Here is a 55,154-nt window from a genome sequence, read left to right on the forward strand (position 1 = left end):
CACCGGCGCTGGCTGGACCTGGAGGAACTGTTCGCCACCCGCTTCTACGAACGGGTCGGCGCGCTCACCGTGCTGCCGCCCGCCGCCGCCGCCGAGGGCGCCCGGCTGCTCACCGACGCGGGCGGCCACGCCCGCACGCTCACCACGACCGCGCTCGCCGACCGCTACCCGCACCTGTCCCTGGACGGCGCCCTCGCGGGCGTGCTGGAGGACGAGGCGGGCGTGCTGCTCGCCGAGCGGGTGCTCGCCGCCTGCGTGGCGTGGCTCAAGTACCAGCCCGGCATCGACCTCGTACCCCACCGGCCGGTGGCCGAGGTCGACGGGGCGCGCGGGCGGGTCAGGTTCGCCGACGGACAGGTCCTCGACGCGGACGGCGTCCTGGTCGCCGTGGGCCCCTGGGCGCGGGACCTGCTGCCGGAGCGGGTGGCCAAGACCCTCACCCTGTACCGGCAGTCCCTGCTCTACTGCCGGGTCCCCGCCGGGCAGGCGGCGGCCTGGGCGGCCACCCCGGCCGTGCCCGCGCTCGGCACCCGGCGCGGCGCCTGGCTGATCCCGCCGGTGGCCGGAACCGCGCTCAAGGTGACCTCCGCCGCGCTGTGCCGCGAGGCCGACGCCATCACCGACCACCGCACGCCCGAGGAGTACCAGCGGGAACTGGCCGCCGAGTTCGGCGACCTGCTGCCGGGCTTCTCCCCGGCCTGGGTGCTCGGGGCCAAGGACTGCTACTACCTGTCGTCCACCGACACCGGCGGCCCGCTCGTGGTCGAACTCGGCGCCGCCGCGCTCGCCTACGCGGCCTGCGGCGGCTCCTCGTTCAAGTTCGCGCCGCTGATCGCCCGCACCCTCGCCGACCGTGTCCTCGGCCGCACCCCCGCCCCGACCGGCCTCACGGCCCTGGACACCGCCCCCCTCGACGTCTCCCCGTGAACCCCGCAGAACCGAAAGGAACGCCATGAAGCTCCTGGCGATCGAAGCCCGGCAGAACGCCACCTACTACGTCTCCCGCTACGAGCAGATCGTCGGCCTGGGCGCCGACCTCTACGTCCTCAACGGCGAGGGCACCGACGACTTCTGGCGCGCCGACCGCTACCGCGTCGCCGGTTCGCGGGAGGTGGCCGAGCTGATCGCCGCCGCCAAGGAGTGGCACGCCGAGGAGCGGTTCGAGGGCGTCCTCACCTTCTCCGAGTCCGGCGTCCTCGCGGTCGCCGCCGTCGCCGAGGCCCTCGGCCTGCCCGGCATCGGGCTGGAGGCCGCCCGCGCCAGCCGCAACAAGCTCCTGATGCGCCAGGCCCACGAGCGCGGCGGGGCCGCCCACCCGTCCTTCCGCTACGTCACCGACGAGGCCCAGGCCCTGGCCGCCGCCGAGGAGTTCGGCTACCCGGTGATCGTCAAGCCCACTCTGGGCGCCGCCTCCAACTACGTCTTCCGCGCCGACGACGCCGCCGAGCTGCGCGCCCGGCACACCCAGGCCGCCGAGGGGCTGACCGAGCTGTCCTGGTACGCCATGGAGGCGGGCGGCCTCGACCTCGGCCCGCACGGCCTGCTGATCGAGTCCTTCCTCGACGGCGACGAATACCTCATCGAGGCCGTGGTCTGGGACGACGAGGTCTACCTCGGCTCGATCGTGGACCGGGTCACCGCCGAGGGCGACACCTTCGACGACGACGTCCACCACGCGCCCACCGCGCTCACCCCCGAACAGGTCACCGCCGTCCACGAGGTCGTCGCGGCCGGTGCCCGCGCCCAGGGACTGGTGCGCAGCGTGATGCACGCCGAGGTCCGCTTCCACGACGGCCGCCCGCACCTGGTGGAGATCGCCGCCCGCCCCGGCGGCGGCGGGCTGGACCACATGGCCCGCATCTCCGCGGGCCACGACCCGATCGCCGCCCTCGCCGACGTGGCCCGCGGGGTCCGCCCGGACGTACGGCACTACACGCCGACCGGCACGCACACCGCCGCGATGTGCCTGCTGCCGCCCGGCTCCGGCCGCGTCGAGGAGATCCACGTCTCCGACCGGCTGGTCGAGCACGACGGCGTCTTCTTCTTCAAGCTCACCGCCCGGCCCGGCGACCTGGTCCGCCGTCCGCCGGAGGGCAACAGCATCCTCGGCTTCCTCGGGGTCACCGGCACCTCCTTCGAGGACGCGATGTCCACCGCCGAGGACCTGGCCGGCCAGGTCCGCGCCGACCTGCGCTGAACCGCCGCCCGCACCGAACCACAGGAGACCCCGAAATGACCGAACGCCCCGTGATCATGGTCGGCTTCGTGCCGGTGGCGGTGACCTCGCTCGCCGAGTTCCAGCCCGAGGGCTCGGTGATCGTCGTCGACGAACCCGACGTCATCCGCAAGCGCGAACTGCGGCCCAAGGCCGACGAGGCCCCCGTGGTCCGCGAGCTGATCGCCTGGGAATACCAACTCGAAGGCGCCGCCGACGAGTTCTACAACACCCACCCCGACCTGGACCCGGCCGCGATCGCCCCGCTCCAGGAGTACGCCACCCCCTTCGCGGCCCGCCTCGCCGAGCGCTACGGCCTGCCCACCGGCGGCTACGGCGCCCTGCGGACCCTGCGCGACAAGGCCCTGCTGCGCCGGGTCAGCGCCGCCGCGGGCATCCGCAACCCGGAGTCGGCCGAGGTCACCTCGCCCGACGAGGTCCGCGCCTTCATGGCCGCCCACCCCGGCCCCGCCGTCCTCAAGCCCGCCAACCGGCAGGCCGCCCTCGGCACCCGCCTGCTCGACTCCGCCGACGAGATCGACGAGGCGTGGGCGGAGGCCACCGCCATGGACGAGGGCGTCATGGTCCCCGACCGCGGCATCGAACTGCGCATGCTGGTCGAACGCCGGGTGCGCGGGCGCGAGTACAGCGTGGAGATGCTGGTCGAGGCCGGGCGGCCCCGGTTCGCCAACGTCACCGGCAAGGACCTCTTCCCCGGCATCCGCCCGGTCGAGCTGGGCCACCTGGTCCCCGCCGACATCCCGGCCGGGCTGGACGCGGAGCTGCGCGCCGAGACCGAGCGCCTGCTGCGCTCCGTCGGCTTCGGCACCGGCATCGCCCACTGCGAGTGGATCGTCGAGGACGGCCGCCCCTACCTGGTCGAGTGCGCGGGCCGCTTCCCCGGCGACGGCATCGTGGACCTCATCGACCGCGCCTACCGGATCGACCTGGTCCGCGCCTTCTGGACCCTGATGAAGGGCGAGCCGCTCACCGCCGAACTGCCCGCCCGGGCGCCCGGCGCCGCCGCCATCCGCTTCCTGCACACCGGGGAGAGCGGTGTCGTCGAGTCCGTCGCCGGTGTCGAGGCGGCGCGCGAGCCGGCCGGTGTGCAGGTGTGCTCGGTGTCCGTGGAGCCCGGCGCCGAGGTGCGCGAGCTGCGCAGCTCCTGGGACCGCTTCGGCTCGGTCGTCACCGAGGCCGCCACCGGCACCGAGGCGCACGCCATCGCCGTACGCGCACTGGAGACCATCGAGATCAAGGTCCGGCCCGGACAGGTCTGACCGTCCGAATCTCGCCCCTCGTTTCCGGGGACGTGTGACGATCATCCGCACTTGCCCCGCATCGCCGAAAGGAACAAGAAAACAATGACAGTCGACCAGAGCACGAAGGACAAGGCCGCCCGGCTGCGTGCCCTCGGCACCGACACCGTCCTCGTGCTGCCCAACGCCTGGGACGCGGCCAGCGCCGCCGTCATCGCCGCCGCGGGCGCCCCGGCCATCGCCACCACCAGCGGTGGCGTCGCCTGGTCCCTCGGCAAGGGCGACGGCCAGCAGGCCACCCGCGACGAGATGCTCGCCGCCGCCGCGCGCATCGCCGCCGCCGTGGACGTCCCGGTCACGGTCGACGTGGAGGGCGGCTACGGCGCCGACCCGGCCGAGGTCGCCCGGACCGTCGCCGCGGTGGTCGCCGCCGGTGCCGTCGGCATCAACCTGGAGGACTCCGGCGCGGCCGACGGCGCGCTGTTCACGCCCGCGGAGCAGGCCGCGCGCATCGCCGCCGCCCGCACCGCCGCCGCCGAGGCCGGTCTGCCCGAGCTGGTCATCAACGCCCGCACGGACGTGTACCTCTTCGGCATCGGCGAGGAGTCCGGCCGCCAGGCCGACGTGCTCACCCGCGCCGCCGCCTACGCCGAGGCGGGCGCCGACGGCCTCTTCGTCCCCGGCCTGCTCGACCTGCCCGCGCTCACCGACCTGGCGGAGCGCTCCCCGCTCCCGGTCAACGCCATGGCGGGCCCCGGCGGCCCCTCCGTCGCCGAACTGGCCAAGGCGGGCGTGCGCAGGGTCAGCGTCGGCACCGGCGTCGCCCAGGCCGCGTACACCGCGGCCCGCCGCGCCACGCTGGAGCTGCTGGGCGCGGGCACCTACGACGAACTGGCCGACTCGCTGGACTACTTCCAGCTGAACGGCCTGTTCAGCGGCTGACGACCGCGCCGCACACGCACGAAGGGGGCCGGTCACCCGGCCCCCTTCCCGCGTACCGGCCCCGCTCAGCGCCCGGCGGTCCAGCGGGCGACCACCTGGTCCAGCACGTCCAGCGGCAGCGCGCCGTCGCCGAGCACCAGGTCGTGGAAGGCACGCACGTCGAACGCCGGACCCAGCTCCCGCGCGGCCCGCTGCCGCAGCCGCTGGATCTCCAGCCGCCCCGTCATGTACGACAGTGCCTGGCCCGGCCACTCGACGTACCGGTCGGTCTCGTTGGCCACCTCGACCCCGGCCAGCACCGTGCGCGCGCGCAGGAAGGCGACCGCCCGGTCCCGGCTCCAGCCGAAGTGGTGCAGCCCGGTGTCCACGACCAGCCGGGCCGCCCGCAGCGAGTCCATCGCCAGCATGCCGAGCCGCGCCGACGGCCCCGAGTACAGGCCCATCTCGTCGGCCAGCCGCTCCGCGTAGAGGCCCCAGCCCTCGATGTAGGCGTTGATCCACGCGATGCGGCGCAGCCGGGGGAGACCGGTCAGCCGCTGGGCGAGGGAGAGCTGCACATGGTGGCCCGGCACCGCCTCGTGGAACGCGGTCGCCTCCGCCAGTACCCGTGAACGCTCCGCCGCGCGTTCGGTGTTGGCGTGGTAGGTGCCCGGCCGCGACCCGTCCGCCGCGGCGGGCATGTACCAGGCCAGCGGCGCGCCCGGCACCTCCCGCCCGTCCAGCACGCAGGGCGCCGACGGCAGCCGCCCGAACCGGCGCGGCGCGGCCGACTCGGCCCGCGCGATGGCCGTACGGGCCGCCGACAGCATCTCCTCGGGCCCGCTCCACCGCAGCCCGGCGTCGGAGCGCAGCCGCTCGCGCACCTCGTCGGCGGTCGGCGCGCCCCCGAACGCCCGCGCCCCCACCCGCGCGTACTCGTCGTCCAGCGCGGTGAGCAGTTCGAGGCCGGTCCGGTGCAGTTCCTCGGGGGTGCGGTCGGTGGTGGTGTGCACGCGGACCAGTGCGGCGTAGTGCTCCTGGCCGTCGGGCAGATGGCACAGGCCGGGCGCGTCGGGGGTGCGTCCGCGCGGGGCGAGTTCGCCGTCCAGCACCTCCCGGTAGGCGGCGAACGCCGGGCGCACCGACCGGTCGATCAGCCGGTCCCGCTCGGCGTGGTGCCGCGGTGACAGCGGTACGGCCCGCAGCGCGTCCCCGGCCGGATCGGCGAGGTGGGCGTCGAGCCGGGCGACGGCCGTACGCACCCGCTCGGCCACCGGCAGCCGCCCGGCCGCCAGGCCCGCCCGGTGCCGCCGTGTCGCCCGGGCCAGGAACTCGGGTATGCCCGCGAGCCGTTCGAGATGCCCGCGCTCCTGGTCCTCGCCCAGCGGACGCACCTCGGGCAGCGGGCCGAGGAGCTGGCCGAGCGGCGAGGTCTGGTAGTCGGCCACGGTGTGCTCCACCAGCCGGGTACCGAGCCGGTCGGCGATCGCCCGCGCCTGCTGCACGACCACGGCCCGGGTCACCTCCTCCGCGGCGTCCGCGGCCGGTGCCCGCCCGGCGCGCTCGGCGAGACCGGCCGCCCGCTCGATCAGCGCCGCCTGCCCCTCCTCCGAGAGGTCCGGAAGCCGTCCGACGGTCTCCGGGCACCCTTCCAGCGCGTCGTCCAGCGGGGTCTCCGCGACGATGAGTTCGACGGCCTCCTCGGCCAGCAGGGCCACCGGGGTGACGGGGCTCGGCGGGGCGGCGGGGTCGATGGTGGGACTGGTCATTCTCGGGGTTCTCCTGTCATGGCGTGACGACGGTGTCGCGCGGTACCCGGTCCGGACCGGGCGCCGCCTGCTCGGCCCGCGCCCGGGCGAACTGCCGCACCAGGGGCGGGAGTCCGTACTGTCCGACGACGTCCGTGCGCTCCAGCAGCCCGGCGTCGTGCAACTCCTCCATGGACTCCGTCGCCCGGTCCTGGGCGAGCGCGCCCGCGAACACCCGGACCACCGTGTCCACGGACGGCGCGGCGGGGGCGGCGGCGGACCGGCGCAGTGCGCGGCGGGCGTGCGGGGTGAGCCCCAGGCAGGCGCTCTCGAAGCGCTCGGCCAGGCTCTCGTCCCCGACCCGCAGCCGGGCGAACAGCCCCTCCCCGGCGAGCAGGTCGGCGACCGCCTCGGCGAGCAGTGCCTCGGGGCGGGCCGCCAGTCCGCGCGCCGCCAGTGTCAGGGCGAGCGGCAGGTCGCCGCAGGCGTCGGCGAGCAGCAGCCCCGCGCGAGGGGCGGAGGCCAGCCGGTCGGCGCCGAGCACCGAGGCGAGCAGATCCATCGACTCGTCCCGGTCCAGCACCGGCAGCGCCACGCGCCGCACCCCGTCCAGACCGAGCAGCCGGGAGCGCGCGGTCAGCACGATCCGGCAGTGCGGGGCGGCCACCAGGAGCTCACGGACCTGGCGCTCCTCGCGCACCCCGTCCAGCACCACCAGCAGCCGCCGCTCCCGCAGCACCGACCGGTACAGTCCCACGCGCCGCGCCGGATCGTCGGGCACCAGCTCCGGGGGGAGTCCGAGCGCCCGCACCACGTCGCCCGCGATACCGGCGGCGTCCACGCGGCCGCCGCCCGCCGGGTCGAGGTCCACGTAGAGCTGCCCGTCCGGCAGGCCCGCCCCCAGCTCGCGGGCCAGCCGCAGCGCGAACGCCGACTTGCCGACCCCGGCCAGGCCATGGACGAGCAGCGGCGCGGCGGCCCCCGCCGCCGGATCGGTCAGCCGACGCGCCCGGCCCAGCAGCGCACTCCGGCCGACCAACGGGCGGACGCACAGGGGGAGTTCGTTCGGGACCGGGGGCAGCGCCCGTAACGCCGCGTCCCGCAGCCGGGTCTCCCGCGCCTGGTGCGCCGCCCTGGGGTCCGCTCTGCCCTGGCCGCCGTCCTCATGCGCGGCTCTGCGCCAGCGCCGCTCCCACTCCGCCCGTTCCCCGCCGCACGCCTCGGCGAAGGCGAGTGCCACCTGAAGACTCGGCAGCTGGTATCCGGCCGCCGCGTCCGACAGCACCGAAGCGGAGAACAGGGCCCGCTTCGCCAGCTCCCGGTAACTGGGGGAGCCCGCTCCGGCCCGGAGCCGACGCAGCTCCTGGGCGAAGGCGGTGGCCGGTCCGGCATCCAGCGCCAACGGCTTCTCCGGTCTGCCCACGCTTCAGCTCCTCGGGGAAATCGGGGGCGGTCCGCCGCGGGGTCTCCGCCCGGTCTCCGCCGTCTGCTGACTGCCTCCCGAGACTCCGGCCCGCCGTTCCCGATCCCCTCCCGTCGCGATACCGCTGCCGGATTCGTCGCTTCCCTTACTTTTGAGTCGGCCGATTGCTTATGATCCGGCTGGCCCGGGTCCCTGGTGGGGGAGACGCGGGACCCAGGGGGTGGGGAGCCGTATGGCAGTCATGGGCGTGGAGAACGACGGCGACAGAACCGCGCGAGCCGGTCGATTCCCGTCACCGGACGACACCGTTCCCGCGCCGGCCCTGTCCTTCCTGCTCCTCGGCCCGTTGGAGGGCTGGTCCCAGGGGGCGAGGCTGCGCCTGGGCGGAGCCATCCAGGAACGAGTCCTGGCCATGCTGCTGCTGGAACCCGGCCGTCTGATCCAGGTGCCCCGGCTGGTCGAGGCGGCCTGGGAGGAGAACCCCCCGGCCACCGCCGGGCACCAGGTCCGCAAGGCCGTCGCCGACCTGCGCCGGCGCCTCCCCGGTGGCAGCGAGGTGATCGTCACCGACGGCCCCGGCTACCGCACCGCCCTCGCCGGTCACCGGCTCGACCTGCTGGAGTTCACCGGCCATCTGCGCGCGGCGGAGTCCGCCGAGGCGGCGGGCCGGCCGGGCGACGCCGTACGGGACCTCACCTCGGCGCTGGAGCTGTGGCGCGGGCCCGTGATGGCGGGCAACGGCGGAGCCGTGATCGAGGCGGCCGCCGCGGTGCTCGACGAACGCCGGATCACCGCGGCCGAGCGGCTCTTCGCGCTCAGGTTGACGCGCGGAGAGGGCAACGCGCTCGTCGCCGACCTGCGCGACCTCGCCGCGGCCCACCCGCTGCGCGAGACCCTGCGCGGACAGCTGATGCTCGCCCTGCACCGCTCCGGACGGCAGGCCGAGGCGCTGGAGGAGTACGGCCGGGTCCGCACCCTGCTGGCCGACGAACTCGGCGTCGATCCCGGCCGCCCGCTGGCCAAGCTGTACGAGGACATCCTGCGCGACAGCCCCGAGCTGAGACCCGGCTCCCCCGCAGAATCGTCCCTGCGGGGGAGTGGTGACACCGAGACGGCGGGCGCGGACCAGGACACCGCCGCCACCGAGCCCCCACCCGCGGAAGCCCCCTGCACGCTCCCCTACGACGTGTCCGACTTCACCGGACGGCGCTCCGAACTCGGCCGCATCATCGAGCTGGCCTCCGCCCCCGCCCGGCAGCACCGGGCCCGCGTCGTCGCCATCGACGGCATGGGCGGCACCGGCAAGACCACCCTCGCCGTCCGCGCCGCCCACCAGCTCGCCGCCGACCACCCCGACGGCCAGCTCCACCTCGACCTGCGCGGCTTCACTCCCGGCGAGGAACCGCTGCGCCCCGAGAGCGCTCTCGACGTCCTGCTCCGCATGCTGGGCACCCCCGGTGAGCGCATCCCGGCCGACCTGCAGAGCCGGGCCGCGCTGTGGCGCTCCACCCTCGCCGGGCGCCGCGTGCTGATCCTGCTCGACAACGCCGTCGACGCCGCCCAGCTGCGCCCGCTGCTGACCTCCGCCCCCGGCTGCCTGGTCCTGATCACCAGCCGGGCCCGGCTGGTCGACCTGGACGGCGCGGCCTGGCTCTCCCTCGGCCTGCTGCCCCCCGAGGACAGCGCCGCCCTCGTCGCCGAGACCCTGGGCGCCGACCGGGTCGCCGCCGAGCCCGAGGCCGCCGCCGAACTCACCGAGCGCTGCGGCCACCTCCCGCTCGCCCTGCGGATCGCCACCGCCCGGCTGCGCAACCGGCCCCGCTGGACCGTCGCCTACCTCGTCGACCGGCTGCGCGACGAGACCCGCCGCATGGTCGAGCTGACCTCCGGGGAACGCGGTGTCGCCGCCACCCTGCGGCTGTCCTACCTGGCCATGACCGAACGGCACCGCACCGCCTTCCGGCTGCTGGCGATGCACCCCGGCGCCCGGATCGACGCCCACGCGGCCGCCGCCCTGCTCGGTCTCGACCTGTTCGACGCGGAGGACGTCCTCGAACACCTGCTGGACGTCCACCTGCTCCAGCAGCCCGACATCGGCCAGTACACCTTCCACGACCTGGTGCGCAGCTTCGCCCGCGAACTGCCCGCCTCCGAGGAGGAGACGGCCGCCGTCACCGAACGGCTGCTCGGCTACTACGTCTCCGCGACCGAGGCCGCCTGCCAGGTCCTCTTCCCCGGCCGCAAACCACACCCGACGGAACTCGCGCCCTACACCGGCGAGTTGCCCGCGCTGGCCGACGCGGAGTCCGCCCGCCGCTGGTTCACGCTGGAGCACGAGGGGCTGATCACGGCGACCGCGCTCGCCTCCGGCCGCGGCCTCGACCGGCACACCGCCGTCCTCGCCCGCAACCTCGTCTTCCACCTCAACGCGCGCGGCCACTTCACCGCCTACGCGGAGGTCGCCCGCACCGCCGCGGCCGCCGCCCGCCGCACCGGCGACCTGTGGCTGCTCAGCAGCACCCTGTCCAACCTGGGCGTGGCCTGCTGGAAACTCGGCCTGCTGGAGGAGGGCATCGCCACCGTCACCGAGGCCCGCGAGGCGGCCGTACAGATCGGCAACCGGCTCACCGAGGCACACGCCGACAGCGTGCTCGGCATCCTGCACGCCACCGGCGCGGGTTACGAACCGGCCCTCTTCCATCTGCGCCGTTCGCTGTCCCTCGCCCGCGAACTGGGCGCCGAACGCAACCAGGCGGACGTGCTGTGCACCCTGAGCACGGTCTACGAGGAACTCGGCCAGTACCCGGAGGCGGCCGACGCCGCCCGCGAGGCCGGGGCGATCTCGCTCCGTCTCGGCTACCTCAACAACCAGGTGACCTCCCTGACCGACCTGGCCTTCGCCCAGCTGGGCCTCGGTGACGCGCCTGCCGCCGGGAACAGCCTCGCCCAGGCCCGCGGACTGTGCGACGAGCGGGTCCCGACCGGCGACAAGGCCCTGCTGCTCGCCCTGTCCGCCCGGGTCGCCCAGCTCCTCGGCGACCCCGGGTCCGGCCACGATCTCGCCGCGCAGGCGCTGGCCCTGGCCGGGGAGACCGACGCCCCGCTGCGCCGCGCCAAGACCCAGAACGTCGTCGCCCGCTTCCACTTCCACGCGGCCTCCTACGAGACCGCCCACGCCTTGCACGAACAGGCCCACGGCAGCGCGGTGAAGGCCCGGCTGCGCGCCGAGGAGTGGCATGCCGTGTCCGGCATGGCGCACGCCGCCCGTCTGCTGGGCGACCCCTCGGAGTTCACCCGCCGGGCGGCGGCCGACACCCTGCTCGCGAGCCTCGGCCTGGCCCTCGCCCCGGCCGAACGCTGACACGACGCTGACCTCCGGGCGCCGCACACGAAAGCGCCCCGCCCGGTGATCCGGACGGGGCGCCTGCCGTGGAGGACCTGGGTCACGGCCGCACGACGTGCGGGCCGACGTCGTTGGCCAGGACCTGGTGCGGGGCGTTCTGGGCCGGGAGACCGGTGGTGACCGAGGAGCCGAGGCCGAGCGCCAGGCCGAGCGCCGCGATGATCCCGATCAGTGCCGCAGTCTTCGTACGCACGATGCCAGTCCCCCTGGGGTAGTTGGCGAGCCGGCGGTGCCGCCCGCTCTCGACATCGGTGATGCTTCCGGCGGCCGTTCCCGATCCGGTCCCGGCTCGTTCCCACCCCGCGCGGAACGAGCGGGGAACGGCCGCTCAGACCCCGCCGTCGGTACAGCCCGCGACCCGCGGACCGTCCGGCGTCAGCACCGTGTCGGTACGCAGCGCACCCCCCGAGACCCCGGCCAGGTCGAGCAGTTCCCGGACGCAGGACCGGACCAACGACACCGCGTCGGGCGCCCCCGGCGGGCCGGTGCCGTCCCGCACCACGCTCACCACGTGGTGCATCCCGCCCAGCGACAGCGTCTCCACCCGATAGCGCGGCCCCCGGAACAACTCCTCGACCAGATGCGCCCCGTCACCGGCGCTCCGAGCCCACCGGACCATGTCCCGCTCGTCCCGCACCGCCACCGGCGCCCCCCAGCCTCCGTCGCCGACGGCGGACTTGATGGACACCGGCAGGCCGATCCGCTCCACGGAGGCCCGCGCGGCGCCCGCGCCCGCCGCCTCCTCGGCGCGCGGCGGGGGCCAGGAAGCCCCGAGCAGCAGTCGGCGCAGTGCCACCGGGTCCTTCAGCAGGCGGGCGGCCGGGTCCCGCCACAGTGTCCCGTCCCGCTCCCGCCGCACCCTGCGCACGACGGCCCGCGTCTCCGCCCCCGCCGCCGGGCCGCACACCAGCTGTCCGATGCCGTACCGCCTGATGAGCCGGGTCAGCAGCGCGTGCAGGGTGCCGTCGGAGGCACTGTCCGGACCGGTCACGAACAGCCCGTCCGGGGGGACCGCGTCCGGCAGCGCCTCCCGCTGCTCCACCACCCACAGGTCGAACCCGGCGGCCAGCGCCGACCGTACGAGCTCGTCCCCGGGCACCACCAACAGCAACCGTTCCGCAAAGCTCCCCACGGCCCCTCCCCCGCGATCCAGTCGAACGCTCGCACGCTTCCGCACCGCCTTCCCGTTCACCTCCCGCCCCGTTCCCCCGATCGGGCGTCCGGCGGCACGACGGTTCCGGCCTGCCGGTGCTCCGCGGGGCGTGGAGCTCAGGCGCGCAGGCGGACCGGTATCCGCTGCCAGCCGAAGGCGATGAAGGACGGCACCTGGCGCAGGTCGCCCGGTGCGAAGGCCGCGGTCAGGGTGGGGAAGCGGCCGAAGAGGGCGGGCAGCGCGGTGCGGGCCTCCAGCCGGGCCAGCGGGGCACCCACGCAGCGGTGCACGCCGACGCCGAACGCCAGGTGGTCGTCGGCGCCGCGCGCGGCGTCGAAGAGGTGCGCGGTGTCGCCGTAGTGCTCCGGGTCCAGCCCGGCGGCGGCGTACGTCGTCAGGATGGCGTCGCCCGCCGGGATGACGACGTCCCCGACCTCCAGGTCGCTGACCGCGTAGCGCAGCGGCAGCGCGGCGATCGAGGGGTGCGCGCGCAGCGTCTCGTCGATCACCGCGTCCCACGAGATCTCACCGGAGCGCACGGCCGCCAGCTGCCCGGGGTCGCTCAGCAGGGCGACGACCGCGTTGCCGATGAGGTTGACCGTGGTCTCGAACCCGGCGCCGATCACCAGCAGCAGTGTGTACAGCAGTTCCTCGTCGCCGAGCCGGTCGCCGTCCTCGTCGCGGACCCGGATCAGCTCCGTGGTCATGTCGTCGCCGGGGTGCGCGGTCTTGTGCGCGATCAGGCTGCCGAGCACCGTGCCGATCCGCTCCTGCACGAACGCGGTGTGCTCCGGGCCGGGGTCGGAGGTGTCCATGATCGCGGCGATCAGTTCGGCGGTGTCCGCCCGCAACTCCGCCGGGACACCGAACAGTTCGCAGATCATGCGCAACGGCAGCTCGTACGCGAACAGCGCCTTGACGTCCACCGCCCGGCCGTCGGCACCCGCCCGCTCCACGGTGTCGAGCAGCTCGGCGGTGATCGTCTCCACGCGCGTCCGCATCGCCTCGGTGCGCTTGTGCGTGAAGCTCGGCGCCACCAGTCTGCGCAGCCGCGCGTGCTCGGGGCCGTAGGTGGTGAACATGTTGACGACGCCGACCCAGCCCAGGACCCAGCCCCAGGAGGGGTGGTCGCCCAGTTCGGGCCAGAGCCGCCAGTGCAGCCGGGGGTTCTTGCTCACCCGGGGGTCGAGTATCAGGTCCCTGAGGACGTCGTGGCCGGTGGGCGCCCAGGCCGGGATGCCCCCGGGCAGTTCGACCGGGACGATCGGGCCGAGGGCGCGCAACGCGGCGGTCTCGGCGGCGATGTCGGCGCCGAACGGGTCGACGGCGAAGCGTGCTGCGGCATCGGACACGGTCATGACGACTCTCCAGAACTGCGGGGGCGCGGGGACCGGAGCAGGCCGATCGCCACCAAGTCCGGTGCGGGTTCGCCGCACAGTACACACCGTCACTGATCGATTCCGAGACGTTGTGCGGGGAGTGGTTGAAAAAGCGGTCGAATCTGTTCGCTTCTGCGCGGACTGTCAGGAAATCTCCGTCAGCGAAACCGAGTTGTCCGACCCGTTCACGCGGAAGGCCGCCCGCACCGGGAGGTGCGGGCGGCCTTCGGGGCCCCGGTCGGTCAGGGCCGGGACAGCAGGGCCGACAGGGCCTGACGGAGGACCGTGTCCGGGTCCGCCGCCGCGCTCGTCGCGCGCCAGGCGACGAACCCGTCCGGGCGGATCAGGACCGCCCCGTCGGCCGTGGTGCCGTGGGACTCGGCCCAGTCGGCGCCCTCCGTGTCGTAGCCGAGGTCGGCGTCCGGGCCGGGGCCCACGCGGTAGGCGTCCAGCGCGATGCCGTCCTCCGCCGCGACCCGGCGGGCCGCCGCGTACCAGCCCGCGTCGTCGGGGGCGTCGGTGAGCAGGACCATCGAACGCTCGTACAGGTCCAGGGTGGACAGGCGCAGGCCGCCGCGGCGCACCCACAGGTGCGGGGCGCGGCTGCCCGGGCGGCCGTCGAGGGCGAGGCCGTCCGGGACGACCTCGGCGTAGGGGTCGGCGCCGAGGACGGCGCCCGCGGGGTAGCGGTAGCCGAGGACGACGTTGAGGATGCCGCCGCGCTTGGCGCCGCCGACCCCCGGGGCCGGGGCGAAGCCGGGGTGGCTGTGCTCGACCGAGCGGGCGGAGGCGCGGGCGCTGGTGGCGGCCGCGACCGGGCGGCGCTCGGCGCCGTAGGACTCCAGCAGGCCGGGACCCGCCCAGCCGGAGAGGACCGCGGACAGCTTCCAGGCGAGGTTGTGGGCGTCCTGGATACCGGTGTTGGAGCCGAAGGCACCGGTCGGGGACATCTCGTGGGCGGAGTCACCGGCGAGGAAGACCCGGTCGGAGGAGTAGCGGTCGGCGACCCGTTCGGCGGCACGCCAGGAGGCCATACCGGTGATCCGTACGTCGAGTTCGGGCACGCCGACCGCCCGGCGGATGTGGTCGCGCAGCCGCTCCTCGGTGAAGTCGTTCAGGGTCTCGCCGCGCTCGGGGTGCCAGGGCGCGTGGAAGACCCAGTTCTCCTTGTTGTCCACGGGCAGCAGCGCGCCGTCCGCGTCCGGGTGGGTGAGGTAGCAGCAGATGAAGCGGCGGTCGCCGACCACGTCGGCCAGCGCGCTGGACCGGAAGGTGACGCTGACGTTGGCGAACAGCTCGCCGGGTCCGCTCTGGCCGATGCCGAGGGCGCGCCGTACGGGGCTGCGCGGGCCGTCGGCGGCGACGAGGTAGTCCGCGCGGACGGTGAACCGCTCCTCGGTGTTCCGGTCGAAGACGGTCGCCGTCACTCCGTCGGCGCCCTGCTCGAAGGACTCCATCTGGTGGAAGTACCGGAGGTCGCCGCCGAGTTCGCGGGCGCTGTCCAGGAGGACGGGTTCGAGGTCGTTCTGGCTGCACAGGCACCAGGCCGTGGGGCTGAACTTCGCCAGACCGCCGCCGGGGTCGATGTTCTTGAACAGCCACTCCCCGGCGTCCCCCACGAGGGTGGGCGTCTGGAGGATGCCGTGGTTGTCGGCGAGGAGCGAAGCGGCCGCCTTGATGTCCGGCTCGACTCCGGCGACCCGGAACAGCTCCATCGTGCGGACGTTGTTGCCGCGTCCGCGCGGGTGGATCGAGGTCCCTGAGTGCCGTTCGACGAGCATGTGCCGCACACCGAGACGGCCCAGGAACACGGACATGGACAGGCCCACCAGTGAGCCGCCCACGATGAGGACGGGGACCCGGTGGTCGGCTTTCTGATGCATCGAAGCCTCCAGTGGCAGGGGTGGGCGCGTGGGGCGCCGATGACTCTTCACTTCCCGGTGACGGCCGCTCCGCGTGGCCAATCACCCACGTGGTTCACAGGAGTCGCGGGCTTGTGGGGACCGGCACAGGATCAAGGAACGCTGCCGGGCCCGATCCAAGGCCGGCACCGGTTCTGCCCCGCGAAGGAGATGTGTGCAGGATGACCACCACGTCTGAACGTCCCTCAGAAACGCCGGCACGCGAGGTGTCCAAGCGTGTCTCCCAGTCCGTGTTCGACGGCTCCCCGCTGCGGGTCGTCCTTCTGGTCGACGTGTACGACGGCGCTCAGCAGCAGTTCCTGGAGGCGTACGAGCAGCTCTGCTCCCAGGTCACGCAGGTTCCCGGGCACGTCAGCGACCAGCTCTGCCAGTCCATCGAGAACCCCTCGCAGTGGCTGATCACCAGCGAGTGGGAGAGCGCCCCGCCGTTCCTCACCTGGGTGAACAGCGAGGAGCACGTCCACATGGTGGAACCGCTGCACTCCTGCGTGCGCGACACCCGTTCGCTGCGCTTCCACATCGTCCGCGAGACGGGCGGCTCCGCGGTCCCCGCCGAGCCCGCTCCCGGCCGCCGTCTCCAGGCGCACCCGCGCATCGGTGACGGGGTCATCCGGCACGCGCTCACCTTCACCGTGAAGCCCGGCACCGAGGAGAAGGTCGCGGCGATCCTCGCGGACTACGCCTCGCCGAAGGCCCGCGTCGACGACACCACGCAGCTCATGCGGACCTCGCTGTTCATGCAGGGCAACCGGGTGGTGCGGGCCATCGAGGTGCGCGGCGACCTGCTCGCGGCGCTGCGGCACGTGGCCCGGCAGCCCGAGGTGCGGGCGGTCGAGGAGGCCATCAACCCCTACCTGGAGCAGGACCGGGACCTGGACGACCAGGAGTCGGCCCGGATGTTCTTCACCCGTGCGGCGCTCCCCGCGGTGCACCACGTGGTCGCCGACGAGCAGGCGGAGGGCAACCGCCTCGCGCTGTTCTACCCGGCCCGCCCCGGCCAGGGCATGCGGCTGGCCGAGCTGCTCTCCCAGCACGACCAGGTCGCCGCCGACTACCCGGCGAGCTCGGTGCTGCGCAGCACGGTCTTCCAGCGCGACGACGTGGTGGTGCGCCTGGTGGACGTGCGCGGCAAGGACGTCGAGGCGCTGCCCGAGGACGCGCGGGCGGCCGCCGAGGTGCGCGGGCTGCTGCACGGCGACGCCGCCCGGATGGACCTCGTCACCGACCGCCGCGCCTCGGACGCCTGATCCGGTGCCCCCCTCTCACCCCGCCACCGCCGACGCGGCACATTCCACGGAGGAAACTGTGATCAAAAACCGTCCCAAGATCATCGACCTGAAGGACACCGAGCACAACACCCGGCGCGGCGGCGACCTGCGCGCCATGCTGACCCCGGCGACGGTCGGCTCGACCAGCGGTTTCATGGGCGTGGCCCTGGTGCAGCCCGGCGACCGCATCGGCGAGCACTACCACCCGTACTCCGAGGAGTTCGTGTACGTGATCTGCGGCCGGCTGGAGGTGGACCTCGACGGCGAGGCCTACCCCCTGCAGCCGGAGCAGGGCCTGATGATCCCGGCCCACATGCGGCACCGCTTCCGCAACGTGGGTGACGAGGAGGCGCGCCTCGTGTTCCACCTGGGTCCGCTGGCCCCGCGCCCGCAGCTCGGGCACGTGGACACCGAGGAGACGGACGTCATCGGGGCCGCCGCGGTGGTGACGGAGGCCGGTGGTGCCGTCGCCGCCGGGGACCGGGTGCGCTCATGACCCGCCGGGTGGCGGTCACGGGCATAGGCATCGTGGCTCCGGGCGGGATCGGTACGCCCGCGTTCTGGGACCTGCTGTCCAACGGCCGGACCGCGACGCGCGGCATCACCTTCTTCGACCCCTCGGGGCTGCGGTCACGGATCGCCGCCGAGTGCGACTTCGACCCGGCGGCCTACGGGCTCGACGCCGGGGAGGTCGAGCGGGCGGACCGGTACATCCAGTTCGCGCTGGTGGCGGGCGACGAGGCGGTGCACGACTCCGGTCTCGACCTGGCGGCCGAGGACCCCTGGCGGATAGCCGTGTCCGTCGGCACGGCCGTCGGCGGCACCACCCGGCTGGAGAACGACTATGTGCTGGTCAGCCATGGCGGCCAGCGCTGGGATGTGGACCACACCCAGGCCCGGCCCGAACTCCACCGGGCGTTCTCGCCCAGCACGGTCGCCTCGTCGGTGGCCGAGCGGTTCGGCGCGCGGGGCCCGGTGCAGACGGTGTCCACGGGCTGCACCTCGGGCCTGGACGCCGTCGGGTACGCCTTCCACACCGTGCAGGAGGGCCGGGCGGACATATGCCTGGCCGGTGCCTCCGACTCGCCGATCTCGCCGATCACGATGGCGTGCTTCGACGCGATCAAGGCGACGTCCCCGAACAACGACGACCCGGCGCACGCCTCCCGCCCCTTCGACAACGACCGTGACGGGTTCGTCATGGGCGAGGGCGGCGCGGTGCTGGTGCTCGAGGAGCTGGAGCACGCCCGGGCCCGCGGTGCGCACGTGTACTGCGAGCTGAGCGGGTACGCCACGTTCGGCAACGCGTACCACATGACCGGTCTGACCCCCGAGGGCCTGGAGATGGCCCGCGCGATCGAGACCGCCATGGACCAGGCCCGGATCGACCCGACCGCGATCGACTACGTCAACGCGCACGGTTCCGGCACCCGGCAGAACGACCGCCACGAGACGGCCGCGGTGAAGCGGGCGCTCGGGCAGCACGCCTACGACACCCCGATGAGCTCCATCAAGTCGATGGTGGGGCACTCCCTCGGGGCGATCGGGGCCATCGAGGTGGTGGCCTGTGTGCTGGCGCTCGCCAGGCAGGCCGTCCCGCCGACCGCGAACTACACGACCCCCGACCCCGAGTGCGACCTGGACTACGTGCCGCGCGAGGCCCGGGAGCGGAAGCTGAACGGCGTGCTCTCCGTGGGCAGCGGGTTCGGCGGTTTCCAGTCCGCGGTGATCCTGACCCGGCCGAGGGAGTGAGGACACGATGAGAGCGACCGAGGAACGGCGCGCCGCCGTCACCGGAATCGGCGTGGTCGCGCCGAACGGCATCAGCACCGAGACCTTCTGGAAGTCCACCCAGGAGGGCACATGTGTCCTGGACCGGGTGACCCGCGAGGGCTGCCAGGACCTGCCGCTGAAGGTGGCGGGCGAGGTCCGCGCGTTCGACCCGGCGGTGGTCGAGGAACGCTTCCTGGTGCAGACCGACCGCTTCACCCACTTCGCCATGGCGGCGGCGGACCTCGCCCTGGAGGACGCCCGGCTCGGCCAGGCCGACACCGCGGCGAACCCGTACTCCATCGGCGTGGTCACCGCCTCCGGTTCCGGCGGCGGCGAGTTCGGCCAGCGCGAGCTCCAGCAGCTGTGGGGCAAGGGCAGCCGGTTCGTCGGCCCGTACCAGTCCATCGCCTGGTTCTACGCGGCCAGCACCGGCCAGATCTCCATCCGGCGGGGCCTCAAGGGGCCCTGCTCGGTGGTCGCCTCCGACGAGGCGGGCGGTCTGGACGCCCTCGCGCACGCCGCCCGCGCGGTGCGCCGGGGCACCGATGTGATGGTGGCCGGCTCCACCGAGGCGCCGCTCGCGCCGTACTCGGTGGTCTGCCAGCTCGGATACGGGGAGCTGAGCGGTGAGAGCGACCCGGCGCGCGCGTACCGCCCCTTCACCGAGGCGGCGTGCGGGTTCGTGCCCGCCGAGGGCGGCGCGATGCTCGTCATCGAGGCGGAGCGGTCCGCGCGGGAGCGCGGGGCCGAGGTCCGGGCGTACGTCGCGGGACACGCGGCGACGTTCACCGGGGCCTCCCGCTGGGCCGAGTCCCGCGAGGGGCTGGCGCAGGCCATCCGGGCGGCGCTGGCGGAAGCCCGGTGCGCGCCGGAGGAGGTCGACATGGTCTTCGCCGACGCCCTCGGGGTGCCGGAGGCGGACCGGGCCGAGGCACTGGCGCTGGTGGACGCGCTCGGCGAGCACGGGCGCCGGGTGCCGGTGACGGCGCCGAAGACCGGTATCGGGCGCGGCTACTGCGCGGCACCGGTGCTGGACGTGTCGGCGGCGGTGCTGGCGATGGAGCACGGCCTGATCCCGCCGACACCGAACGTGGTGGACGTCTGCCACGACCTGGACCTCGTGACCGGGAGCGCCCGCGTGGCCGAGCCGCGCACGGCGCTGGTCCTCAGCCGGGGCCTCATGGGGTCGAACTCGGCGCTGGTGCTCCGGCACGGCGCCCAGTAGGCGAACAGCAAAGGAGAGAACGGCATGAACGCGCAGATCACCGAAGAAGAACTGGCCGCCCTGATGAAGAAGGCGGCGGGCATCACCGTCGCCCCCGAGACGCTGCGGGAGCAGCCGCAGACCCCGTTCGAGACGCTCGGTCTCGACTCGCTGGGCCTGCTGGGCATCGTCGGCGAGCTGGAGAACCGGCACGGCACCCCGATGCCCCCGGACGCCGAGCGCTGCAAGACGCCGCAGGCGTTCCTCGAACTCGTCAACAGCGCACTGATGGCAGGAGCCTGACATGGCCGGACACACCCGGAACGAGATCACCATCGCCGCTCCGCTCGACCTGGTCTGGGACATGACCAACGACCTGGAGAACTGGACGCGGCTGTTCAGCGAGTACGCGTCCGTCGAGGTCATCGAGCGGGAGGGCCGCAAGACGACGTTCCGGCTCACCATGCACCCGGACGACAACGGCACCGTGTGGAGCTGGGTCTCCGAGCGCGAGCCGGACCCGGAGACCCGCACCGTCCGCGCCCGCCGCGTGGAGACGGGCCCCTTCGCCCACATGGACATCCACTGGGCCTACGAGGAGGTGCCCGCCGGTACCCGGATGGTGTGGACGCAGGACTTCGCGATGAAGCCCGAGGCGCCGGTCGACGACGAGTGGATGACCGACAACATCAACCGCAACTCCAAGGTCCAGATGGCGCTCATCCGGGACAAGATCCAGCAGGCCGCCGGGGACCGCCCCGCCCCGGCCCTGGCCGACTGACCGGCGAGCCGGAGAACCTGAGAACCGGAGAAGAGGACACCTGCCATGCACCAGGGACTGATCGTGGCCCGGATGGCACCGGGCTCGGCCCAGGACATCGCCAAGATCTTCGCGGAGTCGGACCGGGGCGAGCTGCCGCGCCTCGTCGGGGTGCGCCGCCGCAGCCTGTTCCAGTTCGGCGACGTGTACATGCACCTCGTCGAGTCGGACAGCGACCCGGCCCCGGCCATCGCCAAGGTGGCCGGCCACCCGGAGTTCCGCGGGATCAGCGAGCGCCTGTCGGCGTACGTCAGCGCGTACGACCCGGAGACCTGGCGCTCCCCGAAGGACGCGATGGCGGAGCGCTTCTACGTGTGGGAGCGCGACTAGCCGTCCGACTCCCCGACAGGTAAGACCACCGGCCGCCGGGCCCGCAGCGTCGCGGGCCCGGCGGCCGGTCTTTGCTGTCTTTCCGTTTCTGTCCCGACGGGTTCCGCGTCAGCCCGCGACGTGGCACTCGAAGGCGTGCAGGTACGGGTTGACCGGGCGGATGTCGTCCACGACGAGGCCCGCCGAGGTGAGGCGGCCGGTCATGGACTCGGTGGTGTGCTTGGCGCCGCCGACGTTGAGCAGGAGCAGCAGGTCCATGGCGGTGCTGAAGCGCATCGAGGGGGTGTCGTCGACGAGGTTCTCGATGACGATGACGCGGGTGCCGGGGCCGCCCGCGGCGACGACGTTGCCGAGCAGCCGGGCGGTGCTCTCGTCGTCCCACTCCAGGATGTTCTTGATGACGTAGACGTCGGCCTTCACCGGGACCGAGGCGCGCACGTCACCGGGCACGATCTCGGCGCGGTCGGCGAGGTCGCCGGTACGCAGGCGGGGCAGGGCGTTCTCGACCACGCGGGGCAGGTCCAGCAGGCTGCCGCGCATCGTCGGGTACTTGTCGAGCAGGCAGGCCACCACATGGCCCTGGCCGCCGCCGCAGTCCGCCACCGAGTCGGCGCCGGACAGGTCGAGCAGGGCGGCGACCTCGCGGGCCGACTGCTCGCTGGAGCGGGTCATGGCCTGGTTGAAGACGTCCGCGGACTCGGGGGCGTCCTCGTTGAGGTAGGTGAAGAACTCCTTGCCGTAGAGGGACTCCACGACGTTGTCCCCGGTGCGCACGGCCTCGTCCAGCTTGGGCCAGGCGTCCCAGGTCCACGGCTCGGTGCACCACAGGGCGATGGCGCGCAGGCTGTGGGGATCGTCCTCGCGCAGCAGGCGGGACATGTCGGTGTGCGCGAAGGTGCCGTCCGGGCGCTCGGCGAAGACGCCGTAGCAGGACAGGGCGCGCAGCAGTCGGCGCAGCGGCTTGGGCTCGGTCTTCACCGAGGCCGCCAGGTCCTCCACGGGCTTCGGGTCGTCACCGAGGGCGTCGGCGACGCCGAGCCGGGCGGCGGCCCGGACGGCGGCGGCGCAGGCCGCCCCGAACACCAGCTCGCGCAGGCGCATGGGGGGAGGTGGGGCTGTCTCAGCGGTCGTCATCTGCCGCCCTTTCTCGTTCTTCGGCCTTCTGCGGTCATCGATGGGCAGCGGGCGGGCGGTCAGCACAGGCCCGCGGGCTTCGAGGCCCGGCAGGAGTTGCGCTCGAAGCGGTTGCCCTTGCCCGTGTCCGTGTTCACCAGGTCCGCGGGTGCGTTGGCCGACAGCATGTTGCCGTCGACGCGGTTGTTCTCGCCGGTGGCGCCGACCATGCTCTTGAAGAGCACGATGCCGCCGGAGAGCGGGGACTTGCCGGCGTTGCCGCGCACGTAGTTGCCGGTCACGCGGGTCTGCTCGACACCGGTCAGCACGATGCCGGAGCCCTGGAGGGCGGGCAGGCGCGCGGTCTTCGGGCAGGACTTGTTGTTCTGCGTGACGCGGTTGCGGGCGACGGTCAGATGCCCGGCCTTCGGCTTGTTCTCGTCGCCGACGATGAACACACCGGCGCAGTTGCCGCTGATGCCGTTGTCCTGGACGTTGACGTCGCGCAGGCGGCGGACGGTGACGCCGATGCGGTTGTCGTCGAGGCGGTTGTGCTCGACGAGGGTCCGTCCCGCGTCGTACGCGCCCGCCTCCTCCTTGATGGTGTTGGCGAGGAAGAGTCCGGCGTCGCCGTTGCGCTCGGCGACGTTCTCGCGGAACACGCCGCCGACGGAGCGCTCCTGGGCGATGCCCCAGGTGTCGTTGTCGTAGGCCCGGACGTGGCGGACCGTCATACGGTCGGTCGCCATCCCGAACACCCCGGCACGGGCGAACCCGGTGACGGCGAGGTCGGAGACGGTGACGCCCTCGACGTTCCTGGTCTTGGTGCCGAGGACGCAGATGCCGTTGCCGTTCTTGGCGCAGGTGTTGGCGTCCTTGCCGGTCTTGGTGGCGGCGGGCTTGATGATCGTGCGGGCGCCCGCGCCGCGCAGCGTGAGGCGGGGCGTCCCGATCTGCACGCTCTCGTGGTAGGTGCCCGCGAGCACCAGCACGGTGTCGCCGGACCTGGCGGCGTCGACGGCCTTCTGGATCGACTCGCCCGGACGGACCACGAGGGTCTGATGGGCGGCGGCCGCGGGGACCGCCCCCATTCCCGCGCTCACGAGGGCCGCGGTGCAGGCGAGATATGCGAGGTGACATCTCTTCATACCGCGAACGGTATGACCGTTTAATCCGGTATCCCGCGCGATGGTCCATCCGGCGGCGTGTCTGTGCGTGCCGGTGCGTTGCCGGTGCGTGCCGGTGCGCGTTCGGTCAAGGGGCCCGCAACGCCTGCCCCACGGCGAGCCGTACGTCGTCCTCCGGCCGTCCTGCCCCGCCCTCCGCCAGCTGCCACAGCCGGTTCTGCAGCACCCGGGCCAGCGTCCAGGCCCGCGCCCGCTCCCGGTCCAGCCCGAGGGCGGCGGTCAGGGCGTCGAAGCGGTGGCGGGTCTCGGCCGGGTCGTACCGGTTGGCGAGCGCGGGCAGCAGCTCGAAGCCGGGGTCACCGGCCAGCGGCTTGGGGTCGATGGCCAGCCACGGCGCGCGGGAGGCGGCCAGCACGTTGCCGTAGTGCAGGTCCCAGTGCAGCAGCCGGTCACCGGGTTCGTCCGCGACCTCGCGCAGCGCGGCCGCGCCGTCCCGCAGCAGACGCCGGGTGGCGGGGTCGGGTTCCGTACGGAGGGCCCACGGGACGCGCTCCGTCATCGCGCGCGCGATGTCACCCAGTCGGCGCAGTCCGGGCGGGGCGGTGCGCGAGGTGAGCCGGGCGAGCAGTCCGCCGATGACGTCGACCGCCTCGCGGGCGTCGGGCAGCGCGGACAGGGGGCGGTGCTCGTCCAGCCGCTCCAGCAGCAGGGTGCCGGTCGGCGCGTCGCGGGCGAGCAGGCGTACGGCGCCGTCCCCGGCCCAGGTGCCGAGGGCCGCCGCCTCGCCCGCGCACTCCTCGTCCAAGTGCTGGACCTTGAGCGCGGCCAGGGTGCCGTCGGCCATGGTCACCGGGAGGACCAGGGCGCATTGGCCCGACAGTGCCGGGGCGGTGGCGCGCAGCTCCCAGCGGGCCAGGAAGTCGTCGGCCCGGTGGGTCAGAGGGGTGCGGTCGGAGGGCGCGGGGGTCACCTCGCCGACCATACTGACGGATGTGAGACGGGGTGCCGGGATGGGGCGAGCGGTGCGGGCGGTGGCGGCCTATGTGCGGTCCGCGCCCGGCACCTATGTGTGGCTCGCCGTGCTGTTCGTCACCACGGTGGCGCTGCACCATATGTCGCCGGAGTTCGAGAAGGAGTTCCTGCGGCAGCGGTCGACCAACATCCATGAGCTGTCGCAGAACCCGGTGCGGGTGCTGATCACGAGCGCGATGTGGATCGACGGGGGGCGCTGGCTGCCGTACGCCGCCGCGTACAGCGTGTTCCACGCGCAGGCGGAGCGGTGGCTCGGCACGGCCCGGTGGCTGGTGGTGTGCGCGGCCGCGCACGTACTGGCGACGCTGATCAGCGAGCTGGCGCTGCTGAGGGCGGTGAACGACGGTCACGCCCCGGCCTCCGCCGTCAACACGCTGGACATCGGGGTGAGTTACGCCCTCGCCGGGGTGATGGGCGTGCTGACGTACCGGATCGCGCCGCCCTGGCGGTACCCGTATCTCGCGGTGCTGCTCACCGTGTACACCGTCCCCCTGGTCGACGGCCGCACCTTCACCGACGTCGGCCACGCCCTGGCCGCGCTGATCGGGCTGGCCTGCTACCCGCTGGTGCGGGGCCGGGAAGGCACCTGGGCCCCGTTCCGGAGCCCGGCCGCGCCGTCCGGCTGACTACGCTGCCGCCCATGATCCGTACCGCGCACCCCGACGACGTCCCCGTCATCCACGCGATGATCCGCGAGCTGGCCGAGTACGAGAAGGAGCCCGACGAGGCGCGGGCCACCGAGGAGCAGCTGCGCGAGGCGCTGTTCGGCGCCCGCCCGGCGGCCTACGCGCACCTCACGGTCGACGACACCACCGGCGAGGTCGCCGGGTTCGCCCTGTGGTTCCTGAACTTCTCCACCTGGCGCGGGGTGCACGGCATCTACCTGGAGGACCTGTACGTCCGCCCCGCCGCGCGCGGCGGCGGCCACGGCCGGGCCTTGCTCACCGAGCTGGCCCGGATCTGCGCCGAGCGCGGCTACGAGCGCCTGGAGTGGTCGGTGCTGAACTGGAACCGGCCCGCCATCGGCTTCTACGAGAAGCTCGGCGCCCGCCCGCAGGACGAGTGGACCGTGTACCGGCTCACCGACGCGGCACTGGCCGGGCTGGGCCGCTCAGCCCACTGACTCCCGCACCTGGGCCTTCGCCGGGAGGCCGTGCCGTGGGGGTTTCGCCGTGACCATCAGGCCCGCGACCACGGACGCCAGCAGCATCACCGCGGCCGCCCACCAGATCGCCACCGTGTAGCCGTGCACCAGCCCCGCCGGGACCACCGTCGCCCGGTCGGCGGGACTCCGCAGCCGCGCGGCGACGTACGCGGCCGCGCTGGTGGTGGCGATGGTGTTGAGCAGCGCGGTACCGATGGAGCCGCCGACCTGCTGGGCGGTGTTGACGGTCGCCGAGGTGACCCCGGAGTCGCGCGGCGCGACCCCGGCCGTGGCGGTGGCGAACACCGGCATGAAGGTCAGGCCCATGCCGAGCCCGAGCAGCAGCAGCGCGGGCAGGATCTCCGAGGCGTACGAGGAGTGCACCGTCATCCGGGTGAGCAGCAGCAGCCCGCCGGTGGCCAGCAGCAGGCCGGGCACCATCAGCAGGCGCGGCGGCACCCGGTTCAGCAGGCGGGCCGATATCTGGGTCGAGCCGATGATGATCGCGGCGGTCAGCGGCAGGAAGCCCAGGCCCGCCCGGACGGGGGAGTAGCCCAGGATGACCTGGAGGTAGTAGGTCATGAACAGGAACAGCCCGAACATGCCGATCACCGCGAGCAGCATCGTCAGGAAGCAGCCCGCGCGGTTCCGGTCGCGGACGATGTGCAGCGGCAGCAGCGGGCTCGGGGCGCGGTTCTGCCACCACACGAACAGCACCAGCAGCGCGATCCCGGCCGCGAACAGCGCCAGCACCAGCGGATCGGTCCAGCCACGCGGCTGGGCCTCGCTGAAGCCGTAGACGACGGCCACCAGACCGCCGCAGCCGAGCACCGCGCCGGGCACGTCCAGCCGGGCGGTGCCGCCGTGGCCGGGCCGGTCGTGCAGCAGCGCGAAGGCGCCGAGCACGGCGACGACGGCGATGGGCACGTTGACGTACAGGCACCAGCGCCAGTTCAGGTACTCGGTGAGCAGCCCGCCCAGGATGAACCCGATCGCGGAGCCGCTGCCCGCGAGCGCGCCGTAGATGCCGAACGCCTTGCCGCGTTCGCGCGGGTCGGTGAACGTCGTGGTCAGCAGGGACAGCGCGGACGGCGCGAGCAGGGCCGCGAAGACGCCCTGGAGGGCGCGGGCGCCGAACAGCATCCCGGAACTGCCCGCCGCGCCGCCCAGCGCGGAGGCCCCCGCGAAGCCGATCAGGCCGATGACGAAGGTGCGTTTGCGCCCCACCAGGTCCGCGATCCGCCCGCCCAGCAGCAGCAGGCCGCCGAAGGCGAGGGTGTACGCCGTGATGACCCACTGCCGGTTGCCGTCGGACATGTGGAGGTCGGCTTGGGCGGAGGGGAGGGCGATGTTCACGATCGTCGCGTCCAGCACCACCATCAGCTGGGCCAGGGCGATCACGACCAGGCCCCACCAGCGGCGGGGATCGGCTGCCTCGGTTCCGGCGGAGACCGGAACGGGCTCACCCGTTCGGCCGATGCTCATCTCGTCAGAACACCATGGATCGGGGCGTATCGCATCCGCGTCCGAGCCCGCCCCGGCCGCTGCTGCCGAAACGGTTCCTCAGGGTTCGAGCACCACCTTCCCCACCGTGCCGCGCGTCTGGAGCGCCCGGTGCGCGGCGGCCGCCTCGGCGAGCGGGAACCGGGTGACGGCCGGGCGCAGCCGTCCGGCGGCGGCCTCGGCGAGGGCCCGCTCCTCCAGCGCGCGCAGCCCGCCGCCCCGCCGGAGCATCTCCGGCCCGAGCACGGACTCGGAGACCCCCGCCACGAAGTGGCCCCGGCTCTCCTCCCCGATGCCCTCGGCGGACCAGCCGAAGACCAGGTGCCGCCCGTCCGGCCCGAGCAGGGCGACGGCCTCGCGGGCCACCTCGCCGCCGACCCCGTCGTAGACCAGCGTGGCGGCCCGGCCGCCGAGCCCCGCCCGGACCTCGGCGGGCCAGTCGGGGCGGGTGTAGTCGACGGCGAGATCGGCGCCGTTCGCCCGGACCCGCGCGGTCTTCTCCGCGCCGCCCGCCAGGCCGACGACGGTTGCCCCGGCGTTCTTGGCGTGCCGCACGAGCAGGGTGCCGACGCCTCCGGCCGCCGCCGGTACCACCACCACGGACTCCGGGCCCGGTTCGGCGAACCCCGCGATGCCGAGCGCGGTGCGCCCGGTGCCGATCATGGCGACGGCCTCGGCGAGGTCCAGGCCCTCCGGCACCGGGTGCAGCCGTGCCACGTCGGTGACCGCGAGTTCCGCGTACCCGCCCGGTGCGAAGCCGAGGTGGGCGACGACCCGGCGGCCGAGCCACGCCCCAGCCACGCCGTCGCCGAGGGCGTCGACCACCCCGGCGATCTCCCGGCCCGGCACGGTCGGCAGCGCGGCGCGCTCGGGCAGTGGGCCGCGCTGCCCCTCCCGCAGGGCGGTGTCCAGCAGATGCACCCCGGCCGCCGCGACCGCCACCCGCACCTGGCCGGGGCCGGGAGAGGGGTCGTCGGTCTCCTCGTACGTCAGGTTCTCGGCCGGTCCGAAGGCGTGCAGACGGACGGCGTGCATGGGACCCCCAGAGTTCGTGTCATTCGCTTCCGGGGCCCACTCTTCGACCTCAAGTGTCCTTGAGGTCAAGGCGATGTCAGTGCCGGGGTGCAGCATGGGCGCATGGCGACGAGGCGGGCGACGGGCACGGGCGGCACCACGGCGGTACGGGGCGCGCGGCGCCCGGAGCTGCGGCTGCCGCCCCTGACCCCCTGGGCGGACGCGGAACTCGAGCGGGACGGGGACTACGACGGGCTGGAGTTCCGGGAGACCGACCTGTCCGGACAGCAGGGCGGAGGCGCCCGGTTCATGGACTGCGCGCTGACCGGCTGCGTCCTGGACGAGACCGGGCTCGGCCGGGCCCGGGTGCTGGACTCGGTGCTCGACGGGGTGCGGGGCGTCGGCACCCAGCTCGCCGAGGCCACCTTCCGGGACGTGGAGTTCCGCTCGCCCCGGCTCGGCGGCACCCAGCTGCACGGCGCGGTGCTGGAGCGGGTCGTGGTGCGCGGCGGCAAGCTCGACTTCCTCAACCTGCGCGAGGCCCGGCTGAAGGACGTGGTCTTCGAGTCGTGCGTCCTGGTGGAGCCCGACTTCGGCGGGGCCCGGCTGGAGCGGGTGGAGTTCGTCGACTGCGCCCTGAAGTCCGCCGACCTCTCCCGCGCCACCCTGAAGGACGTCGACCTGCGCGGGGCCGCTCCGCTGGAGATCTCCCGGGGACTCGACCGGCTCTCCGGCGCGGTCATCGGCACCGGCCAACTCCTGGACCTGGCCCCGCTGCTGGCGGCGGAGCTGGGGATCAGGGTGGAGGGGTAGCAGGCCCTAGGAGATACGGGGATAGCGGGCCTGGAGGGTCCAGATGGCGGGGTTGTCCGCGAGGCCCTCGTGCATGTCGGTCAGGTCCGCGATGACGTCGTGCAGGAAGTCGCGGGCCTCCCGGCGGAACTCGGCGTGCGAGAAGTTCAGCGGGGGTTCCTCGGCGGGCATCCAGTCCGACTCGATGTCCACCCAGCCGAACCGGCGCTCGAACAGCATGCGGTCCGTGGACTCGGTGAAGTCCAGCTCCGCGCGCTGCGGGCGGGCGGCACGGGAGCCCATCGGGTCCTTGTCGAGCTGCTCGGCGATGTCGCACAGCGCCCACGCGAAGTCCAGCACCGGCACCCATCCCCAGGCTGTGGACAGCTCCCGGTCCGACTTGGTGTCGGCCAGATAGACGTCACCGCAGAACAGGTCGTGCCGCAGCGCGCGGACGTCCGCCCGGCGGTAGTCCGTCTGCGGGGGGTCCGGGAAGCGGTTGGAGAGGGCGTAGCCGATGTCGAGCACGTCAGTGATGGTCCCACGCCGGGGGCTGTTCAGCCCGCGTGCGCCCTGACGGGGCCCCGGCCCCGGGAATCACCCCGGAGCCGGTGGCAGGCGTTCTCAGACGTTGACGCCGAAGTCCTGGGCGATGCCGACCAGGCCGGAGGCGTAACCCTGGCCGACGGCGCGGAACTTCCACTCCGCGCCGTTGCGGTACAGCTCGCCGAAGACCATGGCGGTCTCGGTGGCCGCGTCCTCGGAGAGGTCGTAGCGGGCGATCTCGGCGCCGCCCGCCTGGTTCACGATGCGGATGTACGCGTTGCGGACCTGGCCGAAGTTCTGGCCGCGGTTCTCGGCGTCGTAGATGGAGACCGGGAAGACGATCTTCTCGACGTCGGCCGGGAGGGCGGCCAGGTTGACGTTGATCGCCTCGTCGTCGCCCGCGCCCTCGCCCGTGCGGTTGTCGCCGGTGTGGACGATGGAGCTGTCCGGGGTCTGCTTGTTGTTGAAGAACACGAAGTGCTGGTCGGAGTAGACCCGGCCCTGGCCGTTGACCGCGATGGCGGACGCGTCCAGGTCGAAGTCCGTGCCGGTGGTGGTGCGGACGTCCCAGCCGAGGCCCACGGTGACGGCCGTCAGGCCCGGAGCCTCCTTGGTGAGCGAGACGTTGCCACCCTTGGACAGGCTTACAGCCATGATTGGGAGTCCCTTCCCTTTTGAGTATCTGTGCCGACGAAGCTACGTCACCGGTAAGAACGGCGGGAGGGGTCCCATAGGTTCCTGCCCGCTTTACCTTTTTTGCCGAGCTGTTCCGGAGCCGCGTGCGGGCGCGCCGGAAATCGGGGTGACGTGGGGCGCCCGGAGCCGGGACCATGGAGGGCATGTCCGGGCCCTATCTCATCCGTGGCTCGGTCTCGCTTCCCGAGGCCGAGCTGACCTGGCGTTTCTCGCGCTCCTCGGGGCCCGGTGGCCAGCACGTCAACACCAGCGACTCCCAGGTGGAGCTGCGCTTCGACCTCACCCGCACCGAGGCCCTGCCCCCGGTGTGGAAGGAACGTGCGCTCGAACGCCTGGCCGGGCGCCTGGTGGACGGCGTCGTGGTCGTACGCTCCTCCGAGCACCGCTCCCAGTGGCGCAACCGCGAGACCGCGGCCGTACGCCTGGCCGCGCTCCTCGCCGAGGCCACCGCACCCCCGCCCAAGCCCCGCCGCGCCACCCGCATCCCCCGCGGCATCAACGAGCGCCGCCTCAGGGAGAAGAAGCAGCGCGCCGACACCAAGCGCGGCCGCTCGGGGCGTGACTGGGGCTGAGCCCCGCCCCGGCGCCCGCCCGGTCGGGGTCCGTCAGCGCCGCTGCAGCATGGCGATTTCAGCCTCGACGGCCTCCAGCATCAGGGTGCGGGCGCGGTCCACGGGGATGCCGCCGCTCAGCCAGCGCATGCTCAGCCCTTCCACCAGGGCGGTGAGCCGCTCGGCCGCGGCCGCCGGGGCGGACGCGGGTGCCGCGGGGTTCACCCGCGTCAGCATCGCGGTCACCTCCCGCACCCACAGCGAGGTCGCACTGGCGAGTTCCTCGCGCAGCAGCGGGTCGAACACGGCGCTGGCCCGCAACTCCCCCCAGGCGGAACTGTTCTCCCGTACCTCGCCGGTGTCCTGGAGTTCGAGCAGGAGGCTCTGCTCCAGCTCCTCGCGCGGGGTGAGCGGTGCGGCGTCAGGATCGCGGACCGTGGTGTAGTGCCCGGCCCGGTCGCTGATGAACTGCAGCGTGCGGCGCAGCACTCCGGCGCGGTCCTTGAAGTGGTAGTAGATCAGCCCCGTGGACACGCCGGCCTCGGCGGCGAGCTCCTCCACGCGCAGCCCGCGAACTCCGTGCCGGGCGATCACCCGGACAGCCGCTTCGAGGATCTGTGTCGTGCGCGATGCCATGACCGCAGACCCTATCCGGCAGGAGCGCCGATATGTTTGACTGAAAATTCAGTCAGTGGCAAGGTGGAATCACGGTCCCGGTCCGGCCGCGCCCCCGCGCACGGCCCGCCATGGCCGGACAGCGTTCTCAGTCCCTTGATCGGAGCACCGTGTCCCACCAGCCCTCCCTTCCCCGTCGTGCCGTTCTGCGCGCGCTCGCCGGGATCGGCGTCGTCGCCTCCGGCGCCGCGGCTTGCGGACCGGGGGGTGTGAGTTCCACGGACCGGGGTGCCGCCGACGACGGCCGGGCCGTCCGGTTCGGCGCCGAGTGGGAGAGTCACGCGCGCACCTTCATGTCGTGGCCGGCGCTGGACCCGGTGTGGGGTGAGGACCTCCCGTACGTCCGGGAGGACATCGCGCGGGTGGCGCGGGCCGTCGCGGAGTACGAGTACGTCGTCATGATGGCCAGGTCCGACCAGATGAAGGCCGCCCAGCGGGCCTGCGGCTCCCAGGTCGAGGTCGTCCCCCTGGAGGTCGACGACCTGTGGGCGCGCGACATCGTCCCCGTCTTCGTGGCGGACGCCGGCCGGGTCACGGGCGTCGACTTCAACTTCAACGGGTGGGGGGACAAGCAGGAGCACGCGAACGACGCCCGCGTCGCGGCGACGTTGCTGGACAGGTACGGCATCGCGCGGGTGAAGGCCCCGCTCGTCGCCGAAGGCGGTTCCTTCGAGACCGACGGGGAGGGCACCCTGCTGCTCACCGAGAGCTCGGTCGTCAACGACAACCGCAACCCCGGCAAGAGCCGCGACCGGATCGAGGCGGAGCTCGAGCGGACGCTCGGGGTGAGCAAGGTCATCTGGTTGCGGGGGGTCCGGGGGCAGGACATCACCGACGCTCATGTGGACAGCCTCGCCCGGTTCACCGCTCCCGGTGTGGTCCTGGTCGACCAGGCGTATCCGGGCTCGCCCGCCGATTCCTGGTCGCGCGCGGCGGACCAGGTGCGCTCCGTGCTCCGCGACGCCACGGACGCGCGGGGGCGGCACCTCGAGATCGTCGACCTGCCCCAGCCGGACCTCGAAAGGATCACGGGGCAGGGTGACGACTTCGTGTCGACGTATGCCAACTTCTACGTCGCCAACGACTCCGTCTTCATGCCGAAGTTCGGCGACAGGAGGGCCGACGACCGGGCGCGCGGCATCCTCCAGGAGCACTTCCCGACGCGTGACATCGTGCCCGTCGTGATCGACACCATCGCCTCGGGCGGCGGCGGCATCCACTGCTCGACCCACGACCAGCCGGGCAAGCCCGTCGGCTGACCGGGAGCCGCGCGGCGGCGGGCCGGCCGGGGCGGGTCAGCGCGTGGCGCGCACCTCCCGGCCGGGGTTGTCCTCGCCCGTGAGCGGCACGGCGCGCACCCCGACCGTCTGACCCCCGCTCGTCTCGTCGGTCGTGCGGAACCCGAGCCGCCGGTAGAACGCGCCGGGACCGTCGTCACCGGGATGCCAGGTGACGTACAGCTCCCCGCAGCCGCGCCGTCGCAGCTCGGCCGCGACCGAGTCCACGGCGAACCGGCCGTATCCCTTGCCCTGTTCGGCCGCGTCGATGTTCAGCCGCCAGAGGCCGGAGCGGCGCAGGCTTCCGCCGTCCGCGCGCCAGTCGATGTCCAGAAAGGCCATCAGGAAGCCGACGGGCCGCTCCCCGTCCAGGATCAGCCGGGGCCAGGCGACCCCCGGCGGACGCACGTACGCCTCCGCGAGGGAGTGCGCGACCGGTTCGACCGCGTGCTCCTGGTCGGGGCGGACACGGATGGCCAGGGCGGCTTCGAGGTTTGCGGAGGTGACCTCGGCGAGCTGGAGTGACATGCGCGCACCCTAGGGCGGCGGGTTCACCGGGCGCCCCTCATTTACGCCCCTCAGCCCAGGTGCCGGTACCGCCCCCGGTAGTACATCAGGGGCCCGCCCTCCGCGCTCGGCACCCGTGCCGTCAGGACGCGGCCGATGACCAGGGTGTGGTCGCCCGCCTCGACGCGCTGCTCGGTGCGGCACTCCAGGGTGGCCAGCGCGCCGGGGATCAGGGGGGCGCCGGAAGCCTCGCCCCGGTCGCAGGCGAGGTCGGCGAAGAGGAGGCGGTCGCTGACCCGGCCCTTCATGGCGAACCGGCCCGCGATCTGCCGCTGGTGCTCGGCGAGGACGGACACCGCCCAGAGCGGCTGCTCGTCCAGCAGGTCGTCCATCCGGGAGCCGGTGCGCAGACTGACCAGCACCAGCGGCGGGTCCAGCGAGACCGACATGAAGGCCGTGGCCGTCATGCCCGCGTCCTCGCCGCCCGGCGCGTACGGGTCGTCGGGGTCCAGCGGCGGTTCCTGCGCGGTCACCAGCACCACGCCCGCGGCCAGCCGGGACATCGCGGCCCGGAACTCGTCGTCGCTCACCCCCTCAGCATGCACAGAAGCAGCCGTGGCGGTGGGGGAGGGAGGGTTCAGCACGCCGGAAACGCTAATCGGCCGCCCCCGGCCGCCGCATCGGGCCTCCGGCCGAACCCGGACCTAGGTCCAAAGGACCGGACCTGTGACCGAAGACCACATCTGGACCAGCACAACGGCATATGCGCAACTTCGCAGCCTTTGCGATCGGAGAACGCAACGGGAAAGTGCGGAAACTGCACTCAATTGTTCAAGTTCTTCTGTGACTTGAGTCACAAGGAGTACGGAATTGTTGACCCTGTGTACCGAGTGAGCAGCGCGCTGTGATTCAGTGGCGGAAAGCCTGTGGACAGCAGGGGGAGGGCGAGCATGGAGACCGATCAGGAGCCGTACGTCCCTCTGACGTCACTGCGTCAGCTGCACCAGGTCATGGCCGAGATGAACACCGCGCGCAGCCAGGCGGACACCCTGCAGATCGTCGCCGACGGCGCGGTCGGCGCCCTCGGGTACGAGATGGCCTGCGTGAACCTGGTGCGTCCCGACGGCGATCTGGTCGTCGCCGCCGTCTCCGGCAACTCCGCCGCCGAAGCCCTCATCACCGGCCGCACCGGCTCCCGCGAGTCCTGGGACCGCCGCCTCGGCATGGGTGAGCTCTGGGGCGACCTGGTGTTCATCCCCCACACCGAGGGCTGGGTCCTCGACGACGACGACGTCCCCCAGTGGTACAGCGACGGCCCCGCGCCCCGCTTCCCCGAGGAGTGGCACCCCGGCGACCGGCTCTTCGCCCCGATGTACGCCCCCGGCGCCCAGGGCGGCGCCCGCGGCGGACTGCTCGGCGTCATATCCGTCGACCGCCCCCTCACCGGCCGCCGCCCCGGCGCCTGGGGCCGCGAGGCCCTGCAGATGTACGCCTTCCAGGCCGCCATCGCCATCAGCAACGCCCACCTCCGCGCCAACATGCAGCGCGCCCTGGTCCGTCTGGAGCGGGACCAGCAGGCCCTGCGCGCCAGTGAGGAATCCTTCCGCCAGTCCTTCGAGTACGCCCCCTCCGGCATGGCCATCGCCGAGATGGGCGGCGATCAGCACGGCCGCATCCTGCGCACCAACGACGCCCTGTGCCGTCTGCTCGGCCGGCCCGCCTCCGCGATGCGCCGCTACTCCTTCTCCGACCTCGTGCACCCCGAGGACATCGGCACCCTGATGCGCACCTCCGCCGAGGGCGGCCGGGCCGAGCTGCGGCTCGCCCGGCGCGACGGCAGCTATGTATGGGTGTCGCTGCGCAACTCCGTGGTCGCGGACGCGGCCGACGGCCCGCGCTTCCTGCTGACCCACGTCGAGGACATAGAGGAGCGCAAGGGCCGCGAGCTCCAGCTCGCCCACCGCGCCTCCCACGACTCGCTGACCGGGCTGCCCAACTCCGCCGAGCTGCGCTCCCGGCTCGCCGCCCGGCTGTGCCGCCGCCCGGCCCACCTCGACCCCCTGGAGTCCCTGGACGCCGCCTACGGCCACCCGGCCGGGGCCGGTGACGCCCACGGTTTCGACTTCGGGCCCGGCGCGGAGCCGTACGACGCCTTCGACCACCATGTGCACACCGTCGCCCCCGAGCAGGGCCCCGACGACGGCACCAAGGGGCTCGCGGTCCTCTTCTGCGACCTGGACGGCTTCAAGTCGATCAACGACCGTTTCGGGCACAACGCGGGGGACGCGGTCCTCATCGAGGTGGCTCGCAGGCTCAGCGGCGGCGTGCGCGACGGCGACACGGTGGCCCGGCTCGGCGGCGACGAGTTCGTGATCCTCGCCGACGGCCTCGGCCAGGCGGACGCCGCCGACCTCGCGGTGCGGCTGCGCGGCGAGATTATCCAGCCGATCCGGGCCGAGGGCCGGGCGGTCCGGGTGGGCGCCAGCTTCGGCATCGGCTGGGCGCACTGCGGGATGACGGCGGACGAGGTGCTGAAGTCCGCCGACGAGCGGATGTACGTGGAGAAACGATCTCGTCCCAAACAGCATCGGCGTGCCGGGTGAAGCGCAGGTCAGTGCGCTGACAGTGCGGGGCTCCGCGGTTCGGGCGTCCGTTCGGGGGTCCCCCGTCCGAGCGAATCGGGGTGTGCGGGAGGGTAGGCTCGCCATTCAAACCCGTACCGCATCCGCCCGCACCTGTTGAGGAGTACCCAGGGATGACGCCCGGCGACAACGGCGCGAGCAAGCCCGAGGAAGACGACCCGTTCGGCTACCTGTACGCCGACGGCCAGGCCAGGGGCGCGCAGCCGCCGTCCAGCGGCTACGGCTATCCCAACGCGGTCAACAGGGTGCGCCCGGTCGGCGAACGCCGGTACGGCCAGCCGCAGCAGACGGCGCCGACCCAGACGGCGTCCTACGGCCAGACGGCCACCCACTACCAGGCACCGGAGACGCTGCCCGGCGGCGCTCCCACGTCCCGGCAGGCCACGCACTCCGGCGGGGGCGGCGGCCGGCGCGGGCCGAACACCAAGGGGCTGCTGATCGGCGCCATCGCGGTGGTCGCGGCGGTCGTCATCGGTATCAGCATCGCGATGCTGAACGGCAACGACGACGACAAGAGCGGCAACCAGGCGGACGCGTCCCCGAGCCAGTCGCAGGAGGCCCCGCCGAGCCCGAAGGCGACGAGCACCGCCGTCGCGGGCGAGCTGCCGAAGGCCGACGCCGTCGACGACGCCGTGCAGCTCGCGGGCGGCGCGGCCCCGGCCTCCGACATCAAGGGCGCGAAGTCCGCGGGCGGCTCCTACGTGGGCGGCCTGAACCAGGTCGGCGCGTCGGTGACCTGGACGGTGGACGTGCCGAAGCGCGGCAAGTACACGCTGAACGTCAACTACGGCGTGCCGGGCAAGGACGCCAACACCACGCTGACGATCAACGGCACCTCGCAGAACCGCCCGCTGAACATGTCGAACTTCGCCCACGCCCCCGCGGGCGACTGGGAGCGCGGCTGGACCCACACCTGGGCCAACCTGGAGCTGCAGAAGGGCTCCAACACGATCAGCATCTCCTGCGGCAACGGCAACCAGTGCGACGTCAACCTGGACCAGTTCTCGCTGGAGAAGGGCTGGCGGTAGCCGACCCCGGCTACGCCGCCGACTCCGCCTCCGTCACCGTGGCCTCGGCCAGCAGCCGGTCGTAGACCGCCGGGTCGAACTCCCCGGCCGCGGGCGCCAGTACGGCCGCCGCCGACAGGGCGGTGGCCCGGCCCAGGCGGGTGGGCCAGGGGTGGCCGTCGACCAGGCCCGACAGCAGGCCCGCGACCGCCGCGTCCCCCGCGCCGGTCGGATTGCCGCGCAGCCGGCCGGGCGGGGCGGCACGCCAGTGGCCCTCGGGGGTCGCGGCCAGCAGACCGTCCGCGCCCAGGGAGGCGACCACCGCCTGGGCGCCCCGGCGGCGGGCGTCACGGGTGGCGCGGGCCGGGTCGTGGGAACCGGTGAGTTCGGCGAGTTCCGCCGCGTTCGGCTTCACGATGTCGGGCCGCGCGGCGATCCCGCGCCGCAGCGGCTCCCCGCCCGTGTCCAGCAGCACCGGCACCCCGGCCGAGCGGGCCGCCCGTATCAGCCCCGCGTACGCGCCGACCGGGACGCCCGGCGGCAGGCTCCCGCACAGGGCGACCGCCGAGGCTTCGGTGAGCAGGGTGCCGTAGGCGTGCAGGAAGGCGGCCCACTCGGCGGGGGCGATGTGCGGGCCGGGCTCGTTCAACTGGGTGGTGTCGCCGGTGAGTCGGTCCACCACGGCGACGGTGCGGCGGGTCGTCCCGGCGACCGGCACCAGCGCGTCGGTGACACCCGGCACGGCCGCGAGCCGCTCGCGCAGCACCTGCCCGGTCGGGCCGCCCACGAGACCGGTGACCGTCACCGCGTACCCGAGCGCGGCGAGCACGCGGGCCACGTTGACGCCCTTGCCGCCGGGCCGCTCCACGACCTCCGACACCCGGTGCTCGGCGTGCGGCCGCAGTGACGTCACGCGGTACGTGATGTCGAGAGCGGTGTTCAGCGTGACCGTGAGGATCACCCGGTCCGACCTCCCTCGATGTGCGTACGCCTCGGTTTCCGGGGCCCTGATCATGCCAAAGAGACGGCGCCCGGCCCAGTTGAGGGACGGACGCCGTCGGATGAAGCGGGGTACGGATCAGGGCAGTTGGGGCGTGATCACCCATTCGCCCCGGCGCATGACGCCCTTGAGCGCGAAGTCGGCGTCCAGCAGCACCAGGTCGGCGTCCTTGCCGGGCTCCAGCGAGCCGACCCGGTCGGCGAGCCCCAGCAGCCGGGCCGGGTTGGCCGACAGCGCCTTGACCACGTCCGCGACCGGGAGCCGGTCCACGGTGACCGCCCGCCGGAAGGCGCGGTCCAGGGTGAGCGTGGAGCCCGCGATGGAGCCGCCCTCCACCAGCCGCGCCACCCCGCCCCGCACCTCGACCTCCAGCGGGCCGAGCAGATAGCGGCCGTCGCCGGAGCCCGCCGCGTCCATCGCGTCGGTGATGAACGCGACCCGGTCGGCACCCGCGTGGTGGAACGCCAACTGCAGTGCGGCCGGGTGCAGATGGGTACCGTCGTCGATCAGCTCGACGGTGACCCGCCCGTCCTCCAGCAGCGCGGTGATGGGGCCGGGGTCGCGGTGGCCGATCGGGGGCATCGCGTTGAAGAGGTGGGTGGCGACGGTGGCGCCCGCGTCGATGGCGGCGACCGTCTGCTCGTAGCTCGCGTCGGTGTGCCCGACCGCCGCGATCACGCCCTGCTCGGCGAGGAGGCGTACGGAGTCGATGCCGCCCGGCAGTTCGGTGGCGAGGGTGACCATCTTCGCGTGGCCGCGCGCGGCGTCGACCAGCTTGCGGACCTCGGCCGGGTCCGGGTCGCGCAGCAGCGCCTCGGAGTGCGCGCCCTTGCGGCACGGGGAGATGAACGGGCCCTCGAAGTGCACGCCCGCGATGTCGCCCTGCTCGGCCAGCTCGGCCAGCAGCCCGGCCTGGCGGGCCAGCACAGCGAGGTCGTCGGTGACGGTGGAGGCGACCAGCGTGGTGGTGCCGTGCTCCCGGTGGGTGCGGACGGCGGTGAGCGCGTCCTCGGCGCTGCCGGAGAAGGCCGCTCCGCCGCCGCCGTGGTTGTGCAGGTCCACGAAGCCGGGGACCACCCAGTGGCCGGTCACGTCGAGCACGTCGGCGCCCTCGGGCGCGCGCTCCGCGATCCGGCGGCCGTCGACGACGACCCGCCCGCCGGGCACCTCGCCGGTGGGGAGCACCACGGTGCCGCCGGTGAGCACCAGCGGGCGGCCGCCGACCGGTGCGCTGTTGTCGGCCATCAGGTGCGTACCTCCGTGGTCTGGGGGGTGGTGCGAAGCAGGTCCTGCGCGAGGAGCGCGGCACCCAGGACGCCCGCGCCCTCACCGAGCGCGGCCGGGACGAGGGTGGGCGCGCTCTGGAAGGTGATCCGGTGCTCGATGGCCGCGCGCAGCGGCCGGAACAGCACGTCACCGGCCTCGGCGAGCCCACCGCCGACGATCAGTGTGCCGGGGTCGAGCAGGGTGAGCGCGGTGACGAGGCCGTCCGCGAGCGCGTCGACCGCCCCGGTCCAGACCCGGTTCGCCTCGGGGTCCCCGGCGGCGACGGCCCGCGCGCAGTCGGCGGCGTCCGCGTCGGCGCGGCCGCTCGCGCTCGCCCAGGCGGTGCCGACGGCGGCGGCGGAGGCGTACCGCTCCAGGCAGCCGGTCTGCCCGCACGGACAGGGCTCGCCGCCGGGGCGTACGACGATGTGGCCGATCTCCCCGGCGAAGCCGTTCGCGCCCGCCTCGACCCGGCCGGCCAGGCCGATCGCCCCGGCGATCCCGGTGCCCAGCGCGATGAACAGGAAGCGGTCGGTGCCCCGGCCCGCCCCGGCGCGGCCTTCGGCCAGGCCGCCGGTGCGCACGTCGTGGCCGAGGGCGACCGGCATGCCGAGCCGCTCGGCGAGCAGGGCGCGCAACGGTACGTCGCGCCAGCCCAGGTTGGCTGAGTAGAGGGCGGTGCCGTGCGCCTCGTCGACGGTGCCGGGGACGGCGACCCCGGCCGCGAGCGCGGGGGCGCCGAGCTGGTCGGCGCCGTGCGCGCGCAGCTCGGCGGCGAAGGCGAGGAGGTTCTCGACGACCGCCGCGGGCCCGCTCTCGCGTCCCGTCGCGCGGCGGGCGCGGTGCAGCACCGCGCCGTCGGCACCGACGAGCGCGGCCTTCATCGAGGTACCGCCCACGTCCAGGGCGATGACATGTCTCACGGGCCCAGTGTGACCCGCCGACCCACGAGAGGTCTAGTCCACTCACGTGGTGTAGACCTTATGCGTTCGAATATCGAATGGTCTGACCAAGGGGATAGGGGTTCTGAGGGTGCGTCGGCGTACGGCAGGAACGATCGCGGTGGTGTCCGCACTGGGCACGACGGCGATGCTCGGCGGCTGCGGGAGCACGGGCTCCTCGGACACGACCCTCAAGCTGGTCGCCGCCGACTACGGCGACTCCGCCGCCAACAGCTCCAAGAAGTACTGGGCCGCGCTGGCCGCCGCCTACGAGGCGAAGCACCCCGAGGTGAAGGTCCAGGTCAGCGTCTACTCCTGGAACGACGTCGACGCCAAGGTCAAGGAGATGGTCGACTCCGGGAACGCCCCCGACATGGCCCAGGTCGGCGCGTACGCCGATTACGCGGCCTCGGGGAAGCTGTACCCGATGTCCGACACCCTCTCCATCGGCACGCAGGCCGACTTCGTGCCGCAGCTCGCCGAGGCGGGCGACTGGAACCACACCCCGTACGCGATGCCCTTCGCGGCCTCCACGCGCGTCCTCTTCTACAACAAGACGCTCTTCGAGCAGGCCGGCATCACCCCGCCCACCACCTGGGACGAGCTGGCCGCCGACGCGAAGGCGCTCAAGGCCGAGGGCGTGAAGTACCCCTTCGCGCTGCCGCTCGGCCCCGAGGAGGCGCAGGCCGAGACCATGCAGTGGCTGCTCAGCGGCGGCAGCGGCTACACCGACGACATCGGCACCTACACGATCGACTCCGCGCTGAACGGCGAGACGTTCAGCTGGCTCAAGGACGACCTCGTGGGCAAGGGCCTCACCGGTCCCGTCGCCCCCGGCCGCCTCAACCGCGCCACCGCCTTCGCCGCGTTCGCGGACGGCCAGGTCGGCATGCTCAACGGCCACCCCACGCTGATCCGGCAGGCCGAGGCGAAGGGCGTGAAGTTCGGCATGGTCCCGATGCCGGGCCGCACCGGCCGGGCCAGGGCCGCGATGGGCGTCACCGACTGGATGCTGGCCTTCAAGCAGAACGGCCACGCCGCCCAGATCGGCAGCTTCCTCGACTTCGTGTACGACCAGAAGAACGTCCTGGACTTCTCCCACCAGTACGGCCTGCTGCCCGTCACCACCTCCGCCTCCGAGGCGATGAGCCAGTCGAACGCGAAGGCCGACGTCCCGCTGCACGCCTTCCTGGAGCAGATGCCGACCGCCGAGCAGTACCCGGTGAACAAGACCTCCTGGGCCGCCGTCAGCGCGGCCGTGAAGAAGGACATCGGACAGGCCGTCTCCCCCTCGGGCAGCCCCGCGGGCGTGCTCACCCGCCTCCAGGCCGCCGCCACGACGGCCGACAGCTCGGCGCAGTCCGGCGGCTGAGCCGCCACTGTCCGAGGGCGGGGTTACGGTGGCCGACATGGAACTCGGCAGCCGTGAGAAGGCGATCCTCGCGCTGGAGCGCCGGGGCTTTCCCGGCCCCGGCGCGAAGGAGCGCGCCATCCGCGAGCAGCTCGGCCTCGCCCCGGTCCGCTACTACCAGCTGCTCAACGCCCTCCTGGACGACGAGCGCGCCCTCGCCCACGACCCGGTCACGGTCAACCGCCTGCGCCGGGTGCGTGAGGCGAGAAGGTCGGAGCGGTAGTTCCGCGGAGGCGTGAGCCGGGGTCCGCGCGGATAGTGTCGCTCTATGGGCAACCCTTCCCCTTCCCCCGACGACACCGCCGAGGACGGCGCGCTGCCGGTCCCGGTGACCCGGGCGGGCCGCGACGGTCTGCGGGCGCTGCTGGACCGGCCGCGCACCGCCGTGATCGGCCTGGACTTCGACGGCACGCTGGCCCCCATCGTCGCCGACCCCGACCAGGCCCGCGCCCACCCCGGCGCCGTGCCCGCGCTCGCCGCGCTCGCGCCGAAGGTGGCCTCCGTCGCCGTCGTCACCGGCCGCCCCGCCGGGGTCGCGGTCCGCAACGGCGGCTTCGCCGGAGTCCCCGGCCTGGAGCACCTCGTCGTCCTCGGCCACTACGGCGCCGAGCGCTGGGACGCCGTGACCGGCACCGTCACCGCGCCCGCCCCGCACCCCGGCATCGCCGCGGTCCGCGCCGAACTCCCCGGCGTCCTCGACCGGGCCGGTGCCTGGCCCGGCACCTGGATCGAGGAGAAGGGCCGCGCGGTCGCCGTCCACACCCGCCGCGCCGAGAACCCGGACGCCGCCTTCGACACCCTCCGCGCCCCCCTCACCGACCTCGCCACCCGCCACGGCCTCATCGTCGAACCCGGCCGCCTCGTCCTCGAACTCCGGCCCCCCGGCGTGGACAAGGGCGTCGCCCTCCTCGACCACCTCCGCACCACCGGCGCCGAGTCCGTCCTCTACGCGGGCGACGACCTCGGCGACCTCCCCGCCTTCGCGGCCCTGGAAAAACTCCGCTCCAACGGCTTCCCGGCCCTGTTGGTCTGCAGCGGCAGCACGGAGGTCACGGAACTGGCGGAACGCGCGGACCTGGTGGTGGACGGCCCCGGGGGAGTGGTGGCGCTGCTGGAGGGCTTGGCGGCCCACGCCGGATAGGACAGCGGCCCCACCCTCATGTCCGCCCCGGCCGACAGCATGGCAGCATGCGCGGCATGGAGATCATCCCCGGCCGTGGTGTCGACCTCGTCGAGATCGGTGACCACCGCGCGCACGTCGAGGAGCGTCTCGGACCGCCGTACCACGGACCCGGCGGCGAGCGCGCGGTCTACGACACCACGCCGATGCTGGTGATCACCTACGCGGCGGACAGCACGGACAGCACGGACAGCACGGTCGAGCTCGTCGAGATGAAGTACAGCGGCGAGGGAGGGGATGCCGAGGCCCGGCTGGACGGAATCCAGCTGACCCACCGTTTCCTCGACGACGTCGTGGCCGATCTCCATGCTCGGGGGTACACCAGCACCCCCTCCGACATCGGTCATGACTTCCACGCCGGTTTCAGCGTGTGGTCCATGCACTCGCTGTGGGCACTCGACCTCGACCCAGCGGCCGACGAGGACGATGAGCGCGCCGTCGCGGAGGGTGTCTCGGTGGCGCCGTACGCCTACTTCTGCGGCTGAGGAGGACCGAACCCCGACAGCCGCAGACCGGTCAGCCGCGCAGCGCGGTCAGCTGGTCCAGGAACCACTTGGTGGGGGGCAGGGCGGTCGCCGCCGAGGCCAGGTGCTTGGAGCGTTCGGCGCGGGCGGGGTCCGGGAGGGTCAGGGCCTCGTGGAGGGCTTCCGCGGTGCCGACGACGTCGTACGGGTTGACCGTGATCGCGTGCTCGGCCAGCTCCTCGTAGGCGCCCGCCTCGCGGGAGAGGACCAGGGCGACGCCCTCGTCGGAGACGACCGGGACCTCCTTGGCGACCAGGTTCATGCCGTCGCGGATGGGGTTCACCAGGGCCACGTCGGCGAGGCGGTACGCGGCCAGGGAGCGGGCGAAGTCGTCGTCGAGGTGGAGCAGGACCGGGGTCCAACCGGGCGTCCCGTACTCGGAGTTGATCTCCTCCGCGACCCGGCGTACCTCGTCCATGTAGGAGCGGTACAGGGCGAGGTCCTGGCGGGACGGGTAGGCGAAGGCCACGTGGACCACGCGCTCGCGCCACTCGGGGTGGTCCTCCAGGAGGCGGCGGTACGCCAGCAGGCCGCGCACGATGTTCTTGGACAGCTCGGTGCGGTCCACCCGGACGATCGACCGGCGCCCCTCGCCGATCTGCTCGCGCAGCGCCGCCATCCGCTCGTCCACGTCCGCCCGGTGCGCCCGCTCCCGCAGGAACTCCGCGTCCGCGCCCAGACCGTGCACCCCGATCTCCGTACCCGACGGGATGCCGGGGCCCAGCACCGCGTGGCAGCAGTCGGTGAACGCGTCCGCCCAGCGCCGGGTCAGGAACGCCGCCCGGTCCGCGCCCAGGATGCCGGTGAGCAGCTCGGCCGCGATGTCGTCCGGGAGCAGGCGGAAGTAGTCCGGCGGCGCCCAGGGGGTGTGCGAGAAGTGGCCGATGCGCAGGTCGGGGCGGAGCTTGCGCAGCATCCGGGGGGCCAGCGCCAGGTGGTAGTCCTGGATCAGCACCGCCGCGCCCTGCCCCGCCTCCTCGGCCAGCGCCTGGGCGAACGCCTGGTTGTAGGCGCGGTACGCGTCCCACTGCCGACGGAACTCCGCGTCGAACACCGGCTCCAGCGGGGTCTGGTACATCATGTGGTGCACGAACCACAGCGCCGAGTTGGCGATCCCGTTGTACGCGTCGGCGTAGACGTCCGCGTCGATGTCCAGCATCCGCACCCGCTGCCCGCCGGTGTCCTCGGCGGGGAGCAGCCCGCCGCCCGCGCGCCGCACCGCCTCCCGGTCGCCGTCCCCGAGCGCGGCGCACACCCACACCGCGTCGGTGTCCGGACCGATCGCCGACAGCCCCGAGACGAGACCGCCGCCACCCCGCCGGGAGCCCAGCTCCCCGTCCGGACCCACCGTGTACGAAACCGGGCCGCGATTGGACGCGACCAGCACCTCAGCACCCTGCGTAGCCATGGCCTCAACCTAGCCCGGCCCACAAACGCTCAAACGTACGCGCGACCGGCGAGCCGGACCGTATACGGCCCCGCTCACGCCACCTTCCGCGCCGCGTACTCCGCGATCTCCGCCATCGGCGGCCGCTCCTCGGTGTCCACCGAGTGGGTACGCGGCTCGAAACCGTCCACCCCCCGCTCGAACTGGGTCAGCGCGGGCCGCACCAGGTGCCCGCGCGCGAGCCGGAGCTGCGCGGTGCGGTAGATCGCGGCCGCCATCCGGCCGAGCGCCTGCCCGTCCTGGTGCCGGTGCTTGCGCACCCCGACGTCCACCTGGGCCAGCGCGTCCAGCCCGACCAGATGCAGCGAGTCGACCAGCATGCCCAGCTCGACCCCGTACCCCACCGGGAACGGCAGCCGCTCCAGCAGCGAGCGCCGGGCCGCGTACTCCCCGCCCAGCGGCTGCACGAACCCGGCCAGCTGCGGCCAGTGCATGTTCAGCAGCGGGCGCGCCATCAGCTCGGTCACTCGGCCGCCCTGCCCGGCGGCGCCGCCCAGCGGACGGTCGTACATCGCCTTGACCAGGTCGATCCCCGGATCGGTGAGCAGCGGGCCGACGATGCCGAGGACGAAGTCGGAGGAGAACTCGCGCAGGTCGGCGTCGACGAAGGCCACGATGTCCCCGCTGGTCGCCAGCAGGGAGCGCCACAGCACCTCGCCCTTGCCGGGCACGGCGGGCAGCCGGGGCAGGATGTCGTCCCGGTGCACGACCCGCGCGCCCGCGGCGGCCGCCACCTCGGCGGTGCGGTCGGTGGACCCGGAGTCCACCACGACTATCTCGTCCACCAGCGGCGCCTGCGCCATCAGGTCGTGCCGGATCACGGAGACGATCTCGCCGACCGTCGCCTCCTCGTTCAGCGCGGGCAGCACCACGGAGACCCGCTGCCCGGACCGCTGCTTGGCGGCCAGCACGCGGTGCGGCGGGCGGTCGGCCACGGACCAGGAGCGGGTGGCCAGCCAGCGCTCGGTTTCTTCCAGCATGGTCTGCGGCTCCTCACGTGATCCATCTCGCGGTTCGGACGACACCTTCAACTCTCCTGGCCTTCGGTTACAGTCTTGGACAACGCCGATGACCATCGCATGTCGAGGTCGGCGGGCGTTCACAACCGAATACCGCTCATCCAGAGGGGCAGAGGGAAACGGCCCGATGAAGCCCCGGCAACCCTCCAGCCGGTCTCGTGCGCGCGACACACCGCGACACCGCGAGGCTCCCGGCTAGGGAAGGTGCCAAATCCGTCTCACGGCGAGATGCGTCGTGGGAAAGATGAGGAGAAAGGGCCTCGCCTCCATGGCTGTGCAGACTGTCGCCACCCCCACCGTAGATCTCGGCCCCGCCGCCGCCCTGAGCTGCCGGGAGTGCGGACACCGCGTCCCGCTCGGGCCCGTCTTCGCCTGTGAGGAGTGTTTCGGGCCGCTGGAGATCGCCTACGACTTCTCCGCGTACGACACCGAGAAGCTCCGCGCCCGCATCGAGTCCGGCCCCGCGAACATCTGGCGCTACGCCCCGCTGCTGCCCGTCCCCGCCGACGTGGCCGACAAGCCCAACCTCAACCCCGGCTGGACCCCGCTGGTCAAGGCCGACCGCCTGGCGGCCGAACTCGGCGTCACGGGCGGGCTGTTCGTCAAGGACGACTCCGGCAACCCGACGCACTCCTTCAAGGACCGCGTCGTCGCCCAGGCGCTGGAGGCCGCCCGCGCCTTCGGCTTCACCACCCTGTCCTGCTCCTCCACCGGCAACCTGGCCGGCGCGGTCGGCGCCGCCGCCGCCCGCGCGGGGCTGCGGTCCTGCGTGTTCATCCCGCACGACCTGGAGCAGGGCAAGGTCGTCATGGCCGCCGTCTACGGCGGTGAGCTGGTCGGCATCGAGGGCAACTACGACGACGTGAACCGCTTCTGCTCCGAGCTGATCGGCGACCCGGCGGGCGAGGGCTGGGGCTTCGTCAACGTCAACCTGCGGCCGTACTACGCCGAGGGCTCCAAGACCCTCGCCTACGAGATCTGCGAGCAGCTCGGCTGGCGGCTGCCCGACCAGCTGGTGGTGCCGATCGCCTCCGGCTCCCAGCTCACCAAGATCGACAAGGGGCTGAAGGAGCTGATCGCGCTCGGCCTGGTCGAGGACAAGCCGTACAAGATCTTCGGCGCCCAGGCGGAGGGCTGCTCCCCGGTGTCGGCCGCGTACAAGGCGGGCCACGACGTGGTGCGGCCGCAGAAGCCGGACACCATCGCCAAGTCCCTCGCCATCGGCAACCCGGCCGACGGGCCGTACGTGCTGGACATCGCCCGCCGCACCGGTGGCGCGGTGGAGGACGTGACGGACCCGCAGATCGTGGACGCCATCAAGCTGCTGGCCCGCACCGAGGGCATCTTCGCCGAGACGGCGGGCGGGGTGACGGTCGGTGTCACCCGCAAGCTGATCGAGTCCGGCGCGCTGGACCCCTCGCTCACCACCGTCGTCCTCAACACCGGCGACGGCCTGAAGACCCTGGACGCGGTCGCCGGTACCGGCCTGTCCGCGACCATCCGCCCGAACCTGGACTCCTTCCGAGAGGCTGGCCTCGCATGAGCGTGACCGTTCGCATCCCGACCATCCTGCGCACCTACACCGGCGGCCAGGCCGAGGTCGCCGCCGAGGGCGGCACGCTCGCCGAGGTCATCGAGGACCTGGAGAAGACGCACACGGGCATCGCAGCCCGCGTCCTGGACGACCAGGGCAAGCTGCGCCGGTTCGTGAATGTCTACGTCAATGACGACGACGTGCGTTTCGAGGGCGGACTTCAGACCGTGACCCCCGACGGCGCGGGTGTCTCCATCATTCCGGCGGTCGCCGGAGGCTGAAATTACCTTCGGTAACCACGGTTACCGTCAGTTCAGCGAATGGCCTTCTCCGTAAGAGAAACGGAGGGGGCCATTCTGTGTGATTGAGCGCGGTAGGGTTGGGGAACGCGCTCCCGCTCAGCTGGGCCGGGGGCCCTTGATTCATGCCGCTGACCCGACAAGAAGTAGCCAAAATGCACGGGTAATGTGCGGCATTTGTTGTTTTTACGGGGCCCGACTTGCCCTGAATTCGACCGAAGTTGCGGCAGATTCCGGACTGTGTCCGTCCGGAATTCTCGTCCGATTGACCTGTTGCAGACGGCAGTTGGACAGATACATTCAGCCGCGGTCGACGCGTTCCGGCGCACGCCCCCGACCAATGGGGTGCGAGGTCTGACCCGGGTCCGCGAGGTGCGGGTCCGCGCAAGGGCCAGTAATAGGGGAGTTGGCATGGCTCAGGGCACCGTCAAGTGGTTCAACGCGGAGAAGGGGTACGGCTTCATCGCGGTCGACGGTGGTGCGGACGTCTTCGTCCACTACAGCGCCATTCAGATGGACGGCTACCGCGCCCTGGAAGAGGGCCAGCGGGTGGAGTTCGAGATCTCGCAGGGCCAGAAGGGTCCGCAGGCCGACATGGTTCGCGTCACCGCCTGAACGTCTCCAGCAGAGCGCAGGGCCCGCACCGGCACAGGGTGCGGGCCCTTCGTCCTGTTAAGTCCCGTCCTGATCCCCCGAAGGCGCTTGCACTCGCCCTGGGTGAGTGCTAATCATTGCGTTAGCACTCTGAAGGTGAGAGTGACAACGAAGGACCGGGTCGGTGAGGCCCGCGGACCGGGTGGGGCAAGGAACCACAAGGTCGGCGAGCCGTCCGTCGCGGGCGCGGGCGCGGTCCGAAGGAATCACCCCCAGTCCTGGAGGGACCACTTCACATGGCCAAGATCATCGCGTTCGACGAGGAGGCGCGGCGCGGCCTCGAGCGCGGCATGAACCAGCTCGCGGACGCCGTCAAGGTGACGCTCGGCCCCAAGGGCCGCAACGTCGTCCTCGAGAAGAAGTGGGGCGCCCCCACGATCACCAACGATGGTGTCTCCATCGCCAAGGAGATCGAGCTCGAGGACCCGTACGAGAAGATCGGCGCCGAGCTGGTCAAGGAAGTCGCCAAGAAGACGGACGACGTCGCCGGTGACGGTACGACCACCGCGACCGTGCTGGCCCAGGCCCTGGTCAAGGAGGGCCTGCGCAACGTAGCCGCCGGCGCCAACCCGATGGCCCTCAAGCGCGGTATCGAGAAGGCCGTCGAGGCCGTCTCCACCGCTCTGCTGGAGCAGGCCAAGGACGTGGAGACGAAGGAGCAGATCGCCTCCACCGCCTCCATCTCCGCCGCCGACACCCAGATCGGCGAGCTCATCGCCGAGGCGATGGACAAGGTCGGCAAGGAAGGTGTCATCACCGTCGAGGAGAGCAACACCTTCGGTCTGGAGCTCGAGCTCACCGAGGGCATGCGCTTCGACAAGGGCTACATCTCCGCCTACTTCGCGACCGACATGGAGCGCATGGAGTCGGTGCTCGAGGACCCCTACATCCTCATCGCCAACTCCAAGATCTCCTCGGTCAAGGACCTGCTCCCGCTGCTGGAGAAGGTCATGCAGTCGGGCAAGCCCCTGCTGATCATCGCCGAGGACGTCGAGGGCGAGGCCCTCTCCACCCTGGTGGTCAACAAGATCCGCGGCACCTTCAAGTCCGTCGCCGTCAAGGCCCCGGGCTTCGGCGACCGCCGCAAGGCCATGCTCGGCGACATCGCCATCCTCACCGGTGGCGAGGTCATCTCCGAGGAGGTCGGTCTCAAGCTGGAGAACGCCTCCCTGGACCTGCTGGGCCGCGCCCGCAAGGTCGTCGTCACCAAGGACGAGACCACGATCGTGGACGGCGCCGGTTCCTCGGAGCAGGTGCAGGGCCGCGTGAACCAGATCCGCGCCGAGATCGAGAACTCCGACTCGGACTACGACCGCGAGAAGCTCCAGGAGCGCCTGGCGAAGCTCGCGGGCGGCGTGGCGGTCATCAAGGCCGGTGCCGCCACCGAGGTGGAGCTCAAGGAGCGCAAGCACCGCATCGAGGACGCCGTGCGCAACGCCAAGGCGGCCGTCGAGGAGGGCATCGTCGCCGGTGGTGGCGTGGCTCTGCTGCAGGCCGGCCAGGTCTTCGACAAGCTGGAGCTGTCGGGCGACGAGGCCACCGGTGCCAACGCGGTCAAGCTCGCGCTGGAGGCCCCGCTGAAGCAGATCGCCGTCAACGGTGGTCTCGAGGGCGGCGTCGTCGTGGAGAAGGTCCGCAACCTGCCCGTCGGCAACGGCCTGAACGCCGCGACCGGCGAGTACGTCGACATGATCGCCGAGGGCATCATCGACCCGGCGAAGGTCACGCGCTCCGCGCTGCAGAACGCGGCCTCCATCGCCGCGCTGTTCCTCACCACCGAGGCCGTCATCGCCGACAAGCCGGAGAAGGCCGCCGCGGCCGCTCCGGGCGGCATGCCGGGCGGTGACATGGACTTCTGATCCTCCTGGATCACCTGTCCTTCGCGAAGGGCGGCACTTCCCTCACGGGAGGTGCCGCCCTTCGGCGTTTCTCGCGGCGCACCGGTTTCCGCCGCCTCCCTTGACACCCCCGCCGGGCCGCCACAACACTCCACGACGGGAGAGCGCTCTCCCGGATTCCACGGCACATGTGATGGACCGTCACGCGGACGGTCGCGGACGGCGTCGCCCCCTCTCGCCGGTCCCGGCCGCCCGACCCCCACCGTCCCCATCGACGTGGCAGGAGGTCTCCATGGCACGGAGATCGAAGACCGTCTCAGGATTACTGGTGTCCAGCGCCCTGCTCCTCACCTCCCTCGGCCTGACCGGCGTGGCGATGAGCGCCGACCCGGTGGCGGGAGCCGCGACCGTCCACGCGGGCCATGCGATGCCCGTCTCCACGCAGTCCTCGCCGGAGGACCCGGACGGCGACGGCTACATCCCGGCGAACCCGCAGGTGACCGGGGTCGTCCCCTCCAAGGCCGAGCCGCCGCACCGGTACTTCCACGAGTTCCAGGCGAACTGTTCGGTGACCCACACCCGCCCGGACGACCCGATCGTCTACCCCGGCCAGCCGGGCAAGTCCCACGACCACACCTTCATGGGCAACACCACGACCAGCGCGGCCAGCACCACCGCCTCGCTCGACGCGGGCGGCACCACCTGCAAGGCGCCCGGTGACAAGTCGGCCTACTGGATGCCGACCCTGCTCAAGGGCAGTACCCCGGTGCTGCCGGTCGGCCCGCAGGTCATCTACTACAAGGCGGGCGTCACCGACTACACCAGCGTGCGCCCCTTCCCGAAGGGCCTGCGTTTCGTCGTCGGCAGCCCGATGCAGTCGGCGGCGGAGTTCCGCGCCCACCGCGGCTTCGTCGAGGGCTGGGAGTGCGGTGACAGCTACTTCAACACCGACTTCCCCGCCCAGTGCCCGAACCGCGCCGATGTCCAGCTCAACATCCGCTTCCAGGCGCCCAGTTGCTGGGACGGCAAGTACCTGGACACCCCGAACCACCAGGCCCACATGGCGTACCCGGTGGTCAATCCCGGCACCAACAACAACATCTGCCCGGACGACCACCCCGTCGCCCTGCCGATGATCGAGTTCAAGATGGCGTTCCCGGTCAACGGGGACATGAGCCAGGTGAAGCTGTCGAGCGGGGCGGGCTACTCGTTCCACTACGACTTCTTCAACGCGTGGGACGCGCCGACCCTGAAGGCGCTCGTGGACCACTGCGTCGTCGGCGCCCTCCAATGCGACGCGCGGGGCTACGACCAGACGCACCCCGAAGCGGGCGCCGCCCTGGACGCCAACTACCGGCTGCCCTGACGCACCTCTCCTGTCGGCCGGAGTCCCCCCGGCCGACAGGACCCCGGCTCCTCCCCCCACCCGCACACCGGACGGACACTCATGACCGCATCCCGTGTCACGGCACCCCTCACCGCGGGCCTGCTCGCCGCCGGAGCCCTCGTCGCCCTGCCCGCCCCGCCCGCCCAGGCCGCGGGCAGCGTCGTCCGGGTCACCGGCGCGCAGGGCGACTGGCAGCTGACCGTCGACGGCAGCCCGTACCAGATCAAGGGCCTCACCTGGGGGCCGTCCACCGCAGACGCGCCCCGCTATATGCCCGACCTGAAGTCGATGGGCGTCAACACCGTCCGCACCTGGGGCACCGACGCCTCCAGCAAGCCGCTGTTCGACGCGGCCGCCGCCCAGGGCATCAAGGTGATCGCCGGGTTCTGGCTGCAGCCGGGCGGCGGCCCCGGCAGCGGCGGCTGCGTGAACTACCTGACCGACACCGCGTACAAGAACCAGGTGCTCACCGAGTTCCCGCAGTGGGCCGCCACCTACAAGGACAACCCCGGCGTGCTGATGTGGAACGTCGGCAACGAGTCCGTACTGGGCTTGCAGAACTGCTACAGCGGCGCCGAGCTGGAGCGGCAGCGCGACGCGTACACCGCGCTCGTCAACGACATCACGAAGAAGATCCACGCCGTCGACCCCGACCACCCGGTCACCTCCACCGACGCGTGGACCGGCGCCTGGCCCTACTACAAGAGGAACGCGCCCGACCTCGACCTCTACGCCGTCAACGCCTACAACGCGATCTGCGACGTCAAGGCGGCCTGGCAGCAAGGGGGTTACACCAAGCCGTACATCGTCACCGAGACCGGTCCGGCGGGTGAGTGGGAGGTGCCGGACGATGCGAACGGCGTCCCCGCCGAGCCCACCGACCGGGCCAAGGCCGACGGGTACACGCGGGCGTGGAACTGCGTCACCGGGCACCGGGGTGTCGCGCTCGGCGCCACGATGTTCCACTACGGCACCGAGTACGACTTCGGCGGCATCTGGTTCAACCTGCTGCCCGCCGGGGAGAAACGGCTGTCTTACTACGCGGTGAAGCGGGCGTACGGCGCCGACACCTCGCGGGACAACACCCCGCCGGTCATCTCCGACCTGAGCATCGAGGGCGACGCCGCCAAGGTCCCGGCAGGCGGTGACCTCACCCTCGCGGTCAGGGCCACCGATCCCGACGGGGACCCGATCGCGTACGAGGTGCAGGACAACAGCAACTACATCGACCAGAGCAAGCAGCTCGTCACGCTCCCCGCGACCGATCTCGGCGGCGGCAGGCTGCGCGTCACGGCGCCGGACCGGCCGGGCGTCTGGAAGATCTACGTGAAGGCCAAGGACGGCAAGGGCAACGTGGGCGTCGAGACCCGGTCCTTCCGGGTGGTGCCGCCCGTCCCGGCGGGCACGAACCTCGCCCGGGGCAAGCCCGCGACCGCCTCCTCGGCCCAGACGGGCGGCGGTGACTGCCCCTGCACGGCCGCCAACGCGGTGGACGGCAACCTCACCACCCGCTGGGCCAGCGACTGGAGCGACCCTCAGTGGCTCCGCGTCGACCTCGGCGCCCGTACCTCGTTCCGCCACGTGCAGCTGGTCTGGGAGACCTCCTACGCGCGGGCCTACACCGTGCAGACCTCGGACGACGGGCAGAACTGGACCACCGTCCGCGGTGTGGGGGACGGCAACGGCGGCGTGGACGACCTCGACGTCTCCGGGACCGGCCGCTATGTGCGGGTCAACGGGACGGCGCGGGGCACCGGTTGGGGTTACTCGCTCTACGAGTTCGGTGTGTACGGCTGAGCTCGGAGAGCGCTCTATCCCGGCGCGCGGGAGGGCCGCTAGGGTGCCGAGATGAGCAGAGAGGCCCCCACGCTGGAAGACGTCGCGCAGGAGGCGGGAGTCTCCCGCGCGACCGTCTCGCGGGTCATCAACGGCGTCCGCAATGTCGATCCCGGCATCCAGGAGACGGTACGCCGGGCCATCGAGCGGACCGGGTACGCGCCCAACAAGGCCGCCCGGTCCCTCGTGACCCGGCGCAGCCAGACGGTGGCGCTGGTCGTGTCCGGCGCGGGCGACACCCCCGAGGAGGTGCACAACGCGGTCGCGACGCGGGTGTTCGCCGACCCCTTCTTCGGCCGGGTGGTCAGCGGCGTCGTGGGCTACCTCCGCCCGCGCTCCATGCACCCGCTCCTGATGTTCGCCGAGTCCCCGGACACCCGCCGCCAGGTGCTGACCGACCTCCGGCAGGGCAGCGCCGACGGCGCCCTCGTCGTCTCCACCCACGCCGACGATCCCCTGCCCGCCCTCCTCGCCGACGCGGGTCTGCCCGCCGTCCTCTTCGCCCGCCCCACCCGTCCCGTACCGCTCAGCTACGTCGACCTCGCCCACCGGGACGGGGCGCGCCTCGCCGCCGAGCACCTCCTGGCACGTGGCTGCCGCCGCATCGGCACCGTCACCGGCCCGCTCGACGTCGCCGCCAGCCGGGACCGGCTCGCCGGGTTCCGCGCCACGATGGCCCGCCGGGGGTACCCGTACGTCCCGGTCGCCGAGGGCGGCTTCACCCTCGACAGCGGGCTCGCCGCGATGTCCGACCTGCTCGCCGAACACCCGCACCTGGACGGCGTGTTCGCGGCGAACGACCTCATGGCCCAGGGTGCCTGCCAGATCCTCCGCGAACACGGCCGCCGAGTCCCGGACGACGTCGCGGTGGTCGGCTTCGACGACTCCAGCGCGGCCCTGACCTGCCGCCCACCCCTCACCACCGTGCGGCAGCCGGTCGAGGAAATGGCCGCCGCGATGGCCCAGCTCCTGGACGAGCACATCCGGGGGGCCCGGACCGAACCTACGTCGCTGATCTTCGATCCGGAGTTGGTGGTGCGGGAGTCGGCGTGAGCCGGGGGACCACCCAGTGGGGGTCTTCCCAGCGGGCCGGGGTGGGGAGGGCCGCGAGGCGTATGCGGTGGAGAAGGGGGTCGTGGGCTGGCAGGCGGCTCGGGGCGTGGCGGGCGAGCCAGGTGACGAGTTCGATGCGCAGGGGGTCCTCGTCGTGCCAGGTGGGCCAGGGGAGTTCGTCGTCCAGGAGGTCGCGCGTCCAGACGGCCGCCGCTTCCGCCAGGTGCCGGTCGGCCGTGGGGTGGTCGAGTGCCTCCCAGGCCGCGAGCCAGGGGGTGAGCGTGGCGGACGCCTCCGCGCACAGCACGAGAAGGTGGTGGACCGGGATCGCGGGAGCCGGGGCGGTGAGGCTGTGGGCCCACCAGGCGTGCAGGAACTCCTCCACCGACGCGCGCTGGTGATCCGGCCACCGCTGCCAGCAGCCCCGGTTGAACGACTGCCCGATCTCGGCCGGAAAGTACAGGCCCTCCGCCGTGCCGTCGGCCAGCGCCCGCGCGAACTGCGGCAGCACGCGGCGCAGTACCGCGCCGTGGTCGCCCCAGTCGGGCGCGCTCCAAGTGCGGCGCAGCAGGTCCGGGGCGAGTCCCAGATCCGGCACCTTCAGCAGCGCCAGCTCGTCCGCGCCGCCCCAGTGGCAGGTGCACTGGGTCTCGTCGGCGCGGGCGGTCATGCCGTGGAAGGTGACGGCCAGGTCGTCCAGGGCTCGGTCGAGCCGGGCTCGGGCGGGGATGTCTTCGAGGTTCACGGTTCGTCGTCACAGCCTCGGGAGGACTCCGGCCGGTGTCCGCCGACCGAAGATCGTGAGCCTACCCGTGGGCGGGGACGTGCCTCCGGGCGGACATCGCGGCTCGGATCTGCTGGGCGTGGGCCTGTACGGAGCGGGCGGGCAGTGAGGCGTCCGGTGAGTGGGGGCGGTCGCCTCGGCAGGCTCGGCACATGCCTCCGGGGAGGGCCTCGGGGTGCCCGGGCAGGCCGCAGTTCGCGCATTCCAGGGTGCGGCGGGGCGGGGTCGGGGCTGGTTCCGGGGGGAGTTTGTCGGTCAGGCGGCGGCGGAGCAGGGCCGCCGGGTGGTGGATCGGGTTCGGCAGGCCGTCGGTCAGGGCTCGGACGACGGCTTCGTCCGTGGCACCCCGGGCGAACCACTCCGTCAGCAGCGGGGCCAGGTCGGCGCAGTCCGCGGCCGAGAGGGAGAGGGCCGGGGTCTTGCGGCCGAGGGCGGCCAGCAGGATGTGGGCCCGGGAGCGGGTGGGTTTCGGCACGGGTTCCGTCACGTCGCCCCGGGCGAACGACGCCCACCACGCGTCGTCGCGGGCGGTACGGG

The 55,154-nt window shown here is 72.9% G+C and carries 53 protein-coding genes and 1 riboswitch (2 of these 54 cut by a window edge); of the genes, 30 read left to right on the forward strand and 23 right to left on the reverse strand.

Annotated features, from left to right (window positions below; all coding sequences use genetic code 11):
- From ACIPPM_RS25205 to ACIPPM_RS25220, 4 genes are all read left to right on the forward strand, one after another.
- On the forward strand, nt 1-927 hold the 3' portion of the coding sequence (locus ACIPPM_RS25205) for an NAD(P)/FAD-dependent oxidoreductase (protein WP_401451748.1). The gene continues 195 nt to the left of window position 1, outside the view; only the last 927 of its 1,122 coding nucleotides appear in the window; its start codon lies beyond the left edge, outside the window; the stop codon is at nt 925-927.
- A gap of 25 nt (nt 928-952) precedes the next feature.
- Entirely contained in the window at nt 953-2,197 is a 1,245-nt protein-coding gene (locus ACIPPM_RS25210; protein WP_401451751.1) for an ATP-grasp domain-containing protein, read from the forward strand.
- A gap of 35 nt (nt 2,198-2,232) precedes the next feature.
- Nucleotides 2,233-3,495 (forward strand): ATP-grasp domain-containing protein, encoded by a 1,263-nt coding sequence (locus tag ACIPPM_RS25215; protein ID WP_401451754.1) that lies wholly within the window; start codon nt 2,233-2,235, stop codon nt 3,493-3,495.
- A gap of 84 nt (nt 3,496-3,579) precedes the next feature.
- On the forward strand, nt 3,580-4,416 hold the full coding sequence (locus ACIPPM_RS25220; RefSeq protein WP_401451757.1) for an isocitrate lyase/phosphoenolpyruvate mutase family protein: 837 nt from the start codon (nt 3,580-3,582) through the stop codon (nt 4,414-4,416).
- 65 nt (nt 4,417-4,481) lie between these two features.
- Here ACIPPM_RS25220 and ACIPPM_RS25225 read toward each other — a convergent pair whose 3' ends face one another.
- Nucleotides 4,482-6,164 carry a DUF885 domain-containing protein gene (locus ACIPPM_RS25225; protein WP_401451759.1) on the reverse strand — a complete coding sequence of 561 codons (1,683 nt, stop codon included), beginning with the start codon at nt 6,162-6,164 and terminating at the stop codon, nt 4,482-4,484.
- 16 nt (nt 6,165-6,180) lie between these two features.
- Nucleotides 6,181-7,566 (reverse strand): NB-ARC domain-containing protein, encoded by a 1,386-nt coding sequence (locus tag ACIPPM_RS25230; protein WP_401451762.1) that lies wholly within the window; start codon nt 7,564-7,566, stop codon nt 6,181-6,183.
- Between the two features lie 232 nt (nt 7,567-7,798).
- Here ACIPPM_RS25230 and ACIPPM_RS25235 point away from each other — a divergent pair, with 232 nt between their 5' ends.
- Nucleotides 7,799-10,927, forward strand: coding sequence for an AfsR/SARP family transcriptional regulator (locus ACIPPM_RS25235; protein ID WP_401451765.1), 3,129 nt, complete (start codon nt 7,799-7,801; stop codon nt 10,925-10,927).
- A gap of 82 nt (nt 10,928-11,009) precedes the next feature.
- On the opposite strand, the gene ACIPPM_RS25240 is transcribed toward ACIPPM_RS25235, so the two are convergent.
- The 4 genes from ACIPPM_RS25240 to ACIPPM_RS25255 form a co-directional block, all read right to left on the reverse strand.
- The gene (locus ACIPPM_RS25240) at nt 11,010-11,162 is read right to left on the reverse strand and encodes a hypothetical protein (RefSeq protein WP_401451768.1); all 153 of its coding nucleotides are present in this window, start codon (nt 11,160-11,162) and stop codon (nt 11,010-11,012) included.
- Nucleotides 11,163-11,297: 135 nt separating this feature from the next.
- The gene (locus ACIPPM_RS25245) at nt 11,298-12,101 is read right to left on the reverse strand and encodes a hypothetical protein (RefSeq protein WP_401451771.1); all 804 of its coding nucleotides are present in this window, start codon (nt 12,099-12,101) and stop codon (nt 11,298-11,300) included.
- Between the two features lie 137 nt (nt 12,102-12,238).
- Nucleotides 12,239-13,480 (reverse strand): cytochrome P450, encoded by a 1,242-nt coding sequence (locus ACIPPM_RS25250; RefSeq protein WP_401451774.1) that lies wholly within the window; start codon nt 13,478-13,480, stop codon nt 12,239-12,241.
- Between the two features lie 263 nt (nt 13,481-13,743).
- On the reverse strand, nt 13,744-15,384 hold the full coding sequence (locus tag ACIPPM_RS25255; protein WP_401451776.1) for an FAD-dependent monooxygenase: 1,641 nt from the start codon (nt 15,382-15,384) through the stop codon (nt 13,744-13,746).
- 200 nt (nt 15,385-15,584) lie between these two features.
- Here ACIPPM_RS25255 and ACIPPM_RS25260 point away from each other — a divergent pair, with 200 nt between their 5' ends.
- From ACIPPM_RS25260 to ACIPPM_RS25290, 7 genes are read left to right on the forward strand one after another with little or no spacing between them, the layout of a single operon-like run.
- A complete protein-coding gene (locus ACIPPM_RS25260; RefSeq protein WP_401451779.1) occupies nt 15,585-16,670 on the forward strand; it encodes a SchA/CurD-like domain-containing protein in 1,086 nt (361 codons plus the stop codon).
- A gap of 58 nt (nt 16,671-16,728) precedes the next feature.
- The gene (locus ACIPPM_RS25265) at nt 16,729-17,187 is read left to right on the forward strand and encodes a cupin domain-containing protein (RefSeq protein WP_401451781.1); all 459 of its coding nucleotides are present in this window, start codon (nt 16,729-16,731) and stop codon (nt 17,185-17,187) included.
- A complete protein-coding gene (locus tag ACIPPM_RS25270) occupies nt 17,184-18,443 on the forward strand; it encodes a beta-ketoacyl-[acyl-carrier-protein] synthase family protein (RefSeq protein ID WP_401451783.1) in 1,260 nt (419 codons plus the stop codon). The genes ACIPPM_RS25265 and ACIPPM_RS25270 overlap by 4 nt, the downstream gene beginning before the upstream one ends.
- Before the next feature lie 7 nt (nt 18,444-18,450).
- A complete protein-coding gene (locus tag ACIPPM_RS25275; RefSeq protein WP_401451785.1) occupies nt 18,451-19,689 on the forward strand; it encodes a ketosynthase chain-length factor in 1,239 nt (412 codons plus the stop codon).
- Nucleotides 19,690-19,713: 24 nt separating this feature from the next.
- On the forward strand, nt 19,714-19,971 hold the full coding sequence (locus tag ACIPPM_RS25280) for a phosphopantetheine-binding protein (RefSeq protein WP_401451787.1): 258 nt from the start codon (nt 19,714-19,716) through the stop codon (nt 19,969-19,971).
- 1 nt (nt 19,972) lies between these two features.
- The gene (locus tag ACIPPM_RS25285; protein ID WP_401451789.1) at nt 19,973-20,449 is read left to right on the forward strand and encodes an SRPBCC family protein; all 477 of its coding nucleotides are present in this window, start codon (nt 19,973-19,975) and stop codon (nt 20,447-20,449) included.
- A 45-nt stretch (nt 20,450-20,494) separates the two neighbouring features.
- Nucleotides 20,495-20,818 (forward strand): TcmI family type II polyketide cyclase, encoded by a 324-nt coding sequence (locus ACIPPM_RS25290; protein ID WP_401451791.1) that lies wholly within the window; start codon nt 20,495-20,497, stop codon nt 20,816-20,818.
- Between the two features lie 108 nt (nt 20,819-20,926).
- Here the strand turns inward: ACIPPM_RS25290 and ACIPPM_RS25295 are convergent, their stop codons facing one another.
- The 3 genes from ACIPPM_RS25295 to ACIPPM_RS25305 all read right to left on the reverse strand — a co-directional run bounded on the left by ACIPPM_RS25295 (nt 20,927) and on the right by ACIPPM_RS25305 (nt 24,040).
- Nucleotides 20,927-21,952 (reverse strand): methyltransferase, encoded by a 1,026-nt coding sequence (locus ACIPPM_RS25295; protein ID WP_401451793.1) that lies wholly within the window; start codon nt 21,950-21,952, stop codon nt 20,927-20,929.
- Between the two features lie 59 nt (nt 21,953-22,011).
- Nucleotides 22,012-23,079, reverse strand: a complete 1,068-nt coding sequence (locus ACIPPM_RS25300; protein ID WP_401451796.1) for a nitrous oxide reductase family maturation protein NosD — start codon at nt 23,077-23,079, stop codon at nt 22,012-22,014.
- Nucleotides 23,080-23,185: 106 nt separating this feature from the next.
- Complete coding sequence (locus tag ACIPPM_RS25305) at nt 23,186-24,040, reverse strand: aminoglycoside phosphotransferase family protein (protein ID WP_401451798.1); 855 nt, start codon at nt 24,038-24,040, stop codon at nt 23,186-23,188.
- A gap of 28 nt (nt 24,041-24,068) precedes the next feature.
- On the opposite strand from ACIPPM_RS25305, the gene ACIPPM_RS25310 reads away from it, so the two are divergent.
- Nucleotides 24,069-24,716, forward strand: coding sequence for a rhomboid-like protein (locus ACIPPM_RS25310; protein WP_401451801.1), 648 nt, complete (start codon nt 24,069-24,071; stop codon nt 24,714-24,716).
- 14 nt (nt 24,717-24,730) lie between these two features.
- Entirely contained in the window at nt 24,731-25,213 is a 483-nt protein-coding gene (locus tag ACIPPM_RS25315; RefSeq protein ID WP_401451803.1) for a GNAT family N-acetyltransferase, read from the forward strand.
- Here the strand turns inward: ACIPPM_RS25315 and ACIPPM_RS25320 are convergent.
- The gene (locus tag ACIPPM_RS25320) at nt 25,202-26,719 is read right to left on the reverse strand and encodes a DHA2 family efflux MFS transporter permease subunit (protein WP_401451805.1); all 1,518 of its coding nucleotides are present in this window, start codon (nt 26,717-26,719) and stop codon (nt 25,202-25,204) included. The two genes, ACIPPM_RS25315 and ACIPPM_RS25320, sit on opposite strands and share 12 nt — an antisense overlap.
- A gap of 78 nt (nt 26,720-26,797) precedes the next feature.
- Complete coding sequence (locus ACIPPM_RS25325) at nt 26,798-27,772, reverse strand: zinc-binding dehydrogenase (RefSeq protein ID WP_401451807.1); 975 nt, start codon at nt 27,770-27,772, stop codon at nt 26,798-26,800.
- 102 nt (nt 27,773-27,874) lie between these two features.
- On the opposite strand from ACIPPM_RS25325, the gene ACIPPM_RS25330 reads away from it, so the two are divergent.
- Entirely contained in the window at nt 27,875-28,564 is a 690-nt protein-coding gene (locus ACIPPM_RS25330) for a pentapeptide repeat-containing protein (protein ID WP_401451810.1), read from the forward strand.
- 6 nt (nt 28,565-28,570) lie between these two features.
- Here the strand turns inward: ACIPPM_RS25330 and ACIPPM_RS25335 are convergent, their stop codons facing one another.
- Both ACIPPM_RS25335 and ACIPPM_RS25340 read right to left on the reverse strand, forming a co-directional pair.
- Nucleotides 28,571-29,071 carry a hypothetical protein gene (locus tag ACIPPM_RS25335; RefSeq protein WP_393914288.1) on the reverse strand — a complete coding sequence of 167 codons (501 nt, stop codon included), beginning with the start codon at nt 29,069-29,071 and terminating at the stop codon, nt 28,571-28,573.
- Nucleotides 29,072-29,167: 96 nt separating this feature from the next.
- Nucleotides 29,168-29,743, reverse strand: a complete 576-nt coding sequence (locus tag ACIPPM_RS25340) for a TerD family protein (protein WP_401451812.1) — start codon at nt 29,741-29,743, stop codon at nt 29,168-29,170.
- Between the two features lie 176 nt (nt 29,744-29,919).
- On the opposite strand from ACIPPM_RS25340, the gene arfB reads away from it, so the two are divergent.
- Nucleotides 29,920-30,357: an alternative ribosome rescue aminoacyl-tRNA hydrolase ArfB gene (gene arfB / locus ACIPPM_RS25345; protein ID WP_401451815.1), complete on the forward strand. Its 438-nt coding sequence runs from the start codon at nt 29,920-29,922 to the stop codon at nt 30,355-30,357.
- A 33-nt stretch (nt 30,358-30,390) separates the two neighbouring features.
- Here the strand turns inward: arfB and ACIPPM_RS25350 are convergent, their stop codons facing one another.
- Nucleotides 30,391-30,972, reverse strand: a complete 582-nt coding sequence (locus ACIPPM_RS25350; RefSeq protein ID WP_401451817.1) for a TetR/AcrR family transcriptional regulator — start codon at nt 30,970-30,972, stop codon at nt 30,391-30,393.
- Nucleotides 30,973-31,082: 110 nt separating this feature from the next.
- Here ACIPPM_RS25350 and ACIPPM_RS25355 point away from each other — a divergent pair, with 110 nt between their 5' ends.
- Entirely contained in the window at nt 31,083-32,270 is a 1,188-nt protein-coding gene (locus tag ACIPPM_RS25355) for an agmatine/peptidylarginine deiminase (protein ID WP_401451820.1), read from the forward strand.
- A 36-nt stretch (nt 32,271-32,306) separates the two neighbouring features.
- On the opposite strand, the gene ACIPPM_RS25360 is transcribed toward ACIPPM_RS25355, so the two are convergent.
- Entirely contained in the window at nt 32,307-32,816 is a 510-nt protein-coding gene (locus ACIPPM_RS25360; protein WP_401451822.1) for a GNAT family N-acetyltransferase, read from the reverse strand.
- Between the two features lie 50 nt (nt 32,817-32,866).
- Nucleotides 32,867-33,358 carry a flavin reductase family protein gene (locus tag ACIPPM_RS25365; protein WP_401452475.1) on the reverse strand — a complete coding sequence of 164 codons (492 nt, stop codon included), beginning with the start codon at nt 33,356-33,358 and terminating at the stop codon, nt 32,867-32,869.
- A 387-nt stretch (nt 33,359-33,745) separates the two neighbouring features.
- Between ACIPPM_RS25365 and cdgB the strand changes: the two genes are divergently transcribed.
- Nucleotides 33,746-35,398 (forward strand): diguanylate cyclase CdgB, encoded by a 1,653-nt coding sequence (gene cdgB / locus ACIPPM_RS25370; protein WP_401451824.1) that lies wholly within the window; start codon nt 33,746-33,748, stop codon nt 35,396-35,398.
- Nucleotides 35,399-35,550: 152 nt separating this feature from the next.
- On the forward strand, nt 35,551-36,465 hold the full coding sequence (locus ACIPPM_RS25375) for a CBM35 domain-containing protein (protein WP_401451827.1): 915 nt from the start codon (nt 35,551-35,553) through the stop codon (nt 36,463-36,465).
- A 10-nt stretch (nt 36,466-36,475) separates the two neighbouring features.
- Here the strand turns inward: ACIPPM_RS25375 and ACIPPM_RS25380 are convergent, their stop codons facing one another.
- The 3 genes from ACIPPM_RS25380 to ACIPPM_RS25390 all read right to left on the reverse strand — a co-directional run bounded on the left by ACIPPM_RS25380 (nt 36,476) and on the right by ACIPPM_RS25390 (nt 39,633).
- Nucleotides 36,476-37,405, reverse strand: a complete 930-nt coding sequence (locus tag ACIPPM_RS25380; RefSeq protein ID WP_401451829.1) for a 1-phosphofructokinase family hexose kinase — start codon at nt 37,403-37,405, stop codon at nt 36,476-36,478.
- A gap of 117 nt (nt 37,406-37,522) precedes the next feature.
- Entirely contained in the window at nt 37,523-38,689 is a 1,167-nt protein-coding gene (gene nagA / locus ACIPPM_RS25385) for an N-acetylglucosamine-6-phosphate deacetylase (protein WP_401451832.1), read from the reverse strand.
- The gene (locus ACIPPM_RS25390; RefSeq protein WP_401451834.1) at nt 38,689-39,633 is read right to left on the reverse strand and encodes an ROK family protein; all 945 of its coding nucleotides are present in this window, start codon (nt 39,631-39,633) and stop codon (nt 38,689-38,691) included. The genes nagA and ACIPPM_RS25390 overlap by 1 nt, the downstream gene beginning before the upstream one ends.
- A 139-nt stretch (nt 39,634-39,772) precedes the next feature.
- Between ACIPPM_RS25390 and ACIPPM_RS25395 the strand changes: the two genes are divergently transcribed.
- Genes ACIPPM_RS25395 through ACIPPM_RS25410 form a run of 4 tightly spaced genes read left to right on the forward strand, consistent with a single transcriptional unit; the run spans nt 39,773 to nt 42,727 of the window.
- Nucleotides 39,773-41,023 carry an extracellular solute-binding protein gene (locus ACIPPM_RS25395; RefSeq protein WP_401451836.1) on the forward strand — a complete coding sequence of 417 codons (1,251 nt, stop codon included), beginning with the start codon at nt 39,773-39,775 and terminating at the stop codon, nt 41,021-41,023.
- A 37-nt stretch (nt 41,024-41,060) separates the two neighbouring features.
- Nucleotides 41,061-41,285 carry a DUF3263 domain-containing protein gene (locus ACIPPM_RS25400; RefSeq protein ID WP_399570696.1) on the forward strand — a complete coding sequence of 75 codons (225 nt, stop codon included), beginning with the start codon at nt 41,061-41,063 and terminating at the stop codon, nt 41,283-41,285.
- Nucleotides 41,286-41,330: 45 nt separating this feature from the next.
- Nucleotides 41,331-42,203: a trehalose-phosphatase gene (otsB, locus tag ACIPPM_RS25405; protein ID WP_401451838.1), complete on the forward strand. Its 873-nt coding sequence runs from the start codon at nt 41,331-41,333 to the stop codon at nt 42,201-42,203.
- A gap of 47 nt (nt 42,204-42,250) precedes the next feature.
- Nucleotides 42,251-42,727: a hypothetical protein gene (locus tag ACIPPM_RS25410; protein ID WP_401451840.1), complete on the forward strand. Its 477-nt coding sequence runs from the start codon at nt 42,251-42,253 to the stop codon at nt 42,725-42,727.
- A gap of 31 nt (nt 42,728-42,758) precedes the next feature.
- Here the strand turns inward: ACIPPM_RS25410 and ACIPPM_RS25415 are convergent, their stop codons facing one another.
- Nucleotides 42,759-44,174 carry a trehalose-6-phosphate synthase gene (locus ACIPPM_RS25415; protein ID WP_401451843.1) on the reverse strand — a complete coding sequence of 472 codons (1,416 nt, stop codon included), beginning with the start codon at nt 44,172-44,174 and terminating at the stop codon, nt 42,759-42,761.
- Nucleotides 44,175-44,248: 74 nt separating this feature from the next.
- Entirely contained in the window at nt 44,249-45,193 is a 945-nt protein-coding gene (locus tag ACIPPM_RS25420; RefSeq protein ID WP_401451845.1) for a glucosyl-3-phosphoglycerate synthase, read from the reverse strand.
- A gap of 133 nt (nt 45,194-45,326) precedes the next feature.
- Nucleotides 45,327-45,483, forward strand: a riboswitch (SAM riboswitch).
- Between the two features lie 17 nt (nt 45,484-45,500).
- On the opposite strand from ACIPPM_RS25420, the gene thrC reads away from it, so the two are divergent.
- The 7 genes from thrC (at nt 45,501) to ACIPPM_RS25455 (ending at nt 53,833) form a co-directional block, all read left to right on the forward strand.
- Nucleotides 45,501-46,775: a threonine synthase gene (gene thrC / locus ACIPPM_RS25425; protein ID WP_401451847.1), complete on the forward strand. Its 1,275-nt coding sequence runs from the start codon at nt 45,501-45,503 to the stop codon at nt 46,773-46,775.
- Nucleotides 46,772-47,047: a MoaD/ThiS family protein gene (locus ACIPPM_RS25430; protein WP_393594838.1), complete on the forward strand. Its 276-nt coding sequence runs from the start codon at nt 46,772-46,774 to the stop codon at nt 47,045-47,047. The genes thrC and ACIPPM_RS25430 overlap by 4 nt, the downstream gene beginning before the upstream one ends.
- Before the next feature lie 429 nt (nt 47,048-47,476).
- Complete coding sequence (locus ACIPPM_RS25435) at nt 47,477-47,680, forward strand: cold-shock protein (RefSeq protein ID WP_389005114.1); 204 nt, start codon at nt 47,477-47,479, stop codon at nt 47,678-47,680.
- A gap of 275 nt (nt 47,681-47,955) precedes the next feature.
- Nucleotides 47,956-49,578 (forward strand): chaperonin GroEL, encoded by a 1,623-nt coding sequence (gene groL, locus ACIPPM_RS25440; protein ID WP_161191403.1) that lies wholly within the window; start codon nt 47,956-47,958, stop codon nt 49,576-49,578.
- Nucleotides 49,579-49,849: 271 nt separating this feature from the next.
- The gene (locus tag ACIPPM_RS25445; RefSeq protein ID WP_401451851.1) at nt 49,850-50,923 is read left to right on the forward strand and encodes a DUF1996 domain-containing protein; all 1,074 of its coding nucleotides are present in this window, start codon (nt 49,850-49,852) and stop codon (nt 50,921-50,923) included.
- Between the two features lie 81 nt (nt 50,924-51,004).
- Nucleotides 51,005-52,741, forward strand: coding sequence for a discoidin domain-containing protein (locus ACIPPM_RS25450; protein ID WP_401451853.1), 1,737 nt, complete (start codon nt 51,005-51,007; stop codon nt 52,739-52,741).
- A gap of 51 nt (nt 52,742-52,792) precedes the next feature.
- Nucleotides 52,793-53,833 (forward strand): LacI family DNA-binding transcriptional regulator, encoded by a 1,041-nt coding sequence (locus tag ACIPPM_RS25455; RefSeq protein ID WP_401451856.1) that lies wholly within the window; start codon nt 52,793-52,795, stop codon nt 53,831-53,833.
- Here the strand turns inward: ACIPPM_RS25455 and ACIPPM_RS25460 are convergent.
- Together ACIPPM_RS25460 and ACIPPM_RS25465 are read right to left on the reverse strand one after the other, a co-directional pair.
- The gene (locus ACIPPM_RS25460; protein WP_401451858.1) at nt 53,784-54,578 is read right to left on the reverse strand and encodes a hypothetical protein; all 795 of its coding nucleotides are present in this window, start codon (nt 54,576-54,578) and stop codon (nt 53,784-53,786) included. The two genes, ACIPPM_RS25455 and ACIPPM_RS25460, sit on opposite strands and share 50 nt — an antisense overlap.
- 61 nt (nt 54,579-54,639) lie before the next feature.
- Nucleotides 54,640-55,154 carry the 3' portion of a hypothetical protein gene (locus ACIPPM_RS25465; protein WP_401451861.1) on the reverse strand. The gene runs 289 nt beyond the window's last position, so the window shows 515 of its 804 coding nt (coding positions 290-804); its start codon lies off the right edge, out of view — the gene reads right to left on this strand; its stop codon occupies nt 54,640-54,642.

Source organism: Streptomyces sp. NPDC090119 (genome assembly GCF_044747085.1).
GTDB lineage: Bacteria > Actinomycetota > Actinomycetes > Streptomycetales > Streptomycetaceae > Streptomyces.

What these genes read in the sequence shown, in the direction of transcription:
- ACIPPM_RS25255 (WP_401451776.1), bottom strand. Translation starts at nt 15,384, where the DNA reads ATGCATCAGAAAGCCGACCACCGGGTCCCCGTCCTCATCGTGGGCGGC.
- ACIPPM_RS25210 (WP_401451751.1), top strand. Translation starts at nt 953, where the DNA reads ATGAAGCTCCTGGCGATCGAAGCCCGGCAGAACGCCACCTACTACGTC.
- ACIPPM_RS25290 (WP_401451791.1), top strand. Translation starts at nt 20,495, where the DNA reads ATGCACCAGGGACTGATCGTGGCCCGGATGGCACCGGGCTCGGCCCAG.
- ACIPPM_RS25300 (WP_401451796.1), bottom strand. Translation starts at nt 23,079, where the DNA reads ATGAAGAGATGTCACCTCGCATATCTCGCCTGCACCGCGGCCCTCGTG.
- ACIPPM_RS25375 (WP_401451827.1), top strand. Translation starts at nt 35,551, where the DNA reads ATGACGCCCGGCGACAACGGCGCGAGCAAGCCCGAGGAAGACGACCCG.
- ACIPPM_RS25320 (WP_401451805.1), bottom strand. Translation starts at nt 26,719, where the DNA reads ATGAGCATCGGCCGAACGGGTGAGCCCGTTCCGGTCTCCGCCGGAACC.
- ACIPPM_RS25365 (WP_401452475.1), bottom strand. Translation starts at nt 33,358, where the DNA reads ATGTCCCGGCTGGCCGCGGGCGTGGTGCTGGTGACCGCGCAGGAACCG.
- ACIPPM_RS25305 (WP_401451798.1), bottom strand. Translation starts at nt 24,040, where the DNA reads ATGGTCGGCGAGGTGACCCCCGCGCCCTCCGACCGCACCCCTCTGACC.
- ACIPPM_RS25415 (WP_401451843.1), bottom strand. Translation starts at nt 44,174, where the DNA reads ATGGCTACGCAGGGTGCTGAGGTGCTGGTCGCGTCCAATCGCGGCCCG.
- ACIPPM_RS25420 (WP_401451845.1), bottom strand. Translation starts at nt 45,193, where the DNA reads ATGCTGGAAGAAACCGAGCGCTGGCTGGCCACCCGCTCCTGGTCCGTG.
- ACIPPM_RS25355 (WP_401451820.1), top strand. Translation starts at nt 31,083, where the DNA reads ATGGCCGGACAGCGTTCTCAGTCCCTTGATCGGAGCACCGTGTCCCAC.
- otsB (WP_401451838.1), top strand. Translation starts at nt 41,331, where the DNA reads ATGGGCAACCCTTCCCCTTCCCCCGACGACACCGCCGAGGACGGCGCG.
- ACIPPM_RS25330 (WP_401451810.1), top strand. Translation starts at nt 27,875, where the DNA reads ATGGCGACGAGGCGGGCGACGGGCACGGGCGGCACCACGGCGGTACGG.
- ACIPPM_RS25225 (WP_401451759.1), bottom strand. Translation starts at nt 6,164, where the DNA reads ATGACCAGTCCCACCATCGACCCCGCCGCCCCGCCGAGCCCCGTCACC.
- cdgB (WP_401451824.1), top strand. Translation starts at nt 33,746, where the DNA reads ATGGAGACCGATCAGGAGCCGTACGTCCCTCTGACGTCACTGCGTCAG.
- ACIPPM_RS25270 (WP_401451783.1), top strand. Translation starts at nt 17,184, where the DNA reads ATGACCCGCCGGGTGGCGGTCACGGGCATAGGCATCGTGGCTCCGGGC.
- ACIPPM_RS25285 (WP_401451789.1), top strand. Translation starts at nt 19,973, where the DNA reads ATGGCCGGACACACCCGGAACGAGATCACCATCGCCGCTCCGCTCGAC.
- ACIPPM_RS25325 (WP_401451807.1), bottom strand. Translation starts at nt 27,772, where the DNA reads ATGCACGCCGTCCGTCTGCACGCCTTCGGACCGGCCGAGAACCTGACG.
- ACIPPM_RS25295 (WP_401451793.1), bottom strand. Translation starts at nt 21,952, where the DNA reads ATGACGACCGCTGAGACAGCCCCACCTCCCCCCATGCGCCTGCGCGAG.
- ACIPPM_RS25220 (WP_401451757.1), top strand. Translation starts at nt 3,580, where the DNA reads ATGACAGTCGACCAGAGCACGAAGGACAAGGCCGCCCGGCTGCGTGCC.
- thrC (WP_401451847.1), top strand. Translation starts at nt 45,501, where the DNA reads ATGGCTGTGCAGACTGTCGCCACCCCCACCGTAGATCTCGGCCCCGCC.
- ACIPPM_RS25360 (WP_401451822.1), bottom strand. Translation starts at nt 32,816, where the DNA reads ATGTCACTCCAGCTCGCCGAGGTCACCTCCGCAAACCTCGAAGCCGCC.
- ACIPPM_RS25435 (WP_389005114.1), top strand. Translation starts at nt 47,477, where the DNA reads ATGGCTCAGGGCACCGTCAAGTGGTTCAACGCGGAGAAGGGGTACGGC.
- groL (WP_161191403.1), top strand. Translation starts at nt 47,956, where the DNA reads ATGGCCAAGATCATCGCGTTCGACGAGGAGGCGCGGCGCGGCCTCGAG.
- ACIPPM_RS25235 (WP_401451765.1), top strand. Translation starts at nt 7,799, where the DNA reads ATGGCAGTCATGGGCGTGGAGAACGACGGCGACAGAACCGCGCGAGCC.
- ACIPPM_RS25450 (WP_401451853.1), top strand. Translation starts at nt 51,005, where the DNA reads ATGACCGCATCCCGTGTCACGGCACCCCTCACCGCGGGCCTGCTCGCC.
- ACIPPM_RS25275 (WP_401451785.1), top strand. Translation starts at nt 18,451, where the DNA reads ATGAGAGCGACCGAGGAACGGCGCGCCGCCGTCACCGGAATCGGCGTG.
- ACIPPM_RS25455 (WP_401451856.1), top strand. Translation starts at nt 52,793, where the DNA reads ATGAGCAGAGAGGCCCCCACGCTGGAAGACGTCGCGCAGGAGGCGGGA.
- ACIPPM_RS25315 (WP_401451803.1), top strand. Translation starts at nt 24,731, where the DNA reads ATGATCCGTACCGCGCACCCCGACGACGTCCCCGTCATCCACGCGATG.
- ACIPPM_RS25250 (WP_401451774.1), bottom strand. Translation starts at nt 13,480, where the DNA reads ATGACCGTGTCCGATGCCGCAGCACGCTTCGCCGTCGACCCGTTCGGC.
- ACIPPM_RS25430 (WP_393594838.1), top strand. Translation starts at nt 46,772, where the DNA reads ATGAGCGTGACCGTTCGCATCCCGACCATCCTGCGCACCTACACCGGC.
- ACIPPM_RS25340 (WP_401451812.1), bottom strand. Translation starts at nt 29,743, where the DNA reads ATGGCTGTAAGCCTGTCCAAGGGTGGCAACGTCTCGCTCACCAAGGAG.
- ACIPPM_RS25310 (WP_401451801.1), top strand. Translation starts at nt 24,069, where the DNA reads ATGGGGCGAGCGGTGCGGGCGGTGGCGGCCTATGTGCGGTCCGCGCCC.
- ACIPPM_RS25260 (WP_401451779.1), top strand. Translation starts at nt 15,585, where the DNA reads ATGACCACCACGTCTGAACGTCCCTCAGAAACGCCGGCACGCGAGGTG.
- ACIPPM_RS25215 (WP_401451754.1), top strand. Translation starts at nt 2,233, where the DNA reads ATGACCGAACGCCCCGTGATCATGGTCGGCTTCGTGCCGGTGGCGGTG.
- nagA (WP_401451832.1), bottom strand. Translation starts at nt 38,689, where the DNA reads ATGGCCGACAACAGCGCACCGGTCGGCGGCCGCCCGCTGGTGCTCACC.
- arfB (WP_401451815.1), top strand. Translation starts at nt 29,920, where the DNA reads ATGGAGGGCATGTCCGGGCCCTATCTCATCCGTGGCTCGGTCTCGCTT.
- ACIPPM_RS25350 (WP_401451817.1), bottom strand. Translation starts at nt 30,972, where the DNA reads ATGGCATCGCGCACGACACAGATCCTCGAAGCGGCTGTCCGGGTGATC.
- ACIPPM_RS25400 (WP_399570696.1), top strand. Translation starts at nt 41,061, where the DNA reads ATGGAACTCGGCAGCCGTGAGAAGGCGATCCTCGCGCTGGAGCGCCGG.
- ACIPPM_RS25280 (WP_401451787.1), top strand. Translation starts at nt 19,714, where the DNA reads ATGAACGCGCAGATCACCGAAGAAGAACTGGCCGCCCTGATGAAGAAG.
- ACIPPM_RS25445 (WP_401451851.1), top strand. Translation starts at nt 49,850, where the DNA reads ATGGCACGGAGATCGAAGACCGTCTCAGGATTACTGGTGTCCAGCGCC.
- ACIPPM_RS25410 (WP_401451840.1), top strand. Translation starts at nt 42,251, where the DNA reads ATGCGCGGCATGGAGATCATCCCCGGCCGTGGTGTCGACCTCGTCGAG.